The following is a 55,069-nucleotide window of genomic DNA, read 5'->3' on the forward strand; positions in this document are numbered from 1 at the left end:
GATCGCGTGGCTCCTGCTGGGCTGGGGCCTCGACAGCCCCCCCCTCGACTTCCAGCTCACCCCCGTCACCGCCGTCTCGGGGGAGGAATATGCCGCCCTCGTGCGGCGGACTTCGCCGCAGGCTGGCACGGAAGCCGCCGAAGCTCCCGAGCCCCCGGCCGAGGCCGAGACCGCCCCCAAGGCGCCCGAGCCCGAGGTGCGTCCCGAAGTCCGTCCGCCTGAGCCCGAGCCCGCACCGGAGCCGCCAGCCCAGGAAGCCGAGCCCGCGCCGTCGCCCGAACCTCCGCCGCCCCCGGCCGAGGTGCAGGACTCGGCACCCGCCCCCGAGCCCAGCCCGGCACCGGAAGCGCCGCCCGCGCCTCCGCCCTCGGCCGAGTTGTCAGCCGCCCTTCGGCCAATCCCACGTCCTGCGCCCCGCGTGGCCCCAGAGGCTGCCCCGCCACCTCCACCGGAGGCCGAGGTCGCGCCTGAGGTGCAGGCCGCTGCCGAACCGACCCCGGAGGCGGAGCCCGAGCCCGTGCCCGAGCAGGAGCCCGAGGAGGCCACGGCCCCGGAGGAGGCGGCGCCCGAGATCGTGACCGAAGCCGAGGAGCCCTCGGGCGCCGTCGAGCAGGTTTCGGTTCGTCCTCCCTCGCGGCCGAGCCGCCCGGCGCCCCAGGCCGAACCCGAGGAGACCGACGTGGCCGAGGCCGCGCCGGCCGAAGAGCCCGCCGAGGCGGACCAAGAGGCCGAGGAGCCGGTCGCCGATGCGGAAGAGCAAGCCCCGTCCGACGAAACGGACGTGACCGAGGAGGCGGCTGCCGAGGAGCCGTCGGACGAGCCGGCCACGGCGGAAGCAGCGTCGGACGAAGTGGCCGACGATATCGCCGCCGCCTTGGCCGAAGCCTCTGAAAGCACCGGAGCCGAGGCTGCCGCCGACCCTGGCCCGCCCATGACCGGGGCCGAGCAGGATGCGTTCCGCATGGCGGTGCAGCAATGCTGGGTGGTGGACCCGGGCAGCCAGGCCGGCCGTGCGGCCGTGACCGTGGCGTTCCAGCTGGGCCGTGACGGGCGGGTGGTCGGCGGGATCGACCTCCTCACCCACAACGCCGAGAGTGCCGAGGCGGCGAACAGCGCTTACGAGGCTGCGCGCCGTGCTATCCTGCGCTGCCAGGGCGAGGGCTTCCCTCTCCCGGCCGAGAAGTACGAACAGTGGCGGATGGTCGAGATGACATTCGATCCCACGCAGATGTCGATCCGCTGATGCGCCGCCGACCCCGATACGACCTTCGAGCCCGTGCGCGGCCTGCTTCGGCAGATCCGTGCCTCCCCGCCCCCGAGACGAGGATCGTCCCATGAACCGAATCATCCTGGCCCTTTGGGCGGCGCTCATCGCGGCCCTGGCCCTGGCCCATCCTGTTCACGCGCAGCAAGGGCCGCTTTCAATCACGATCACCGAGGGCGTGATCGAGCCCATCCCCTTCGCGGTTCCTGCCTTCACCGTCGAGACCGGCGGGGCCGAGGGCGTGTCGCGCGACATCGCCTCGGTCGTGTCGGCCGATCTGGTCGGGACGGGCCTGTTCCGGGAAATCCCGTCCAGCGCGTTCATCAACCCGAGCCTGCCGTTCGGGACCGCGCCGACCTACTCGGACTGGACGGCGATCAACGCGCAGGCGCTGATCACCGGAGCCGTGGCGGTGTCGGGGAACAACCTTACCGTCAAGTTCCGGCTTTACGACGTCTTCTCCGGCGCCGAACTGGGCGAGGGGCTGCAATTCGCGGGCACGGTGGCGGGCTGGCGTCGGATGGGCCACAAGGTGGCGGACGCCGTCTATTCGCGCATCACGGGCGAGGGCGGCTACTTCGACAGCCGCGTCGTGTTCGTGTCGGAGTCCGGACCCAAGGACGCCCGGGCCAAGCGCCTTGCCATCATGGACTACGATGGGGCCGGCGTTCAGTACCTGACCCAGTCGGGCCTCCTCTTTGCGCCGCGTTTCTCGCCGGACGGCAGCAGGGTCCTCTACACCTCCTACGAATCGGGTGTGCCGGCCATCTATCTGCTGGATGTCGCGTCCGTGCGCGAGCAGCGCATCCCGACCGAGGCGGGCGAGATGACCTTTTCGCCCCGCTTCTCGCCGGACGGGCGGCGGGTCATCTACTCGCTCACGAACGGCGGGAACACCGACATCTACATGACCGACCTGGGGTCGGGCTCCTCGAGCCGGCTGACCTCGGCTCCTTCGATCGAGACGGCGCCTTCGTTCAGCCCGGACGGCAGCAAGATCGTCTTCGAGTCCGACCGCTCGGGCACGCAGCAACTTTACGTCATGAGCGCGGGCGGCGGCGAGCCGGTCCGGATCTCCTTTGGCGACGGGCGTTACTCCACGCCGGTCTGGTCGCCGCGGGGCGACCTGATCGCCTTCACCAAGCAGGGCGGCGGCCGCTTCTACATCGGCGTGATGCGGACCGACGGCAGCGAGGAGCGTCTCCTGACGGCAAGCTTCCTCGACGAAGGTCCCACCTGGGCGCCGAACGGCCGGGTCTTGATGTTCACCCGTGAAACGCAAGGCGCCGAAGGTGCGCCGACAGTGTATTCGGTGGATGTCTCGGGCCGGAACCTCAAGCAGGTGCCGACCGGCGGGATGGCATCCGACCCCTCCTGGGGACCGCTGCAACCGTAAGCATGATGCCCAGGGAACCGGCACCCGGATCCCGGGCGCGACCTGTCGGGGCGGCGCGCTTTCCAACCGTGCCGTCCACCTGTAGATTAGGGGAAAAGGGGACGATCCGATGACGAGATGGTTTGTGGCGGCGCTGGTCGTCGCGTCGGTGGGGCTGTCGGCCTGCACGCGGCCCGACCGGTTCGGCGGTGGCGCGGCCGGGGCCGGTGGACTCGGCGGGGCTGGTGGACCTGGCGGGGCTGCGGGCCTGCCGGGGGCGGGGCTGCCCGGCGTGGGCACGGGGGCTCTTGGCAACGCAGGGGATCCGACCTCGCCCGCCTACTTCAGCCAGGCTATCGGTGATCGGGTGTTCTTCTCCGTGGACCAGTCCACGCTGTCCCCGCAAGCGATCCAGGTCCTGGACGGGCAGGCCCAATGGCTTCTGTCGAACGCGTCCTATCTGGCCGTCATCGAAGGCCACGCCGACGAACAGGGCACCCGCGAATACAATATCGCGCTCGGCGCCCGCCGTGCCAACGCGGTGCGGGAATACCTGATCTCCCGCGGGGTGCCGGGCACCCGCCTGCGCACCATCTCCTACGGCAAGGAACGCCCCGTGGCCGTCTGCTCGGACGAGAGCTGCTACACGCAGAACCGTCGTGCCGTGACCGTCATCTCGGCGGGCAGCCTCAGCTGATGCGGCGCGCGGCACTCCTCCTCGCCGCGGTCTGGCCCGGCCTTGCGTGGGGGCAGGCCGCCGACCCGCAGACGCTTGCGGACATCCGCACGCAGATCGCCTCGCTGTCCCAGCAGATCGAGGGACTGCGCGGCGAGCTCACCACCTCCGGCCAGCTGACGCAGGGGGTGGCGGGCAACACGCCGCTCGAACGGCTCAACGCCATCGAATCCGAGCTCCAGCGCCTGACCTCGCGCACCGAGGAACTGGAGTTCCGCATCAACCGCATCGCCACCGACGGCACGAACCGGCTTGGCGACCTCGAATTCCGCGTCTGCGAGATCGAGGAAGGCTGCGACGTGTCGCAACTCGGCACGACGCCGACGCTGGGCGGGACCGAGAGCACGACGGTCGTGCCCGCGACCCCCGAGGCACCGGCCCCAAGCACAAGCACTGGCAACGGCCCGGACCTGGCCGTCAACGAACAGGCCGACTTCGAGCGGGCGGAGGGGGCGCTCGCCTCCAGTGACTTTCGCGGCGCCGCTGACCTCTTTACGTCCTTTGTCGCGGCCTACCCGGGCAGCCCCCTGATGGCACGGGCGCAACTGGGGCGCGGGGCCGCGCTGGATGGCCTGGGCGATCCGTCCAACGCCGCACGGGCCTATCTCGACAGCTTCTCGACCGATCCGGACGGTGAGTTCGCCGCCGACGCATTGCTGGGCCTGGGCAAGAACCTCGGGCAGCTGGGCCAGGTGCCCGACGCCTGCGTGACCCTGGCCGAGATCGGAACACGCTTCCCAGGGTCTCCCCTGATTGCGGACGCCCAGCGGGAGATGCAGTCGCTTCGATGCCAATGACCCCCGAGGAGGCGCTGGCCTCCTCGATGGCGCGCCTGCCGGACCGGGCCCCTGGCGCACCGCTGGCGGTTGCGGTCTCGGGCGGGGGGGACAGCATGGCGCTCCTCCATGTCGCGGCCAAGTGGGCCCGAGGGCACGCCAGCCCCCTCTCGGCCGTGACGGTGGACCATGGCCTGCGGACGGCTGCCACCCAGGAGGCAGCGGAGGTCGCCCGTGTCTGCGCATCCCTTGCTGTCCCCCATGCGACCCTGAGGTGGAGCGGCTGGGATGGTCGCGGCAACCTCCAGGACCGCGCCCGCCGTGCCCGGCGGGAGCTGATCGCCGATTGGGCTGCCGGGCTCGGAATCCGTCACGTCCTTTTGGGCCACACCGCAGACGATCAGGCCGAAACGGTGTTGCTCCGTCTGGCCCGAGGCTCGGGCGTCGATGGCCTGGCCGGCATGCGCGAAATCGTGCAGGCACCTCCGGGCTGGTGGGCGAGACCCTTACTGCGGCTGTCGCGCGCGACATTGCGGGACTGGCTTCGCGTGCGAAACCTTGGATGGATCGAGGATCCGTCCAACGAGGACGCACGCTTCGACCGGGTGCGGGCCCGCCGGATGCTGGACAGCCTCGAGGCGCTTGGACTTACGCGCACCCGTCTGATCCGAACGGCGGACCACATGCGGAGGGCGCAGGCGTCCTTGCAGATCCGCGCCCAGGAGGTCGCGCGGGAGGCTGCGCAGGTCGAAGGGGCCGACCTCAAGCTTCCGGTGCGGCTCCTCGCGGAAGCGGAAGATCAGGACGTGGCCGGACGCCTCCTGGCGGCTGCCCTCGGTTGGGTGGGCAATAACAGCTACCGTCCCCGGCACGACGCGCTGCTCCGCCTCGCGCGGGCGGTCGTGGACGGCCGCGCTGCGACTCTGGCCGGATGCCGAATGCTGCGACAGGGCGACTGGGTCCGCATCACGCGGGAGGCCCGGGCCCTTTCACCGCACGTTTCGGCACAGGCAGGGGGCGCGGCGTCGCAGGCTGTCCGTTGGGACGGACGCTGGCTCCTCGGACGGGCCGGGCCGGGCCACGATCCCGACGACGATGGGCTGAACGGGCTGCAGGTCGGCGCCTTGGGCCTGGCGGGCCTGCGAGCCTGCCCATCCGGGGTCCCATCCGGCCTCCGGCCCGAGGCGCTCCAGGCCACGCCGGCCGTCTGGCAGGGCGAACGACTGGTCGCGGCGCCACTGGCAGGGTGGCCGCAGGGGTGGACAGCAGCGCTTGATCCGGCGTTCCCGGACCATGTTCGAGGTGCCTGACCCCGAAGCGGACACCCGGAGCGTGTCCCTGCGGCATTGTGCTCGCGCGATTCCGCTCTCGACTCCGTGCCCGGACGGGCTTTCGCATTGAACCCGCGCCCGTAGCCCTTATCTTTGCACAACGCAGCGCAGGCACGTCTTGGCCTGCGCATTGGAGGAGTCCGTTAGTGGGCAACGCGCGCAACATCGCCTTCTGGGTCGTCCTGTTCCTTCTGGTGCTGGCGCTCTTCAATCTATTCAGCGGCGGTCAGACGGCCATGTCGCAGAACGGCCGCTCCTATTCGGACTTCGTGGCCGCCGTGCAGTCCGGAACCGTGGCCCAGGCCACCATCGACGGTGAGGAGGTGCGGTACCGCGGCTCTGACGGCCGTGAGTACGTCACCGTGCTGCCCCCTGACGCCGAGGTGACCAACCTCCTTCTGGACGCGGGCGTTCCGGTGTCGGCCCGGTCGCAGCAGCAGTCGGGGTTCACGGCGTTCATCCTGTCGCTCCTGCCCTTCCTCCTGCTGATCGGTGTCTGGATCTACTTCATGAACCGGATGCAGGGCGGCGGGCGCGGCGGCGCGATGGGCTTTGGAAAGTCGCGCGCCAAGCTCCTGACCGAGAAGCATGGCCGCGTGACCTTCGACGACGTCGCGGGCATCGACGAGGCCAAGGAGGAGCTCGAGGAGATCGTCGAGTTCCTGCGCAACCCGCAGAAGTTCTCGCGCCTGGGCGGCAAGATCCCCAAGGGCGCGCTGCTCGTCGGTCCTCCGGGCACAGGCAAGACGCTGCTGGCGCGCGCCATTGCGGGCGAGGCGGGCGTGCCGTTCTTCACCATCTCTGGCTCCGACTTCGTGGAGATGTTCGTGGGCGTGGGTGCCTCCCGCGTGCGCGACATGTTCGAGCAGGCCAAGAAGAACGCGCCCTGCATCGTCTTCATCGACGAGATCGACGCCGTGGGCCGGTCGCGTGGCGTCGGCTACGGCGGCGGCAACGACGAGCGCGAGCAGACGCTGAACCAGCTCCTCGTGGAGATGGACGGCTTCGAGGCCAACGAGGGCATCATCATCGTCGCGGCGACCAACCGTCCCGACGTGCTCGACCCTGCGCTGCTGCGTCCGGGCCGCTTCGACCGTCAGGTCCAGGTGCCGAACCCCGATATCAAGGGCCGCGAGAAGATCCTGGGCGTTCACGCCCGCAAGGTCCCGCTCGGCCCCGATGTCGACCTGCGCATCATCTCGCGCGGGACGCCGGGCTTCTCGGGCGCCGACCTCGCCAACCTCGTGAACGAGGCCGCGCTGATGGCCGCCCGCGTGGGCCGTCGCTTCGTGACCATGGTCGACTTCGAATCCGCCAAGGACAAGGTGATGATGGGGGCCGAGCGCCGTTCCATGGTCATGTCCGAGGACGAGAAGAAGCTGACCGCCTACCACGAAGCCGGGCATGCCATCGTCGGCCTGAACGTCCCGCAGCACGACCCGATCCACAAGGCGACGATCATCCCGCGCGGCCGGGCCCTGGGCCTCGTGCTGTCGCTGCCCGAGCGGGACCAGCTTTCGGTCAGCTACACCAAGTACCGGTCCAAGATCGCCATGGCGATGGGCGGCCGGGTGGCCGAAGAACTGGTCTTCGGGCCGGAGCAGGTGACCTCGGGCGCGACCTCGGACATCCAGCAGGTGTCCAAGATCGCCCGGGCGATGGTGACGCAGTTCGGCATGTCGGAGCGTATCGGCTACATCGACTATGCCAACGAGCAGCAAAGCTATCTGGGCTCCTACAACGGTGGCACCAACCACTCGGCCGAAACGCAGAAGGCCATCGACGAGGAGGTTCGCCGCCTCATCGACGAGGGCTACACCGAGGCCAAGCGGATCCTGACCGAGAAGCGCGAGGATCTTGAGCGCCTGGCGCAGGGTCTCCTGGAGTACGAGACGCTGACCGGGTCCGAGATCACCCGCGTCATCTCGGGCGAGCCGCTGAACCGGGGCGAGGACACCTCTCCGCCGCCCTCCTCGTCGGGCGGGGCTTCGGTGACCGCGATCCCGAAGACGCCGCGCCCGCGTCCCCCGCGCGGGGAGCCCGAGCCCGAACCGACGGCCTGAGGGCGTGACGGATCGGCACATGGATTGGGACCCCGGGACCTATCGACGGTTCCGGGGTCTGCGCTTGCGCCCGGCGCTGGATCTGCTTCTGCAGGTCGGCGAGGTTCCGGACGGCTGCGTCGTCGACCTGGGCTGCGGCGACGGCGCCGTGGCGGGGCCGCTCCGGGCGCGTTTCCCGGGCCATCGCATCCTGGGCGTGGATTCGTCGCCCGAGATGCTGGGCCATGCCACCGGCTACGATGCGACCCGGCTTGTCGACATCGCCCATTGGACGCCTGAAGAGCCGCCCGCCGTCGTCTTTTCCAACGCCGCGCTGCACTGGCTGTCGCATCACGAGATGCTCTTCCCGCGTCTGGCCCAATGTCTTGCTCCGGGGGGCGTGCTCGCGGTGCAGATGCCCCGGCAGTTCGACGCGCCCTCCCACCGGTTGCTGCGCGATCTCGCCGAGGGCATGTTCCCCGACCGCTTCTCGTTCACGAATTACGTCGCCCCGGTCGCGCCCCCGGCCGCCTATCACCGCCTGCTCTCCCCCTTGGGCGCGGTGGATCTTTGGGAAACCGAGTACCTTCAGCCGTTGTCCCCTGTCCCGGAGGGGCATCCGGTTCGGGCCTTCACGCAGTCCACGGCCCTGCGCCCGTTCGCGGCCCGGATGGGGGAAGGCGAACTCCAGGAGTTTCTGGACGCCTACGACGACTCGCTTCGGATCGCCTATCCGGCCGAGGCGGACGGTTCGGTGCTGTTTCCATTTCGCCGGCTGTTCCTGGTGCTGACCCGGGGCGATTGAGGCCGCCTGTCCGTTCTGCCATCACGGCCCGAAAGGAGACCGTTCATGCCCGCTCTTGTCCCATCTGACCATTATGGCACCGTGGTGTGGCTTGGCCGCGTGGCGCGCCCCGTGGGACCCGACCTCATCATCCACGGCGAGCCCCTGACCGAGATGCTCCTGGGCTTTGCCGGCTTCGTCGGTGAAGTGCATGCGGGCCTGACCCGGCCATCCTGCTCGCGCGTCACCATGCAGTATCCGAAGGGAACCGAGATCCGGAACACCCGGCAAGTGAGCCTCGTGGGGGCGGAGGAGCTCGCCCATATTGCCGCGGAACTGGGACTCGAGGCGGTGGACCCGGCATGGCTCGGGGCGTCCGTGGTGATCGACGGGATCCCCGACTTCACCCATGTTCCGCCCTCCAGCCGCCTGCAGGGGGAAGGTGGGGCCACGCTGGTCGTCGACATGGAGAACCATCCCTGCGTCGAGCCGGCCAAGACCATCGAGTTGGCCCGGCCCGGGCATGGCAAGGCTTTCCGCGCGGCGGCCAAGGGACGGCGGGGAATCACCGCCTGGGTCGAGCGCGAAGGCATCCTGCGGCTTGGGGAGCGCGTGCGGCTCCACGTTCCGTCGCAGCGCGGGTGGGAGCCGCAAGGCCGCGTGCAGGAAACCCGGTGACAGGAGTTTCCGATGCGAAACCTCTTTTCCAAGGGTCCGACGATTTGGCGGGATAACCTGTCGCAATCGCCATTCTGACACCCCCACGTGCTCCGCTACGAGTGTCCCACAACCCAAGGGGACAGCCGTGAGCCACAAGACCGACATCGAGATCGCCCGCGAAGCCAAGAAACGTCCGATCCTCGAGATCGGCGCCAAGCTGGGCATCCCGTCCGAAAGCCTGCTGCCCTACGGGCACGACAAGGCCAAGGTGAGCCAGGACTTCATCAACTCGGTCCAGGGGCGGCCCGACGGCAAGCTGATCCTGGTGACCGCCATCAACCCGACGCCCGCCGGCGAAGGCAAGACCACGACCACCGTGGGCCTGGGCGACGGCCTGAACCGCATCGGCAAGAAGGCGGTCGTCTGCATCCGCGAGGCCTCGCTCGGCCCGAACTTCGGGATGAAGGGTGGCGCGGCGGGCGGCGGCTATGCGCAGGTCGTCCCGATGGAGGAGATGAACCTCCACTTCACCGGCGACTTCCACGCGATCACCTCGGCGCACAACCTGCTGTCGGCGATGATCGACAACCACATCTACTGGGGCAACGCGCTCGACATCGACCAGCGCCGGATCGTCTGGCGCCGCGTCATGGACATGAACGACCGCGCGCTGCGCGACATGGTCGTGAGCCTGGGCGGCGTCTCGAACGGCTTCCCGCGCCAGACCGGCTTTGACATCACCGTGGCTTCCGAGGTCATGGCGATCCTCTGCCTCGCCAAGGATCTCAAGGACCTCGAAAAGCGCCTGGGCGACATCGTGGTGGCCTACCGCCGCGACAAGACCCCGGTCTACTGCCGCGACATCAAGGCCGACGGCGCGATGGCCGTTCTCCTCAAGGACGCGATCCAGCCGAACCTCGTGCAGACGCTGGAGAACAACCCCGCCTTCGTCCACGGCGGCCCCTTCGCCAACATCGCCCACGGCTGCAATTCGGTGATCGCGACGACCACCGCGCTGAAGCTGGGTGAGTACGTCGTGACCGAAGCCGGCTTCGGCGCGGACCTCGGCGCCGAGAAGTTCTTCGACATCAAGTGCCGCAAGGCCGGGCTCAAGCCCTCGGCCGCCGTGATCGTGGCCACCGTGCGCGCCATGAAGATGAACGGCGGCGTCGCCAAGGCCGACCTCGGCACCGAGAACGTGGACGCCGTGCGCAAGGGCTGCCCGAACCTCGGCCGCCACATCGCCAACGTGAAGGGCTTCGGCGTGCCGGTCGTGGTCGCCATCAACCACTTCTACAGCGACACCGACGCCGAGATCGAAGCCGTGAAGGCCTATGTGGCCGAGCAGGGCGCCGAGGCGATCCTGTGCAAGCACTGGGCCCAGGGCTCGGCCGGGATCGAGGATCTGGCCCGCAAGGTCGTGCAACTCGCCGAAGGCGGCAGCGCCAACTTCGCGCCGCTCTACCCCGAGGAGATGCCGCTGTTCCAGAAGGTCGAGACGATCGCCAAGCGCATCTACCACGCCGACGAGGTGATCGCCGACAAGTCGATCCGCGACCAGCTCAAGGCCTGGGAGGCGGCGGGCTACGGCCACCTGCCGATCTGCATGGCCAAGACGCAGTACAGCTTCACCACCGATCCGAACGTCCGCGGCGCGCCGACGGGCCACACGGTGCCGGTGCGCGAAGTGCGGCTGTCGGCCGGGGCGGGTTTCATCGTGGTCATCTGCGGTGAGATCATGACCATGCCGGGCCTGCCCAAGGTGCCCAGCGCCGAAGTGATCCGCCTCAACGAGGCCGGTCAGATCGAGGGCCTGTTCTAAGGCCGTTGACCTTTCCGGCTCGGGACCTCCTATGAGGCCCGAGCCGGAGGGACCCAAGATGAAGCGACCGAACGACTGCACGACCATGGCCGACATCCGGGCCGAGATCGACCGGGTGGACCGGGAGCTCGTGGCGCTCTTCGCGGAGCGGACGGCCTATATCGACCGGGCCGCGCAGATCAAGGGACCGCTCAAGATGCCCGCGCGGATCACCCCGCGCGTGGAGGAGGTGGTGGCCAACGTGCGCCGCGAGGCCGACGTCCATGGCCTGCCGCCTGACCTGATCGAGAAGCTGTGGCGGCGCCTGATCGACTGGTCGATCGCCCGCGAGGAAGGGGTTCTTGGCCCCGAATGGGGACACGAGGAGACGAGATGACGGCTCAGGCGACCGCGACGAAGGATGGAGCGATGACGGCTCAGGTGATCGACGGCAAGGCCTTCGCGGCCAAGATCCGCGGCCGGGTGGCCGAGCATGTGGCCCGGCTCAAGGCCGACCACGGCATTACCCCCGGCCTGGCCGTGGTGCTGGTGGGCGAGGACCCGGCGTCCTCCGTCTATGTCCGCTCCAAGGGCAAGCAGACCCTTGAGGCTGGCATGAACAGCTACGAGCACAAGCTGTCCGCCGACACCTCCGAGGAGGAGCTGCTGGCGTTGGTCCGGCAGCTGAACGAGGACCCGGCCGTTCACGGCATCCTTGTGCAGCTGCCGCTGCCCAGGCACCTGAACAGCGACCTCGTGATCAACTCCATCGCGCCCGAGAAGGACGTGGACGGGTTCCACATCTCGAACGTGGGGCTGCTGGGAACGGGGCAAAAGGCGATGGTGCCCTGCACGCCGCTGGGCTGCCTTCTCCTGCTGCGCGACCTGCACGGGTCGCTGGCCGGGATGGACGCCGTGGTGATCGGGCGGTCGAACATCGTCGGCAAGCCGATGGCGCAGCTGCTGCTGGGCGACAGCGCGACGGTGACCATCGCGCACAGCAAGACCAAGGACCTGCCGGGCGTCGTCCGCCGCGCCGACATCGTGGTGGCCGCCGTGGGCCGGCCCGAGATGGTCAAGGGCGACTGGATCAAGCCGGGCGCGACGGTGATCGACGTCGGCATCAACCGCACGGCGGGCCCGAACGGCAAGGACGTGCTGGTGGGCGACGTGGACTACGCCTCGGCCGCCGCGGTCGCGGGCGCGATCACCCCGGTGCCGGGCGGCGTGGGTCCCATGACCATCGCCTGCCTTCTGGCGAACACCGTGACCGCCTGCTGCCGGGCGAACGGCCTGTCCGAGCCCGAGGGCCTGACGGTCTGACCGGACCCACCTCGACCCTTCGGACGGGCGGGCCGCTGGCTCGCCCGTCTGCGTTCCGGGCCCTCGCTCAGGCCGCTTCGGCCTCCAGCGCATCGAGCTGGGCGTAGCTCCATTCCATCCCGTCGGTCATGCCCGTGGCGATCATCGCCTCCATCGAGGCCGGGTCGTCCACCTGCATGGTCATGGTGAGGAGGGTGCCGCCCTCGGTGGCGTCGAAGCGCGTCTCGACGGTGTTGGGCGGCGTCGGGTCGGGCAGGTGCATCACCTCCACATGGACCGTGCGGGCACGGCCCTGCGCGGGCGGTTCCACGATCTCGAAATGGCCGGTGAGGTGGAAGCCTCCGCCCATGGCCGGATTGCTCCACTCATAGCGGATCGCGCCGCCGGGTCGGGCGTCGACCTCGCAGGTCGACAGCATCCAACCCTCGTAGCCGTTCATCCAGCGCCGCAGGAGATCGGGGCGGATATGGGCATCCCAGACGCGCTGGAGCGGCGCGGCAAAGGGCCGGGTCACGACAAGCGTGGTGGGAGAGGTTCGTTCGACGTTCAGGGGCATGGTCAGGTCTCCTCGGGGGGGTCGCCTTCGGCGAGAAGGTCGTCGAGGCGGGCGAAGCTGCGTTCAAGGTTGGCGCGCAGATCGGAGAGCCAGGCGTCGAGGGGGGCAAGTCCGACAGGCGTGAGGCGGCAGGGACGACGGGTGCCCTCGCGGCTCCGAGCGATCAGTCCGGCCTTTTCCAAGACCTTCAAGTGATGGGAGATGGCCGGCTGGGTCATCCGGAAGGGAGCGGCCAGTTCCATGACGGTCGCTTCGCCCTGCGCGAGCCGCGCCAGGATGGCCCGGCGGGTCGGGTCTGCAAGCGCCAGGAGAGTCTGGTCGATCAGAGCCATGGGAATCCCTCCATGCAGCCAATCTTATATAAGTTCTATTTTATGTAAAGGGCTTGGTCGTGGATCGCTGGATGCGTTGACGGGATCGGCTGATCCCGGCCGACCTGTCCTGTTGTCAAGGGGGTGGTTTGGCCGGTCAGGCGCGGCGGGAGTGTTCCCGCGCCGGCGGGAGAGGGACGGGCATCGCCCGGGCGCCGGTCAGGACGGCTAGGGCCTTGTCGGCGAACAGGTGGCGCAGCACAGGCTCGCGCGCGTCCAGCCCGCCGGTGTAGGTGCCATAGGCTGGAAGGATCAGACGACGGCCATCCACCACGAAGCAGCGGCGGCGTTCGGCAAAGCCGGGAAGGCCGTATTTCGGATGATAATGCCCCGACACTTCCCCCGGCTCGGAAGCCGCGTCAGCGATGTGCCGGAAGGTGAGCCCCCCGGCCGAGAGGCTGTGGCAGCCCTCGCCTCCATGGTCATTCGGCCCGGCGTCATGGTTGCCCTCGATCCACACCCAGCGCCGACCGTCCTGAAGCGCGATCAGCCGCGCGCGGTCCTCGGGGTCCAACGCCTCGCTTGCGGCGAGGTCGTCAAAGGAGTCCCCCAGCGCGACGACGCAGGTGGGCTTGGCGGCCTCGATGTCCTGCGCAAGCCGGTCGAGCGTGGCGCGAGTCTCGTAGGGTGGCAGCATGAGCCCGCGCCGCCGCGCGACCCGCTCGGACTTGGCCATGTGGAGATCGGAGACGCAGAGCAGGTTTTCGGACGGCACGAACAGCGCCCCAGAGGGGAGCGCCAGGCAATGCGTGCCGTTCAGCGCAAAGGAATAGGACATGCCGTTCATGACCTGTTCTCTGAACCAGCATGTCGGGTCCGGCAAGGGGTCCGACGTCACAGGGCCTCGATCCCGGCCTCCTCCAGCAGCCGGGCCGCCTGTTCGGCCATGAGCCGTTCGCGCGCCGCCCCCGCGACGGGAACGCGTCCACGCTCCAGGAGAAGGGGGGCGGCCAGAGGGGTCACGCGCTTCGCCCGCACATGGTCCACCCGGCCCTGGATGCGGGACAGCATCTCCTCGATCCGGCCGAAGTCCACGAGGCCGTGCTGCGCCTGTTCGCGCGTGACCCGCAGCAGCAGGTGGTCGGGGTCGTACTTGACCAGCGTGTCGTAGAGGATGTCGGTGGAGAATGTCGCCTGCCGCCCGGTCTTGCGCTGCCCGGGCAGGTTCTTCTCGATCAGGCCGGCGATGGTCGCCACGCCCCGGAAGGTGCGCTTCATCACGGCGTTGCCCTGGAGCCAAGTCTCGAACCCCTCGCGGATGTCGCGGGGATCGAGGAGGCTTGCCGGGTCCTCGACCTCGCGCAGGCCGGTGATGAGAAGGGCGTAGTCGGTGGCGACGAAGCCCAGCGGATCGAGCCCGCGCTGCTCCATCCGATGGGTCAGCAGCAGCCCGAGGGTCTGGTGCGCGTTCCAGCCCGCGAAGCCCCAGAAGGCAGCGTGCCAGCGCTCCTCGGCCTCGAAGGTCTCGACCAGCATGCGGTCGGCCTCGGGCAGCTTGGAGAATCGTCGCTGGAGGTTCAGCCATTCGGCCGTGTGGCGGGGCAGCTCGGGCCAATCCGACTGCTGGAGAAGATCCAGGATCCGGTGGGTCAGGGCGACCGAGGTCGGGAACTTGCCGCCGCCGAAGCTCGCCACGCGGGGGTTGGCGTCGCGGCGGCGCGTGACCTCGACCGTCATCTCGCGCAGGGATTCGAAACGGACGACCTGACCGCCGATCAGGAAGGTGTCCCCCGGAGTGAGCGTCGAGGCGAAGTATTCCTCGATCTCGCCCAGATGCGCGCCCGAGCGGAGGCGGACGTTCAGGCTGCCCGTGTCCTCGATGGTGCCGATGTTCATGCGGATCCGCTTGGCCGCGCGCGGGTCGCGCAACTGCCAGAACCCGTCGCGCAGCATGAGCCGCTTCCAGCGGTCATAGGCCCGCAGCGCGTAACCCCCCGTGGCGCAGAACTCCAGGCAGTCGTCAAAGGCCGCGCGGGAAAGGCTGGCATATCCCCCAACCGTGCGGACCTCGGCGTAAAGGTCGTCGGCCGCGAAGGGCCCGGCGCAGGCGCGGATCAGGATGTGCTGACACAGGACATCGAGCGGGCCCGGCCCACGGGGGGTGCCGTCAAGGTCGCCCAGGCGCGCGGCCGCGATGGCGCAGGTGCATTCCAGCACCTCGAAGCGGTTGGCGGGCACCAGGATTGCCTTGGACGGCACGCCCGCGCGGTGATTGGCGCGCCCGATCCGCTGCACGAGTCGCTTGACGTATTTCGGTCCGCCCATCTGGATCACGAGGTCCACGTCGCCCCAGTCGATGCCGAGGTCGAGCGTGCCGGTGCAGACGATGGCCTTGAGGTCGCCGCGCAACATGGCCGCCTCCACCGCCTGCCGCTGCTCGCGCGAGAGCGACCCGTGGTGGATGGCGATGGGCAGGCCGTCGTCGTTCTGGAGCCAGAGGTTGTGGAAGAACACCTCGGCCTGCGCGCGGGTGTTGTGGAAGATCAGCGTGGTCTTGTGCCGCTTGACCTCCTCCAGCACCGCCGGGATCGCGTGGAGGGCCGCGCCCCCGGCCCAGGGCGGCGCACGTCCGGCGTCGAGCATGGACAGGTCCGGCTCCTCGCCCGGGTCGGCGTGGAGGATGGCGCAGGGCTGGGGGTTGCGGGCCAGGAGTTGCGCGATCTCCTGCGGGTTGTCCACGGTGGCCGAAAGGCCGACGCGACGCAGGCCGGGAGCGATGGCTTCAAGCCGGGACAGGCTCAGGAACAACTGGTCTCCGCGCTTGGATTCGGCCAGGGCGTGAATCTCGTCCACGACGATGCGGGACAGGCCTTCGAAGATCTTGGGGGCGTCCTCATAGGACAGCAGCAACGCCAGGCTTTCGGGTGTTGTGAGCAGGATGTGGGGCGGGTCCACGCGTTGTCGCTTGCGGGCGGCCTGCGATGTGTCGCCGGTGCGGTCCTCGATCCGGATCGGCAGGCCCAGTTCCTCAACGGGCGTGAGGAGGTTGCGCTTGATGTCGGTCGCCAGCGCCTTGAGAGGGGAGACATAGAGGGTGTGGAGGCCGGACCGGGGAGCCTCGGCCAGCTCGGCGATGGTCGGAAGGAAGCCCGAGAGCGTCTTGCCCGCCCCGGTGGGCGCGATGAGAAGAAGCGCCGGTTCGTCCGACCGGTCCAGCATCTCGGCCTGATGACGGTGCAGCGCCCAGCCCCGGCGGGCAAAGAACGGAGCGAGGCGCGCAGGCAGGGTCATGCGACCGGAGATAGCGCGGCGGCCCGGCCTGGGGTAGGGCGCAGCGTCGAGCCCGGCCGGACACCCCTCAATCCCGCGTGAGTTGACGCATCGCCCCGGACCAATCCTCCACAAGCCAGCTTTCGGCGATTCTGCCGTCCTCAAGCCGGTGAATATGGATGGCCTGGATGCAGAAGCTCCGCCCCGTGGGTTCGATCCCAAGGAAGCGACCCATGGGCGTCCCTGTCAAGGACGACCGAACGATCCAGCGGTTGCCGTCCTGCAGCATTTCGGCCACCGCGATCCCGAGGTCCGGCACGGCTGCGCCCAGCCGACGCCAGGACGCGATCAGCCCCTGGGCCGTCACATGCTCCACCGGCGTGCTGCAATGCGCGATGTAATCCGAAGCAAGGAGCCGTTCCGCGAGGTCTGGCAGATCCGATGCATTGGGACGGCCCAGGAATGCGGCATGAAACAGGGCGACGATCCCCCGGTCGCCTCCGTGGGATCTCGTGGCGTCGATCAGGACGGAGATGAGGTTCGATGGGCTGACGATCCTGGCCATGGCGGACGGTTCGAACGGCTCGCGCAAGGCGGGTCGTGCTCCGGGGTGTGGGCTGTCCGTCATGGGTCATTGCGCCTGAATGGAAATTGCAACCCCAGCTGGCTCCTCGTCCGGGCAGGGGCTTGCGTGCAGAGCCGATAGGCGGCCCGGGCCGAACTGCGGTCCACGAGGCGTCCACCTGGACGGCCTGATCGACCGATGCCTTGACCGGACGATGCTGGATCCACCTCTCTGACCGGCACGGCCCAGGTCGGGACGATCAGCAGGCCCGTCGTGGTCTGGGGGCCGCGTTTCGGGAGGCACGTGGCGCCGGGCTGCGGGCCGGGCGAGGCCGTGACCGCGATGTTCATGGCAAGCGACCTTGGTGGACGATCGTGACCAAGAGATGGTGGTCCAGTATGGCGGAATTGGGGAGGGTGCGCGGCATCAGCCCGCCGCGGCCATCAGAAGATAGCTGATGAGGGCGCCACCCAGGGCGATTCCCATGGGAAAGCGTGGCCCCGACGACCAGCTGACCCAACCGGGGGCCAATCGCGGGCCAAGGCTCCAGCGGGCCGCGGTATGAAGGCCCCAAGCGAGCAGGAACACCACTGCGCAGAGGCGCAGGAACAGGACCAGATCCAGAGGCGCGACGAAGGGCATGATCACGGCGGCCAGCTTCGCGTCACCGGCCCCAAGCAGGCCTGCGCCATGGAGGGCCATGCCGACAAGCAGGACCACGATCAGCTGGGGCCAGCGGGTGCCCCAGTCTTCGATGGTCCAGGAGCGCAGGGGCAGGAGCATCAGTCCGCCGATCAGGAACAGGCCCGCCAGCATCAGGACGGCGCGGTTGGGGATCTTCAGCCGGCTCAGGTCCGAAAGAGCGGCCCAGGCCAGGACGGGTGTGGTGCCGAGCAGGAACCAGATCGCGACATCGGGAGGGGTTCCCATCCGTCAGCCCAGAGCCTCGAGGGCGCGGGATGCTTCCTCGAAATGAACAGGACTGGTTTCGACCGCATCCTGAAGGAGACCGCGCCCGATGGTGAGGTCGTTCTGTTTGATGGCGGCCAGAGCGAGCGTGTAGAGAAGCTGGGCGCGTTCCTGCTGGGTCATGGGAACCACCGGCAGCGTGTAGTTCCGCTGTGCGCCTCGGGCCATGACAAGGTTGTTCTTGGCCGTGAAGAGGTCCGGTTCGTGCCGGAGCGCGTCGGTAAAGAGCCGCTCGGCCGCCAGGTAGTCCCCTCGGGTGAGCTTGGAGTAGCCCCAGTTGTTCAGCACGCCCGCCGGGGTGGTCGTGAGCCCGGCCGCGGTCTCGTAGTAGCTGTCGGCCCGGGCCCAGTCCTCGGCCGCGTCGGCGACCATCGCTTCGTAGCGATAGCGTTCATAGCTTTCGAAGGTTGGAGGCACGGTTCCCAGCATGGCCCGCGCCCGATCCCATTCATTGGTACGGATATAGGCGCCAGCCAGATCCACCCTGTCCGCGTCCGTGGCGTCGGCGCGGCGGGCCACGGCTTCCCATGCGGCAACCCCCTCGGTCGTCTGGCCGGCCCGAAGGAGCGACTTGGCCAGCCCGCGCTGCAGGTCGATCCGATCGGGGGCCTCCCGGGTGACCCGGGTGAAATAGGCGACGGCCTCTTCGGGCGAGGCAACCGACATCATGACGTCGTTCAGGCCCGACTGGTCGATGACGTCGACATCGCGAAGCGCGCGCTGCACCTCCTGTTCGCCGGTCGGGGCGCAGGCGGCCAGGGCAAGGAGGACCAGACCGGGGACAGCCGGCCGGAATGAAGTTCTAAGGATGTCAGTGATCCGGGCCATCAGATGCCTCAAGGATGTGAAATGGGGTTGTGGGCAGGGGGGTGTCCGTCGCGTGGCGTTGAGCGGTGGCGACGCTCGTGTCCTCGCCCAGGGGGGCCACGCCCGAGTAGGCCGGGTCCTTCATCCGCGCGAGCGCCAGGCGCAGGTTGTCCCGGATCGTATCGCTGTTCCCGTTGTCGGCGGCGTAGGCCCGGCGGAACACCTCGGCCGCCTCGCCGTAGTCCTGCCGTTCCATCAGGAGGACGCCCAGGTTGTTCCAGGCTGAAACGTATCCGGGGTCCTCTTCGACGGCCTGCCGCAGGTAGCCTTCGGCCTGGCCCAGGCGCCCCAGGCGCAGGTCGGCGGTTCCGATGGCCGCCAGGACATCGGGCGTGAGCCCCTCGCGTGCGGCCGCGCGAAGATAGGCCTTGAGCGCGAGTTGGTATTCGCCCGCTGTCATCAGGCGGTGCCCGGCGACGAGCGGATCGGCCTCCCGCCCCGGGCCAGGGGCAAAGACCCCAGGCGACGCCAAGTCCGTGCAGGCCGGCAGCGCGGTGAGAAGGAGCAGGGCGAGAATGGTGCGGCGCACGATGTCAGGGTGCCGCAACGGTCGCGTCCCGGCTGCTGCCCAGCACATCCGAGATCTCGAAAAGGGCGGGCCCGATCAGGATGATGAGCAGCGGCGGCACCGTCAGCAGCATCGTGGCCAAGGTCATCTTGGTGGGCAGGGTATTGGCCTTCTCCTCGGCCCGCATGACGCGCTTGTCCCGCATCTCGGACGCATGGACGCGCAAGGCGTCCGCGATCGTCGTGCCGAACTGCTGGGACTGGATGAGGACGGTGACAAAGCTCGAGATGTCGAGGACCCCGCAGCGTTCGGCCATGTCGCGGAGCACGTCGGACTTGTCCTTGCCGGCCTTCAGCTCATGGGAGACCAGCTCGAACTCCCGGGCTAGGTCGGGCGCGCCCGCCCCAAGCTCTTGGGCGACGCGGAGAATCGCCTGGTCGAGCGACTGGCCCGCCTCCACGCAGACGAGCATCATGTCGAGACTGTCCGGGAAGGCGTTGGTGACAGCCTCCTTGCGCTCGGCCTGACGGCGGGTGACCCAGTACTTGGGCAGCAGGTAGCCGATGATGCCGGGCAAAAGGAGGCGCAGGACCAGCTGGCTGCTCGTGGCGGGGGGGCCGTCTCCTGCGGAGAGGTAGATCGTGTACGTAGTCCCGAGCCCGACGGAGCCCAGCCCAAGCACCACCTGCAGGAAATAATAAAGCCTGACGGCGTCCTTGGAGCCGTAGCCGGCTTGCAGGAGCTTGAGGCGGATGGCCGAATATTCGCTGGCGCTCCGTGGCTCGAGGAACGTCGAGAACCGTTCCAGCTTGTCCGCACTGTCCGGGCGGCGCAGGGTGTCGCCGCCGGCTTCGGTCGTGTCCTGGGATTTCGGGGTGGTCAGCCGGTCGAAGGCGTCCCGTGGCCGGACCAGCAGCACGGGCAGGGCGACCAGGATCATGAGCAGGCCCAGGGCCCCGAGCAGGAGCATGGGACCGGACGGGCCAAGAGAGGCCTGCAGCCACGTCGTGATCAGGGCAAGAGCATGCATTCCTCGGCCTCAGACCTTGATGTTCACGAGCGCGCGCATGACGATGACGTTCAGGATCAGCAAACCCGCAACGATCAGGCAGGCCGGAAGGAAGTAGGCACTGGTCCGGACCTTGTCGTAGTAGTGGGGGTCGGCCAGCTGGATGCCGACCAGCGCAACGACGGGAAAGGCCGAAAGAAAGGTGCCGGACCACTTGGCTTCGGCGGTGATGGCGCGCACCCGGCGGAACAGCCGGAAGCGGGCGCGGATCACCTTGGCGAGGTTGTCGAGGATCTCGACCAGGTTGCCGCCGGCTTCGGCCTGGATCGACACGGCCATGGCCAGGAACCGAAGATCCTGCAGGCCGATCCGCTCCGCCATGGCGCGGAGGCTTTCGCCAAGGTCGCGTCCATAGGCCGCTTCGTCCGAGATCACGCCCATCTCGGTTCCGAGGGGGGCGGGAATCTCGCGGGAGACGATCGCGAGCGAAGCGGAGAAGGGGTGCCCGACCCGGAGCGACCGGACCATGAGCTCGACCGCGTCCGGAAGTTGCTCCTCGATCATGGCAGCGCGCGTGCCGGCGCGGTTGCCGAGCCACAGCAGCACGAGGGCTGGACCCGTCGCCGCCGCGATCGCCGCCCGCAGGAGGAGCGACATGTCCGTCGCAAGGGTCAGGACGCTCAGTGCCGCGACCGAAATCAGGGCCATCAGGCCGAGCAGCCGTCGTGGGGGGATCGCGATGTCCGCCCGGCGTGCCTGATCCGCCAGCAGGTCGTAGACGGGAACCCGCCGGACGGCCAGTTGCTGCGTCATCTCCTTGCGGAGCTGGTCCAAGGCCCCTTTGCGGTCCGTTCGTTCGCTGAGGAGGCCGAACCGGCGGTTGACCCGGCGATGTCCACGGATCTCGCGGCCGAACGCCGCAAGATAGGCGCCTTGCGTCAGGATCAGCACCGCCACCGCGATCAGCCCGTAGATCAGCGCCTCTGGCCAGCGGATCATGACCGGTCTCCGCGTGTTTCGAAGATCGCGGCGGGGAGATCGTAGCCCCAGAGCCGGAATCTCTCGGCATAGTGGGAGCGCACGCCGGTTGCCGTGAAATGCCCGACGATAAGGCTATCGGCGGAGATCCCGGTCCGCTGGTAGCGGAACACCTCCTGCATCGACACGACGTCCCCGGCCAAGCCGGTGATCTCGGTGATGGAGGTCATCCGTCGGGAGCCATCCTGGAGGCGCGTCGTCTGCACGATCACGTTCACCGCCGAGGCGATCTGCGACCGGAGCGCCTTGATCGGCATCGTAATGCCCGCCATGGCGATCAAGTTCTCCAGGCGGCTCGTGGCGTCGCGTGGACTGTTGGCGTGGATGGTGGTCATCGAGCCGTCGTGCCCCGTGTTCATCGCCTGGAGCATGTCGATGACCTCCTCGCCCCGGGCTTCGCCCACGATGATGCGATCCGGCCTCATGCGGAGGGCGTTCCGGAGGCAGTCGCGCGGGGTTACGGCCCCGCGGCCTTCGACGTTCGGCGGACGCGACTCCATCCGGGCGACATGGGTCTGCTGGAGCTGAAGCTCGGCCGTGTCCTCGATCGTGAGGATGCGCTCGTTGTCGTTGATGAAGGACGACAATGCGTTGAGCGCCGTCGTCTTGCCCGAACCCGTCCCGCCCGAGACGATGATGTTCAACCGGGTGGACACGGCGGCCTGCAGATAGGCGGCCATCTCCTCCGTGAAGGCGCCGACGCGGACCAGTTCCTCGACCGAGAGCTTGTCCTTCTTGAACTTTCGGATCGACACCAGGGGACCATCCACCGCGACCGGCGGCACCATGGCGTTGAAGCGCGAGCCGTCGATCAGACGGGCATCCACATAGGGGTTCGACTTGTCGACCCGGCGGCCCACGGCACTCACGATCCGGTCGATGATGCGGAGAAGATGCTTCTCGTCCTTGAACGTGACATCGGTGAGCACGAGCCGGCCGCGCCGCTCCACGAAGATCTGATGGGGGCCGTTCACCAGGATGTCCGTGATGCTCTCGTCCTTGAGCAGAGCCTCAAGGGGGCCGAGGCCTTTCACCTCGTCGTAAAGGTCCTGGTTGAGCTGTGCCCGCTCCTCACGGGTGACGGCGATGCCCATCTGGTCGAGCGTTTCGCCCGCGATGTTCTGGATTTCGGCCCGCAGGTCGTGTTCCGTCGCCTTCTCGAGGGCCGCCAGGTTGAGGTTGTCGAGCAAGGCCCTGTGAAGCTCGATCTTCAGGTCCTGGAGCCGCTCCTTGCGCTTCTTGTCCTTGCTGTCCGCCGGCGACTCAGTCAGCCGGGATGCAGGCGGGCGGATGAGGGATTGTGGCGACCCTCCGGGCGTGGGGGCATTCATCTCGTCGTCTGGGGCCGGACGGTCGGGCGGCTGGCCCTCGGTCTTGCGGAACTTGGCGAACATCTATGGCCTCGAACGGCGCGCGCGATCAGGCGCGGATCTTCTGGGGGGCTAGGGTGGCGAGGTTGACCGTGTGAATGGATCGCGCCAGCTTGACGATCTCGCGACGCAGGGCACTCCGAGGGGCGGCCTCGGAAAGGGGAATGCCCTGATCGGCCGCCTCGGCGATCGCCCGGCCGCCATCCGGCAGTTGCAGCTCGATGGAGATGCCAAGCGACTCGGCCATCCGTTTCACGCGCGAGCGGCCGTTGAGATCGGCAAAGCCGGGGGCACGGTTGAGAACGAAGCGGAGCTTGTCGAAGGGAAGTCCTTCGGAGGTCAGGGCCCGCTTGAGCCGAAGCGTGTTCTGGGCCGATCTCATGTCGATCTGGATCACGGCGAAGCACAGATGAGCCGCGTTCAGGACCGCTTCTCCCCAGTCGGACATGGCGGAGGGCATGTCGATGACGATGTAGTCGAAGTTGACGCGGGCGGTCTCGATCAGGCGGGCGATCTCGGCCGACCCGACCAGATCCAGCGGAACGAGATCGAGTGGCGCCGTCAGGACATGCAGCCGTCCGTCGTAGGCCTGCAGCGCGGATCGCAGAGCCTCGCCGTCCATCCGGGCGGCATCCCCGAGGAGGTCCTGCACGGCCTCGCGACGGGGCAGGTCGAGGTAGGTGGCCACCGACCCGAACTGCAGACCAAGGTCGAGCAGGGCCACCCGAGGTGGCGGGGAGCCTCCGAGGCAGGCCAGCTCCCAAGCCAGATTGACGGCCAGCGTCGTACCCCCGGCCCCCCCGGCGAGAGAATAGACCGGGATAACGACCCCTGAATGTTCGCCCTGCGTGGGAGCGGCGGGGAGCTGGCCTTCGGCTACGGCCTTGGCGGCCCCATTCTTGCGCTTCGGCCGCGTCACCGCGCGGGCGAGCTCTCCTTCGGGGAGAGGATAGGGTATGAAGTCGTCCGCCCCTTCGCGCAGCAATTGGTGCAGGACCCTCGGCGTCACTTCCTCGGCGACGAGGATGACGCGGATTCCGCGCTGGCGTGCCGCCGCGATGACGGCCAGCACCGGGTCCAGGTCGGCCATGTCGAGGCCGTCGATGGCCAGAACCACGAAATCCAGCAACTCCGCGTCAGGCTGATCAAGAAAGGTGGTCGCTTCGGCAAAGCCGAGATCGCCCCAGCGGTCCCCGACGGTCGCCTGCATGTCCTCGATCAGAAGATCGAACCGCTGTACGTCGCGACTGACCGTGCAGGCCACGATGGCAGGGGAATCGCTCAGCATCCCGATCCTCCTTGGAGTTTCGTCGGCCTGAGAGGTCCTCTCGACGGAAGGCCGGCTCTGGCGGCGGCGCATTTGTGAACCAGCGCAGGGTCGACCCTGGAGCAAGGACCAGCATCGGCTCCAGGGACACGGACGGCGCGCGCCCAGCACGGCGATTGCGCCCGGATGGGCCTGGTTCCATTCATGGAGAGGTCTCGGATAGGGGAGCGGGCGGGGCCCCCTCCGTCCCGGCCGAGGCGACATAGTCCCGAAAGACGATGGCCGCGTACTTGCCGTTAAGGACATCCGGGTGCGTTTCGACAAAGCCTGATACATCCGTGACGGTGCGCCGGTTGGCCATCTCGGGCGCTTGGGTCGCGATCAGCGGTTGTGTTTCACCCCTGGAGACCAGGGCCATGAGGCGGCTCGGCTCCACGCCTTGCGAAATAAGGAACGCGACGGCGGCCTGGGCGCGCTTCAGGCCGAGTTGCTGGTTGTAGGCCGCCGATCCGACCAGATCCGTGTGCCCGTACACCGCGAACCTGACTTCCGGAAACTGGCGGATGAACGACGCTTGCTGGGTCAGGACTGAACGGGCCTGCGCATCCAGGTCTGCCGAGTTGAACGCGAAGTTGATCGTGGTCGGAACGGTCGCGGCAAACCGGTTCGACAGCGAGACAGCGTAGGAAAGCTGCCCCGATTGCGCCAAGACGTTCTGGGCCGTGGCGCCCCCCAGCCAGGCCGGTCCTGAACCGGCTTCCTCCGGGGCCATCCGGGTGCAGGCTGCGATGACGAACAGCAGGGTCGGGATCAGGCCGGTGATCGACGGTCTCATGGCACCCCTCAATCCATCACGTAGCCGTATGAGCCGGAAAAGTCCTGGCGCGCGACTTCCCCGGCCCCCCCGGTCGAAGGGGCTCGGGAGGCGTCCACCCGACCGAACAGGAACATGTCGCGCTCGGATGGTGGCCGAACGCGGTCGGTCGGAAGGGCCAGTGCCTCCCCCCGGGTCGGCGTGACAAGATGTGGCGTCACGATGATCACCAGTTCTGTCTGGTCGCGCTGATATTCGGCGGAGCGGAACAATGCCCCCAGGACGGGAATGTCGCCCAGCCAAGGCACCTGGCCCTTGAGGTCGCGGAAGTCGTCGGACAGCAGGCCCGCAATGGCAAAGCTCTCGCCGTCGCGCATTTCCACCGTGGTGGAGGTTTCGCGCCGTCGGAACGCATCGATGGTGATGCCGTTCTGCGTCAGCCCGTTGGTCGGATCTATGGAGGAAACGGCCGCCTTCAGGTCGATGTTGATGAGATCACCGTCCACGACGCGTGGAACGAAGCTCAGTTCGACCCCGAACGGCTTGTAGTCGACGGTCACGCTGCCGCTGTCGTCCTGGGCGACCGGGACCGGATACTCGCCGCCGGCAAGGAAGCTGGCCTCCTGACCCGACAGGGCGGACAGGTTGGGCTCGGCCAGGGTGCGGACGACGCCCCGCTGCTCGAGCGCCTCAAGCAGCAGGCCGACTTCAAGGCCACCGGCGTTGAAACCAAAGAGCATCGCGCCGTTGTTGCTGTTCGCCGTGGGAAGTCGGCCGCCCAGGGCGTTGCCTAGGCCCGTCGACGTGACCCCCCTGCCGGCTCCCGCGGTGATGTCGAGCCCGCCCCCCAGCGTAGTCCCTTGCAATCCAAGGGATGAGGAAAGCGTCTTTGAGACCGATCGCTGCATTTCGGCGAAGCGAACCTGCAGCATCACCTGTTGCGTGCCACCGACGCTCAGGAGGTTCGAAACCCGGTCTGGCGCATAACGGTTGGCAAGCTCCAGGGCGCGGTCGAGATCGGCGGCGCTGTCCACCGTGCCGGAAAGCACGATGCCATCGTTGGCGGTCCGCACCTCGATGTGCTGGCCCGGAAGGATCTGCTGCAGCCTTTCCTTGAACTCGGCCACGTCCGGCGTCACCCGAACCTCGACGTTCGCTATCAGTGCGCCGTTCAGGCCGAGCAGTGTCAGCGTCGTACGGCCGGGCGCCTTGCCCAGCACATAGATGGTGCGGTCCGACAGGGACGAGATGTCCGCGATTCCGGGATTCGCGATGGACAGTTCCGTGAAGCGCACGTCCGATTCCACCACAATGGCCCGGTTCAACGGCACGTCCAACGGAGCCAGGATGGTCCCGGACACCACGGTCAAGGTCTGCGCCCAGGCGAGCGGAACGGGGCCCAGGAATGCGACGGCGCTGATCATGGCCAAGACGCGGACGAGGGCGCGCATGGTCGCGGCACCCTTCACCCACGACGGAGCGCCTTGGACCAAGTCGGCCTTGACCCGAGCAAGCCCCGACCTGCGCCGCGACCCTGCACCCGCCATCGGCCTTGGCGGCTGCCTGATGACGGTCATGGGCCCGGGGCCGCTGGCCAGAAAACACGGTGTGAGCAGTTCTTCCATCGCGGGCACAGTCATCACGGTCCGGGACATGCCACTGGGGTGTCGATCACCTCGCCGGCCCGCCTTGTGCGCACCGTACAGACCTGCGGAGGGCTGGCCTCCTGGGGCACCCCGGGCGCGATCGGATCCTGCAGGTCGAGAAGGGCCTTCTGGTCGATTTCGATAGGTGCTGGGGCCGTGCTGTCAGCCCGTCCCACCAGTGCGAGAGAGAGGGAGCCCGAGGCTTGGGCCTGGGCCAGCTTGGCGACCTGGCGAGGCGTCACCGCGACGGTCACGTTGCTGGCTATCCCGACCTCCCGCGCCGTGTCGTCGGTGGACTGGTCGATGGCGACCAGCACAAGGCCGGATTCGATGAGTTGGGTGACCTGACGGGCGCCCCGGCCTTCGTCGTCGATCGATCCGGTCCAATAGACATCGACCCGGTCGCCGGGCCGAAGGAAGCCCGATACTCCCGTCGTTGCATTCACGCTGATGGCGAAGGCCCGCATGCCCTTGTCGAGTCGGCCGGTGATCCCGGTGTCCTGGCCAGGCTCGGTCACCTTGCTCGTGAGGACGGGCTCGTTGGCCTCCATGGGGCGCAGCACGTGGCGAGGCATGTCCGGACCTTGCGGGAAAAGGTCCTTGTCGGTGCGGAAGACGCCATCGGGCAGGAAGGGCTCAACATAGCGGATCGGCCGGACATCGGCCGGGGTCAGCGCCTCGCCATAGGCGAGGGGACGACTGGCGGCGTAGATCTCAACCGTCGGAACGGCCGTGGCCGCGGCCAGGCGCATCTCGGCAAGCTGGTTGGCCTGAGCCTCGAACTGGCTGCGGACCATGTAGATGGCGATCCCCGCAAGGCACATGCCGGCCAGCAGGACCAAGGCGAAAAGGCTTCTCATGGGTTCTCCTGGGGGACCCGCCCGGCAACGCGCCCGGCACTGACCTCAGCGGATTTCATAGGAGGAGAGCTGATGGCCGACGCTTTCGGCCGGTTCGGTTGCCGCGTCCCTCAATCCGACCACAAGGGCCACGCCAAGACCCAGGAGAGCCGCCGTCAAGACGACCCAGTCCACCGTGACGGCGCCGTCCTCGTTCCGGCACAGGCCGCGAATGAGAGCAGTCGAGCGTGTGGTCATCATGTCCCTCCTGGTCCGGACAGTGGCTGATCGGACCATAGGGGAGCTTCGATAATAACCCGTTAAGCGACCGCCCCGCCGTGGCGGTCCAGGCAAGAACAAGGGCCGCGCTATCGGCGCGGCCCCCGAATGTTTCACGCGGTCGGAGGCTCAGCCGACGCTGGTGTTGACCAGGTTGGTCTTGATGTCGGTCGCGAGGTCGTTCGCGCCCGTCCGCACCGAGCCGAGCACCAGGACGCCCAGGCCCACGATCGCGGCCGTCAGCACGACCCAGTCTACGGTCACGGCGCCGCTTTCATCGGAAAGGAAAGTCTTCATGAAGTCAGTCATGCGGGTCTCCTGGGGACAGTGCTGAGCTCGTCGTCATGCGGGGTCGCGTCGGAGCGGTCGTTTGGTTGCCCGCGCCCCACCGGTTAAGCTCCTAGAGGCGAGCAGATTCTGGCGAGAAGGTGTCGATCTTGCGGCGCATTGTCGGCCTTCCATTCGGTTTGCGATCATCTCGGTCGGGCTTGGCCAGCGATCAGGGCCAAGTTCTGCGACGGACCGGGCCACCTTAGGCGCGTAGTAAGGATGTTCGATCAAGACTCCGGTCGAAGGAAACGGAGGGAACTGCTCCATGTCGAACGGTGTCAGGCTGCGTTGGCGGCGATGAGGACGGATCGGCCGTTGCGCCGATATGGCAGGGCCGGCGCCCTGACCGGCGCGTGGCTGGCGTGGCTTGCGGTCCCGGCCTCGGCGGAGGACTTCACATTTCGACGCGTGGGGGTCCCCGTCGCGGGCAGCGACCATCGAATCACCGTGCAGATCGATCCCGAGGTGCCGATGTTCGTATCCAATCGAGCCTCGGGGCCATTTCGCCCGATGACCCCGGTCGGAGGCGAGTCCGGGACAGCAGCCGGACCCGCCGGCACGGACTGGTTCTGGGCCGACGTTTCTCCCCTGCTGGCCGATTCGGGGCCGGGCCGCCTGGGCGAGGCTCTGGAGGCCGTCGCCCAGGCGCCGTCGGGCTGGTCCGGTCCGCCGCGGCTTCAGGCGTTGCAGGACATCGCCCGCGCCTATGGGCCCGAGATCCTGCGCCACACCGTCGGGACACGGGTCTCTCCGGCGCTGGTCCTGTCGGTCATCGCGGTGGAAAGCGGCGGCCGTTCCAGGGCCGTATCCGCAGCAGGGGCAGCGGGATTGATGCAACTCATGCCCGGGACGGCGGCGCGGTTCGGCGTTCAGGACAGGCTGAGCCCGGAGGACAGCATCCGGGGCGGAATCGCCTATCTCGACTGGCTTTTGGGCCGATACAGGGGTGACCCAATCCTGGCGCTGGCCGCCTATAACGCGGGCGAGGGAGCCGTCGACGACAACGCAGGTGTCCCGCCCTTTGCGGAAACCCGGGCCTACGTTCCCAAGGTGCTTGCGGCGTGGACGGTGGCGCGTGGCCTTTGCCTCACGCCGCCCGAGCTCGTGTCCGATGGTTGCGTGTTTGCGACGGGCGATCTCTGAGGTTGGGTCAATCGTCTCCCAGCCGGGCGGTCAGGCGATCGATCTTGGCGTGAAGCTCCATAATCTCGAGCTCGGCCCGCAGGTTCACCTCGTAGTCGCTCCCGGCCTCATGCCGGTCGATCTCGGCCTGCCGGTTCTGGCTCATCATGATGATGGGGGCCTGCACGGCCGCGAGCATCGACAGGATCAAGTTCAGGAAGACGAAGGGGTAGGGGTCGAAGACATCCGATGTCAGGACGTTCCAGCCGCACCACAGGACCAGGAAGGTCGCAAAGCCGCCAACGAAGACCCAGGAGCCGCCCCAGCGCGCGATCTGGTCGGCCGCCTTCTGCCCCATGCTCATGCTGGCCTCGAACTCGGCCCGGGGATCCCGCGCCGCATGCCGGCGGCTGGCAATGCGCGCCAGCACGCGCCGTTCACGCGACGACAGGCATTCCACGCCATGTTCGATGAGTTCGCGCGCCAGCGCCCTGATGCTTTCGTCCATGCCGGGTCCCCGGTCCGATTCGCTTGGTGGAGCGAGCATAGGCGGGACGAGCCCGCGGCGCAGCGTCCCTCATCGAAGGGGGTGTCGGTCAGCGCGTGAACAGGTCGGCCCACTCCGGGTGCCGGCCCGCCTGACCCGCGACAAAGCGGCAGAGCGGCACGATGCGGAACCCCTGCGCCCGGGCGTCGGCCAGAAGCGCCTCGAGCAGCGCCTCGGCCAGGCCTTGGCCGCGAAGGGCCTCGGGGACGTAGGTGTGGTCCGCGATGACCTTGTCCGCCGACAGGACGGACAGGGTGAGCTCCGCGTCCCCCTCGGGCCGGTGGATCACGTACCGGCGGCGGCTGCCCAGATCCTCGTGCTCGACCTCAGACAATGGTGGCCTCCGTAGCCTTGCGGATGTCGTCCGTGGTGACGCCGTCGGCGGCTTCCACGATCCGGAGGCCGCCCTCCACGACATCAAGGACGCCCAGGTTGGTGATGATGCGGTCCACCACGCCCTTGCCGGTCAGGGGCAGGGTGCAGTGGTGGAGCACCTTCGATTCCCCCGCCTTGTTGGTGTGGTCCATGACGACCACGACGCGCTGGACGCCCGCCACGAGGTCCATAGCGCCGCCCATCCCTTTCACGAGCTTGCCGGGGATCATCCAGTTGGCGAGGTCGCCCTCCTCGGAGACCTCCATCGCGCCCAAGATCGCCATGGCGATCTTGCCGCCCCGGATCATCGCGAAGGAGGTGGCGCTGTCGAAATAGGCCGAGTGCGGCAGCTCGGTGATGGTCTGCTTGCCGGCGTTGATGAGGTCGGGGTCCTCCTCGCCCTCATAAGGGAACGGCCCCATGCCGAGCATGCCGTTCTCGCTTTGCAGCGTGACGTTCACACCCGGCGGAATGTGGTTGGCCACCAGCGTCGGGATGCCAATGCCGAGGTTGACGTACATGCCGTCCTTGAGTTCCTGCGCCGCGCGCGCGGCCATCTGGTGGCGGTCCCAGGGCATGATGTCTCCTCAGGCGGGGGTGGCGGAGGTGGGGCCGGTCTCGGAGCCCGCGGCGGCGGTGGAATCCAGGCTTTCGCGCTTGCGGGTCGTGCGCTGCTCGATCCGCTTCTCGTGCTCGCCCTGGATCAGGCGGTGGACGTAGATCCCGGGCAGGTGAATCGCGTCGGGCTCGAGGCTGCCCACGGGCACGATCTCCTCCACCTCGGCCACGCAGACGCGCCCGCAGGTCGCGGCGGGGACGTTGAAGTTGCGCGCGGTCTTGCGGAACACGAGGTTGCCGGTCTCGTCGGCCTTCCAGGCCTTCACGATGGCGAGGTCGGCGAAGATGCCGCGTTCCAGGATGTAGGTCTGGCCGTCGAAGTCCTTGTGCTCCTTGCCCTCGGCCACGACGGTGCCGACGCCCGTCTTGGTGTAGAAGCCCGGGATGCCGGCGCCGCCCGCCCGCATGCGTTCCGCCAGCGTGCCTTGCGGGTTGAATTCCAGTTCCAGCTCGCCCGACAGGTACTGGCGCATGAACTCGGCGTTCTCGCCCACGTAGGACGACATCATCTTCTTGACCTGCCGGGTTTCCAGCAGCACGCCCAGCCCGAAGCCGTCCACGCCGGCGTTGTTCGAGGCGACCGTCAGGTCCCGCGTCCCGGCCTCGCGGATGGCTGCGATCAGGAGCTCGGGGATGCCGCAAAGGCCGAAGCCCCCCGCCGCAATCAGCATGCCGTCGAAGAGCACCCCATCGAGCGCGGCCCGCGCGTCCGGATAGACCTTGTTCATGCCGCCGCTCTCCCTCCGCTGCCGTCGCCATCGAGCGTAGCGCCGCGATGCAGCGGAGGGAAGAGGCGGGTCAGTCCTCGATGACGTCGCCCACTGCGGCCGTCCGGCTCGGGGAAGTCCTGGTGGCCGGCTTGGTGGCAGCCTTTGCCGTCTTGGCCTTCGCCGCGGCCTTGGGCTTGGCGGCGGCCTTCGGCTTGGCCGCCGCCTTGGGTTTGGATTCGGACTTGGCCTCGGCCTTGGGCTTGGCGGGCGTTTTCCGCTTGGTGGTCTTGGTGCCGGCCTTGGCATCCACGAGCGCCACGGCATCATCGAGCGTGATCGTCTCCGGCTCGGAGCCCTTGGGCAGGGTCGCGTTGACCTTGCCCCATTTCACATAAGGGCCAAAGCGCCCCGGCATGACCGCGATCTCGCCGCCCGCCGGGTGATCGCCCAAGGCGCGCAGGGGCTGGGCCGCGGCGCGGCCCCGGCTGGCCCCGCGCCCGGCCGCCTTCTGGGCCAGGACCTCCATGGCCCGGTTCATGCCGATCTCGAAGACTTCGGCGACGTCGGGCAGGTTGGCGTAGGTGCTGTTGTGCTTCACATAGGGACCAAAGCGCCCGATCCCGGCCTCGATGGGGGCGCCATCCTCGGGGTGGGCGCCCACGACACGGGGCAGCGCCAGGAGGCGCAGGGCCTTTTCCAGGTCCATGTCGGCGGGCGACCACCCCTTGGGCAGTGACGCCCGGGGCGGCTTGGGGGTCTCGGCCGTTACCTCGCCGCGTTGGACATAGGGACCGAAGCGCCCGTCCTTGAGGTGGATCGGATCGCCTTGGTCATGTCCCAGGAGCCGCTCGCCGGACTGGGCCTCGCCATCTTCGGACGGGGGGCCGAAAGGACGGGTGAAACGGCAGTCCGGGTAGTTCGAGCAGCCGATGAAGGCGCCGCCGGTCCGCGCGGTCCGCATCGAGAGCCGTCCCTTGCCGCAGTTCGGGCAAAGGCGCGGGTCGCCGCCGTCCGCGCGGGGCGGGTAGAGGTGTGGGGCCAGCAGCTCGTCGATCTTGTCGAGCACCTCGCCGATGCGAAGCTCGGACGTCTCGGCGATGGCGGCCGAGAAGTCGCGCCAGAACTGGGCCAGGACCTGCTTGTAATTGGCCTCTCCGGCGCTGATCTCGTCGAGCTGGTCCTCGAGGCCTGCCGTGAAGTCGTACTCGACGTAACGGCGGAAGTAGTTGGTCAGGAAGGCCGTCACGAGCCGGCCCTTGTCCTCGGGGATCAGGCGGCCGTTCTCCTTGCGGACATATTCGCGGTCCTGGATCGTGGTGACGATCGAGGCGTAGGTGGAGGGGCGGCCGATGCCCAACTCTTCCATGCGCTTGACCAGCGTCGCCTCGGTGTAGCGGGGCGGGGGCTGGGTGAAGTGCTGCTCGGGCGTGACGGACTGCTTGGGAGTCGCGTCGCCCTGGGCCATCTGCGGCAGCCGGGCGTCATCCTCGTCCGCCGCGTCGGCGGAGGCCGGGGCCACGTCATCGCGGCCCTCGGTATAGACCCGCATGAACCCGTCGAAGAGCACGACCTGGCCCGAGGCGCGCAGGCCCACCTGGCCGTCCGCGCTGCCGATCTCAACGGTGGTGCGCTCCAGCCGCGCTTCGGACATCTGGGACGCCAGGGTCCGCTTCCAGATCAGGTCATACAGCTTGCGCTGGTCGGCGTCGGTGATCCGCAGCGAGGCGGCGTCGCGGCTCATGTCGGTGGGCCGGATGCATTCGTGCGCTTCCTGGGCGTTCTTGGCCTTGTTCTTGTACATGCGCGGCGACTTGGGCACGTACTCGTCGCCGAAGCGGGCCTTGATGGCGTCGCGGGCGGCCATGACCGCCTCGGGCGCCATGTCGATGCCGTCCGTCCGCATGTAGGTGATGTGCCCGGCCTCATAAAGCCGCTGCGCCGCGCTCATGGTCGCCTTGGCGCCCATGCCGAACTTGCGCGACGCCTCCTGCTGGAGGGTCGAGGTCATGAAGGGCGCGGAGGGGTGGCGCGAGGCGGGCTTGGCCTCGACGCTGGTCACCGCGAGGTCGCGGTGGTTCACGGCGGCCACGGCGAGGTCGGCGTCGGCCTGGGTCTTGAGGTCGAACTTGTCGAGCTTCTTGCCGCCGAGCGACACGAGCCGCGCCGCGAACTCCCGCCCGCGCGGGGTCTTCAGCATGGCCTCGACGGTCCAGTATTCCTGGGCGCGGAAGGCCTCGATCTCCATCTCGCGCTCGACGATCAGGCGGAGGCAGACGGACTGCACACGGCCCGCCGACTTGGCGCCGGGCAGCTTGCGCCAGAGCACGGGGCTCAGGTTGAAGCCCACGAGGTAGTCGAGAGCGCGGCGGGCGAGATAGGCGTCCACCAGCGGCGCATCGACCTGCCGGGGGTGCTTCATCGCCTCGGCCACCGCCGACTTGGTGATCGCGTTGAAGGTGACGCGGCTGACCTGCGTGTCCTTCTTGATCGCCTTGCGATCCCGCAGCGCCTCGGTCAGATGCCACGAGATCGCCTCCCCCTCGCGGTCGGGGTCGGTGGCGAGGATGAGCCTGGGGTCGTCCTTCAGCGCGTCGGCGATGGCCTTGAGGTGCTTCTTCGAATCGGCGGCGACCTCCCATTCCATGGCGAAGTCCTGATCGGGGTCTACCGAGCCGTCCTTGGCGGGAAGGTCGCGGACGTGGCCGAAGCTCGCCAGCACCGTGTAGTCGCTGCCCAGGTAGGAGTTGATCGTCTTGGCCTTGGCCGGGGATTCGACAACGACGACTGGCATCAGGGGGACTCCGGGCCGGGGGCGAATGGCGGAGGGCGGTATGTGGGCGCAAGGTGGCCATTGTCAATGCAAGCTGGGGGCGCAAGCGGCCGGGCTTCGGCAACCTGCCGGCGCGGCCCGAGGTCCGGGACGGGACGGGTGGAGCGACGGCGCCAGGCTTCGGGGGGGCTTCGGGCGGCGGCTTGATCGATCCGACCTGTCGGGCAGCAAGGCCGCGGTTCCGATGCCGGCGGTCTGGCCGGAGCACGGCGCCGGCATGGCCGGGCCCGAAGGGACGACGCCCTCCGGACCTGGCCCGAACTCAGGCGCTCAGGGCCAGCAGGCCCCCGGGGTGGCGCACGATCAACCCGTCGAGTTCGAGATCCGTCAAAGCGGGCGCAAGGACCGAGGCCTGACCGCCGAGGTCGCGGATGACCTGATCCTCCGCGACGGGGGAGGGGCCAAGACGGCCAAGGATCAGCGTGCGGAGGTCGGCCGGGGCCATGGCCGCCGGGGCGGCACCATCTGGTCCGGCTGGCCGGCGTGCCTCTTCGACGTGGCCGCCCCGGCTCTGCGTCGGCCGATCCGTTCCGCGCCCCGAGGCAGCGGGGCCGGCGCTGGCCGGCGACATGTCGCGAACTGGCGCGGTGTCGGCCTCCAGCGCCAGACGGAGTTGCCCGGCCTGGGTGACCCGCGACTGCTCCAGCGCCGGACCGAGCGCTTCGAGGATGTCCTCGACCGACCGCACCAGGGTCGCGCCGTCCCGGATGAGATGGTTGCACCCGGCGGCGCGGGGATCCATCGGATGGCCGGGGACGGCCAGGACCTCGCGCCCCTGGTCCGCGGCCATCCGCGCGGTGATCAGGCTGCCCGAGCGTTCCGCCGCCTCGACCACCACGACGCCGTGCGACAGGCCGGACACGATCCGGTTGCGCGCCGGGAAATGCCGCACCTGCGGTTCGAGCCCGAACGGATGCTCGGACAGGCGCAGGCCGCGACGGGCGATCTCCTCGGCGAGGTCGCGGTTCTCCGGGGGGTAGATGTGATCGACGCCGCCCGGCATCACGGCGACGGTCCCGGTCGGAAGCGCCGCGCGATGGGCCTCGGTGTCGATGCCGCGCGCGAGGCCCGAGACGACGGCCAGCCCGGCCTCCCCAAGGCCCTCGGCCAGCCTGCGGGCCATTCGGAGGCCCAGCGAGGACCCGTTCCGGGTGCCGATCACAGCCACCATCGGACGGACGAGGAGCGATGTGTCGCCCAGCGCCCAGAGCAATGGCGGAGCATCGGGCAGAAGGGCCAGCAGAGGTGGATAGGCGGCCTCGCCCCGCAGGAGGAGACGCGCCCCCTGGGCGAGGCCGGCGCGATATTCGGCAAGGGCCACCCCTTCCGGGCAGGGCCTGTAGTCATCGACACCGGCTGCGCGGGCCATGGCGGGGAGCGCCTTGATGGCGGCCCGCGCCGAGCCGTGTTCGCGCAGGAGCCGCGTGAAGGTCGCGATCCCGACGCGTCGGGAGCGCAGCAGGCGAAGCCAGTCCAGCCGTTCGTCTTCCTGGGTGGGTGGGAGTGGGGGGTGAGCGGAAGTGTGCCCGACCATCCTGAACCTCGCCTGCTACGAGAATCAGTCTTAGGGCATTAAGGTTAATGGGACGTGAACGTGGGCTGAACGGTCGGACCGGCGCGCCTGTTGCGTCGAGGAAGGCTGCGGCGCGTCGGCCAGGGGCCTCAGCCCTCGTCGGTCTGGCGGGTCGGAGCATCCTGCCGCAGGAAGGCGGCCGAGTCGTAGATGGTCTCGAACCGCTGGACCTTGTCGCCCGAGAACTCGATCACGCTCACGCCGCGATAGGAGATCGGGTGCCCACCCTTGAGCGCCCCCTTCGAGGTCCAGACCAGGGCGGCCTGCCCGTCCGTCTCGATCATGTGGCTGAACTCGGACCGGATGTCGTCGAACTGGTCCAGGTAGGTCTGCCAGAACTGACGCGCCCCTTCGGTGCCCTGTTGCATGATGGCGAGGTTATGGAGCTCGCTGTCCTCGGCGAAGAGCGCCACGAGTTGCTCCGGGTCGCGGGTCTCCTCCGTCTGCTGGAGGGCCTGCGCGAAGGTGTCCGCCATGCGGGCCATAGGTCGTCTCCTGCTGCTGTCGTGGGCAGAAGGCGCATCGGGCCGCTCGGGTTCCCCCTGGCCCGTTCAGCCGTCGCCGCGTTCCGGCTCGATGCGGCCGCGCCGGCCCAGCCACCGGGCCGCGATCAGGCAAAGGAGCGCCCAGGCCGCCCCCAGGATCCATCCGGCCAGCACGTCCGAAGGCCAGTGGACGCCCAGGTAGACGCGGCTCACCCCGACCATCATCGTCACGATCGCCGCCAGCGTGACCCAGTAGACCTTCATGCGCCGTTGCCGTTCCGCCCGCGCGAGCATCACCGCCAGCGTGAGCCACGTCACCGCGGCCATGAGAGAATGGCCGGACGGAAAGGACGTGGACACGAACTCGGTCCCGTAGGGCACGAGGTCCGGCCGGGGCCGGTCGAACAGCGCCTTGGCGAAATGCGCCAGGATCTGCCCGCTCCCCACGGCGAAGCCCAGGAACAATGCGGACCGGCCATGCCTCCGGAGCGCGAGCGCCCCCATGACCGACAGCGTCACGAAGGTCAGGACGGTGATGCCGCCCAGCGCGGTGATGTCGCGCATGGCCGTTTCCACCGCCTTGGGCCCGATCGGGTCCGACAGGTCCGTGGGGGAGCGGAGCGCCAGCAGCAGCGTTTCGTCCACGGCATGCGTGCCGCCCTCCATGACCTCGTCCGCGAGCGCCTCGAAGACCCAAAGGCCCGCCGCGATCACAAGGAGCGTCACGAGGGTCCGGGCGTCGACGCGGTCAAGGAAAGGGCGCATTGGCGGATCCAGCGGGCTTTGGCCACGAGTCTGGCGCGCCGCCGGCCGGGGACAAGGGCCGCCTCCGCTGGCCGCGGGGCAGGGGGCGCCTTAGTTCGGTCGGGAGCGACCAGCCAGGGGAGATCGCGATGAACGGAACCGCAGCGGTGGCCATGGGGGTGCTCGTGACGGCGGGCGCGGCGATGGCGGTGCAGGCGCCAGTCAATGCCAGCCTAGGCCGGTCGATCGGGGCGAGCGTGCCGGCCGCGGCGGTGTCCTTCGGGACGGGCTGCCTCATCCTCACGGTCATCGCGCTGGTGCTGGGGCAGGGGGGCGGGTTCCTGGCCCTGGGACGGGCGGCGCCGTGGCAGTTCCTCGGGGGGGCGCTGGGCGCGCTTTATGTCTGGGGGGCGATCTGGAGCGTGGGAAGCCTGGGCGTGGTCACGATGATCGCGGCCGTGATCCTGGGACAGATGCTCGGCGCCATGACGCTGGACGCGACGGGCGCGCTGGGGCTGGACGTGCGGGAGCTGAGCCCGACCCGCCTGCTGGCCGTGGCGATGGTCGCAGGCGGGCTGGTGCTGTCCCGGTTCTGACAGGGCGGGAGGGTCAGGCGGCCGCGCCGCCGACCGTCAGGCCGCCGATCATCAGGGACGGCTGGCCCACGCCGACCGGAACCCACTGGCCGGCCTTGCCGCAGTTGCCGATCCCGGGGTCGAGCTGCATGTCGTTGCCGATGGCCCGGATCTGCTTGAGCGCCGTCGCGCCGTCGCCGATCAGGGTCGCGCCCTTCACCGGCTCCTGCACCTGGCCGTTCCGGACGCGGTAGGCCTCGGTGCAGGAGAACACGAACTTGCCCGAGGTGATGTCCACCTGCCCGCCGCCGAAGCCCACGGCGTAGATGCCGTCCTTGAGCGAGGCCACCATGGAGGCGGGATCGGCGTCGCCCGCCAGCATGTAGGTGTTGGTCATCCGCGGCATGGGGATGTGGGCAAAGCTTTCGCGCCGGCCGTTGCCGGTGGGCTTCACGCCCATGAGCCGGGCGTTCTGCCGGTCCTGCATGTAGCCCACGAGGATGCCGTCCTCGATCAGCACCGTGCGGTTCGAGGGCGTGCCCTCGTCGTCCACGGTGATCGATCCGCGCCGGTCGGGGATCGTGCCGTCGTCGAGGACGGTCACACCCCTGGCCGCGACCTGCTGACCCATGAGGCCCGCAAAGGCCGAGGTGCCCTTGCGGTTGAAGTCGCCCTCGAGCCCGTGGCCCACGGCCTCGTGCAGGAGGATGCCGGGCCAGCCCGGGCCCAGAACCACGTCCATCACGCCGGCGGGCGCCGCCTTGGCCTTGAGGTTGACCAGGGCGATCCGCAGCGCCTCGCGGGCCGTGGCCTCCCAGGTCCCGCGGTCGATCAGGCCCAAGAGGCCATGCCGCCCGCCGGACCCATGGCCCCCGGCCTCGCGCCGGCCGTTCTCCTCGACGATGACCGAGATGTTGAGCCGCGACATCGGACGGATGTCGGTCACGAGATCGCCCTCGGGCCGCAGGATCGCCACCTCCTGGTGCGAGGCGGACAGGCTCGCGGACACCTGCACCACACGGGGATCGAGCGCGCGGGCGAAGGCATCGATCTCGCGCAGGGTGTCCACCTTGAGCGCGAAGGCTGCATCGTCGATCGGGTCGATGTCGCCGTAGAGCTTGCGGTTGGTCCTGGGCGGGGGTGCGGCGAGGGTGCCGCCCCCCGCACCGACGGCAAGCCGGGCCGTCGCCACGGCGCGGGCCAGGGCAGGCTCGTCGATGGTGGTGGAGTGGGCGTAGCCCGCCGTCTCGCCCTTCACGGCGCGCAGGCCGAAGCCCTCGGAGGCGTCGAAGCTCGCCGTCTTGAGACGGCCATCGTCGAAGCCCAGCATCTCGGCACGGCGCCGTTCAAGGAAAAGCTCCCCGTCGTCGGCGCCGGCCACCGCCTCGTTCAGGCGGGACAGGGCGGCGTCGCGGTCGAGGAGGTCCTCGAAGGGGCGGAATGGGGCGGAGGCCATCGGAAACTCCTCGTGAAATCGGGCCACGGTGACCGATCGTTGAACGCTCTGCGACAACGCGTGGCTTGTGATGCCATGCAGGATATGGGATGAGGCGCCCGACCGACAGGGGGGCTTCACGTCCCCGTCAATCCATTCGCGCCCGTTGAGGACCCGCCCATGCGCCTGTTCCAGACCTTCCGAACGCTCGCAGCCGCCTCGGGGGCGGCATTCCTCGGTGCCGCCGCCTGGGCGCAGGAGGCGGTGAGCAATGGGGTCGAGGCCACGGTGGACGGGCTGCCGATCATCGGCCAGCCCCGCCCGAACGGCGTCAACTTCCAGCCCGCCGCCACCGGCATCGCCGAGAACACCCACTGGCTGGGCCAGATGGTCGACTGGATCATCCTGTTCATCGTGCTGTTCGTGTCGGGGCTGCTGCTCTGGATCATCTACCGCTTCAACGAGCGGCGGAACCCCAAGCCCGCGCAGTTCACCCACAACTCCCCGCTCGAGATCGCCTGGACGGTGGTCCCGATCGTCATCCTCGTCTTCATCGGCGCGTTCTCGCTTCCCGTGCTGTTCAACCAGCAGGAGATCCCCGAGGGCGACATCCACATCAAGGTGACCGGCTACCAGTGGTACTGGCACTACGACTACCCCGATGAGGCCGTCTCGTTCGACAGCTACATGATCGGCTACGGCGAGGGGAACCTCAATGATACCATCCGCGACGAGCTGCACGCCAAGGGCTTCTCGGACGCGCACTTCAAGCTCGCCACCGACAACGCCGTCGTGGTCCCCGTCGGCTCGACCGTGGTGATGACGGTCACCGGGGGCGACGTGATCCACTCCTGGACCGTGCCGGCCTTCGGCGTGAAGCAGGACGCCGTGCCGGGCCGCCTCGCCCATCTGTGGTTCAAGGCGGACCAGGAAGGCATCTTCTTCGGCCAGTGCTCGGAGCTCTGCGGCAAGGACCACGCCTTCATGCCGATCCAGGTGCGCGTGGTCTCGGCCGAGGCCTACCAGGCCTGGCTGCAGCAGGCGAAGGTTGAATTCCCCACGCCGGAAAGCTGATCCCGGCCGGGGAGCGGCACCACGTCGCGGCGCCCGGGGCTGTCCCCCGGGCGCCGCTTCTTCTATCTGATGCGCGGCAATCCCAGGACATCCCGATGAGCGACGCCAGCCTCTCCCAACCCCTGAGCGTCCCCGGCGAGGCCGGGATGGGCGATTACTGGGAGCTGCTGAAGCCCCGGGTCATGTCGCTCGTCGTCTTCACCGCGCTGGTCGGGCTGGTGGCCGCGCCTGTCGACGTCCACCCCTTCGTCGCGTTCGTCTCCATCCTGTGCATCGCCGTCGGCGGTGGCGCCTCGGGCGCGCTGAACATGTGGTGGGACGCCGACATCGACGCGGTCATGCGCCGGACCAAGGGACGGCCCGTCCCCTCCGGGCGCGTCGGGCCGGAGGAGGCCCGGGCCATCGGGCTCGCGCTGTCCGGCTTCTCGGTCATGCTGCTCGGGCTCGCCGCGAACTGGCTGGCCGCCGCGCTCCTGGCTTTCACCATCTTCTTCTACGTCGTGGTGTACACGATGTGGCTCAAGCGGCGGACACCGCAGAACATCGTCATCGGCGGCCTTGCCGGCGCGCTGCCGCCGCTGGTCGGATGGGTCGCCGCGACCGGGTCCCTGGCCTGGGCTCCGGTGCTGATGGTGCTGCTGGTGTTCATGTGGACGCCGCCGCATTTCTGGGCCCTGGCGCTGTTCGTGCGCGGGGACTACGGCCTCGCCCGGGTGCCGATGCTGACCGAGACGCACGGCGACCGGGTCACCCGCCGCCACATCCTGGCCTATGCGCTGGCGCTCGTGCCGGTGTCGCTCGCGCTCGGCTTCACGCCCGTGGCCGGACAGATCTACCTGGCCGCCAGCGTGGTCCTGAACGTCCTGTTCGTGGGGGCCTGCTGGTCGGTCTGGCGGCGCGACCGCAGCGCGGCCGAGGCTGACCGCTTCGCCGCCGAGAAGCGGGTCTTCAAGCTGTCGCTTCTTTATCTCTTCCTGCACTTCGGGGCCCTTCTCGCGGAGGCGAGCCTCGGCACCTACCTGGGGGCCTGACATGGCGATCAAGGTTGAACACGAACTGCACATGCGGCGCTGGGGCCGCAACCTGGGCCTTGGCCTGATTCTCGCGGCTCTGGTCGCGATCGTCTTCGGCCTGACGATCGTGAAGATCCTGGCCCTGGGCGACCCGGACAAGTTCCAGGGCTATGACCACGTGGTCCAGCCCATGATGGACGATCAGGCCGGGGAGGGCGGACAGTGACGCCGCAGTCCCGCACAGCGCTCTATGCCGTCGGACTCGTGGCGACGATGGCATCGCTCAGCTTCGCGGCCGTGCCGTTCTACAGCTGGTTCTGCCAGGTCACGGGCTTCGCCGGGACGACCTCGACCGGCACGGGCGACGGGATCGCCCCCGTCGACAAGACCGTCATCGTCCGGTTCGACGCCTCGGTTGACAAGGGAATGCCCTGGAGTTTCCGTCCCGTGGCAAACCAGATGACCGTCCGCCTGGGCGAGACGAACCTCGCCTTCTTCGAGGCGCACAACCCGACCGATCACCCGATCGGCGGCCAGGCGACCTTCAACGTCGTCCCGGACGCGGCGGGGGGCTATTTCACCAAGATCCAGTGCTTCTGCTTCAACGAGCAGGTGCTTGCCCCCGGCGAGACCGTGCAGATGCCCGTCAGCTTCTATGTCGATCCGGCGATCATGGACGATCCGGAAGGCAAGTATGTCCACGAGATCACGCTCGGGTACACATTCTACCAGATGGACCTCCCCAAGGAGGAGGAAGCGCAGGCTTCGCTCCAATCCAGGTCCGGGGGGCCTTTGACAGCCGCGCCGCAAGCGTCCATAGACTGACGCCGCGACCGAAGGGGATACGCCAAGATGGCCCATGTGAAAGACCACGACTACCACGTCCTGCCACCCTCCATCTGGCCCTTCGTCGGCTCGATCGGGGCGTTCGTCATGCTGTTCGGGGCGGTGCTCTGGATGCACGGCTCCGGGCCCTGGATGTTCCTGATCGGTCTTCTGGCGGTCCTTTACACGATGTACGGCTGGTGGGCGGACGTCATCGCCGAAAGCCGGGTGGGCGACCATACGCCGGTCGTGCGGATCGGCCTGCGCTACGGCTTCATCCTGTTCATCATGTCCGAAGTCATGTTCTTCGCGGCCTGGTTCTGGAGCTTCTTCAAGCACGCGCTCTATCCGATGGGACCCGAATCCCCGGCCGTGGACGGCGTCTGGCCGCCCCCGGGGATCGAGACGTTCGACCCCTGGCACCTGCCGCTCATCAACACGCTGATCCTGCTCTGCTCGGGCTGCGCGGCCACCTGGGCCCACCACGCCCTCGTCCACGAGGACAACAAGCAGGACATGAAGTGGGGCCTGTGGCTCGCCATCGCGCTGGGCGCCCTGTTCACGGTCTTCCAGGCTTATGAATACAGCCACGCGGCCTTTGGCTTCGCCGGCAACATCTATGGCGCGAACTTCTTCATGGCGACGGGCTTCCACGGCGCGCACGTCATCATCGGGACGATCTTCCTGGCCGTCTGCCTGTTCCGCGTCTACCGCGGCGACTTCACCCCCGAAAAGCACGTGGGCTTCGAGGCGGCTGCCTGGTACTGGCACTTCGTCGACGTGGTCTGGCTGTTCCTTTTCGCCTCGATCTACATCTGGGGCTCTGCCTGACCCGCAGCCCCGAGCGGGTGCATCGCCTGCGCGCGGGGACATCCCCGCGCGTTTCGCATTGAAAGGACCACCGTGAGACGGCTCTGGTTTCCCATCCTGCTGGGTCTGGTCGGGGTTGCGATCCTGTGCGGCCTGGGCATCTGGCAGCTGGAGCGCCTGGGCCAGAAGACGGCCCTGCTTGCCGCGATCGAGGGCAGGATCACCGCAGAGCCTGTCCCGCTCCCCGCCAGTCCGTCGCCGGACGCGGATCAGTACCTGCCCGTGACGGTCGAAGGAGCCATCGGCGGGCAGGAGGCGCCGGTGCTGACCTCGGTGCAAGGGCAGGGCGCGGGGTATCGGGTCGTGACCGCGATGACCTCGGCCGACCGCCGCGTCCTCGTGGACCTGGGCTTCGTCCCGGAGGCCGACAAGGATCTGCCCAGGATGGCGGAGCGCGCCCGGGTCACCGGAAACCTGCTCTGGCCGCAGGAGAGTGACGCCTGGACGCCGGCTCCGGACCAGGGGCGCAACATATGGTTCGCCCGCGACATCGCCGCCATGGCTGACGCCCTGGGCACGGAGCCCATCCTCGTCGTGGCGCGGACCATCGACGGGGCTGACCTCGGGACCACGCCGCTGCCGGTCGACACGGCCGGGATCCCGAATGACCACCTCCAGTATGCGATCACCTGGTTCAGCCTCGCGGCAGTCTGGGCCGTCATGAGCCTCCTGCTGATCCGACGCGCTCGAAAGGCAACGTCATGATGCGCCCCATCTTCCTTGTCGATGCCTTCGCGGACCGGCCCTTCGCCGGGAACCCGGCCGGCGTGATGATCCTCGACTCGGCCCTGCCGGCCCGGGTCATGCAATCCATCGCGGCCGAGATGAACCAGGCCGAGACCGCGTTCGCGACCCGCCGCGGCCGCGCATGGGACCTGCGCTGGTTCACTCCGACGCAGGAAGTGGCCTTCTGCGGCCATGCCACGCTGGCCACCGCCCATGTGCTCGCCGCCGAGCACGGCGCGAGTGGCGAGATCGAATTCCTCACCCGCGAGGTCGGCCCCCTGGGCGTGCGGATCGAAGGCTCGGGCCGGTACCGGCTCGACCTCCCCCGGGGCGAACCTTCGTTCGTCAAGCTGTGGGAGCTGCCGTTCGGCGTGTCAGGTTACCGCTCCGCCTTCCAGGCCGGCGAGGTTCTCTGCATCGAGGTCGAGACGGAGGCGGATGTCCGGAAGTTCGAGCCCGACTTCGGTCTGATCGCCGAATTCCTGCCGGGCGGGCTCTGCCTGACCGCGCCCGGCGACAGCACCGACATGGCGTCGCGATTCTTCTGGCCGTCGGGCGGCATCCCCGAGGATCACGTCACCGGATCGCTCCATGCGACGCTGGTGCCATTCTGGGCCAAGCGACTGGGACGCGATCGCCTGACCGCCACGCAGGTGTCGCCGCGCGGGGGCCGGCTCGAGTGTGAGCTGTCCGGCAAGCGCGTCCACCTGAGCGGCTCGGCCGTCACCGTGCTGCGCGGCCACATCGACCTGCCCGACTGAGGATATTCCCATGCGCTACATCTCCACTCGCGGGCAGGCCCCCGCCCTCAACTTCGAGCAGGCCATGATGACGGGTCTGGCCTCCGACGGCGGCCTTTACGTCCCCGAGGTCGTCCCCGTCCTGAACCCGGAGGAGATCGCGGCGCTGGCCGGGCTTCCCTTCGAAGAGGCCGCCTTCCGCATCATGCGGCCTTTTGTGGCCGACAGCTTCGACCCCGAGGAGTTCCGCCGCCTGATCGACGACGCTTACAAGGGGTTCGGCCATGCGGCCCGGGTGCCCTTGGTGCAGCTCGGCCCCAATCACTTCCTGCTGGAGCTGTTCCACGGGCCGACGCTCGCCTTCAAGGACGTGGCGATGCAGCTCATCGGGCAGCTGTTCCAGGCGGCGCTGGGTCGGTCGGGCGGCCGGATCACCATCGTGGGCGCGACTTCGGGGGATACCGGCTCCGCCGCCATCGAGGCCTTCCGGGGGCTGAAGGGCGTGGACGTGTTCATTCTTTATCCGCACGGGCGCGTGTCCGAGGTGCAGCGGCGGCAGATGACGACCCCGGCCGAGGAGAATGTCCACGCGCTGGCGATCGACGGCGACTTCGACGACTGCCAGGCGGCGCTCAAGGCCATGTTCGCGGACCGGGATTTTGCGGACGGCGTGGCCCTGTCCGGGGTGAACTCGATCAACTGGGCGCGGGTGCTCGCGCAGGTCGTCTACTATTTCACCGCCGCCGTGAGCCTGGGCGCCCCCGGCCGCGCCGTCAGCTTCACGGTGCCGACCGGCAACTTCGGGGACATCTACGCCGGGCTGATCGCCAGGCGGATGGGCCTGCCCATCCAACGTCTGGTGATCGCGACCAACCAGAACGACATCCTGCACCGCACCATCCTGTCGGGCGAGCACCGGAAGGAGGGGGTCGTGCCCTCGATCAGCCCATCCATGGACATCCAGGTGTCCTCGAACTTCGAGCGGGCCCTCTTCGACGCCTATGGGCGGGACGCCCACGCGGTGACGGCCGACATGGCCTCCCTGCGCCACGACGGCGGGTTCACGGTCGGGCAGGGCGCCATCGAGCAGCTGCGCGAGTGGTTCGACTCGGGCCGGGCCTCCGAGGGCGAGACCTCGGCCACCATCGCCCGCACCCTCGAGACCACGGGCGAGCTGATCTGCCCTCACACCGCTGTCGGGGTGCATGTCGCCGAAGCCCATCTGGGCGAGGTTCCGATGGTGACCCTGGCCACGGCGCATCCGGCCAAGTTCCCGGATGCGGTCGAGATCGCCACGGGAATCCGCCCCCCTCTTCCCCCGCGCATGGCCGACCTGTATGACCGTCCGGAGCGGGTGACGCGGGTGCCCAACGACCTCGACGCCCTGAAAACCCTCATTCGGGAGCGCATCCGCACGTGAGCGTTCGACTCCATACCCTGCCCAACGGCTTCCGCATCGCCACCGAGTCCATGCCGGGCCTCAAGTCCGCCGCCATCGGCGTCTGGGTCCTGGCCGGCGGGCGGCATGAACGGGCGGACCAGAACGGCATCGCCCATTTCCTCGAGCACATGGCCTTCAAGGGCACGACCCGGCGCACGGCGCTGGAGATCGCCGAAGCCATCGAGGACGTGGGCGGCTACATCAACGCCTACACCTCGCGCGAGATGACGGCCTACTACGCCCGCGTGCTCGAGGATGACGTCGACCTCGCGCTCGACGTGATCGCGGACATCCTGCTCAATCCCGTCTTCTCGGACGAGGAGATCGAGGTGGAGCGGGGCGTGATCCTTCAGGAGATCGGGCAGACGCTCGACACGCCGGACGACATCGTCTTCGACTGGCTGCAGGAAGCCGCCTACCCGGACCAGCCGCTGGGCCGGACCATCCTGGGCGAAAGCGAGCGGGTCAGCAGCTTTGGCAAGTCGGACCTGAGGACCTTCGTCACCGAGCATTACGGGCCTGGGCAGATGATCCTCTGCGCCGCCGGGGCGGTCGATCACGATGCGATCTGCCGCGCGGCCGAGCAGCTCTTCGGGCATCTGTCCCCCCTTCACCGGCCCTCGCTGATCGAGCCCGCCCGCTGGCAGGGCGGCGAGCGACGCGAGATCAAGTCGCTGGAGCAGGTGCATTTCGCCCTGGCCCTCGAAGGGCCGGACTATCGCGACCCGGCCATCCACACGGCGCAGATCTGGGCCACGGCCATGGGCGGCGGCATGTCGTCGCGCCTGTTCCAGGAGATCCGCGAAAACCGCGGTCTCTGCTACACCATCTTCGCCCAGGCCGGAGCCTACGAGGACACGGGCCTCAGCACGATCTATGCGGGGACCAGCGCCGAGGACATCGTGGAGCTGGTCGGCCTGACCATCGACGAGCTGAAGCGCGCCGCCGACGACATGACCGAGGCCGAGGTGGCCCGGGCGCGGGCGCAGATGAAGGCCGGGATGCTCATGGGCCTCGAGAGCCCGTCCAACCGGGCCGAGCGGCTGGCGCGGATGCTGTCGATCTGGGGCCGCATCCCCCCGGTCGAGGAGCAGATCGCCAAGGTCGAGGCCGTGACCACGCAGGACGTGCGGGACTTTGCCGCGCGCATGGCGGGCGGCACCGGCACGGCCCTGGCGGTCTACGGCCCGGCCCAGGCCGCGCCGACGCTGGACGCCCTGCGGGAGAGGCTCGCGGCCTGAGCATGGGGACTTCGTGATCTTCCGCCGTCGGGAGCTTCGCATCGAGACCGAGCGCATGGTGCTCCGGCCGCCGCAAATGGTGGACTGGCGGGCCTGGGCGGCCTTGCGGAGCGATTCGGCGGAGTTCCTGCAACCCTGGGAGCCGACCTGGGCCCTCGATCACCTGAGCCGCCGCGCTTTCACGAGCCGCGTCGGCTGGGCGCGGCATTCCATCACGCAGGGAACGGCCGTGCCGTTGTTCCTGATCCGGCGGGAGGACGGGATGCTGCTGGGGGCGATCACGCTGGACAACATCCGGCGGGGTCCGGCCCAGTCGGCCACGACGGGCTACTGGATCGGCCAGCCCTTCGCCCGGCAGGGCTACATGCGCGAGGCCGTCCTGGCCGTGGTGCAGTACGCGTTCGGCGCCCTCGATCTGAGCCGGATCGAGGCCGGCTGCCTGCCCGAGAACACCCCGTCGCGCCGGCTTCTCGAAGGCTGCGGCTACAAGTACGAGGGGGTGGCGCAGAGCTACCTCCAGATCAACGGCCGCTGGCGCAACCACGTCCTTTACGCCAACCTCCGGCACGACCGGCGCGGGCGCACCGACGCGGGCTGATCCGCCGAAACCGGGGACCTCGCGAATTCGTGGGGTGACCCCGCGGCACGGCCCGCTAGCCTTTCCGCCATGCGTGCCGCTCTTCTGATCCCAGTCCTCCTGGCTGCGATGCCGGCCTTTGCGCAGGAGCGCATCCCGAGCCATTGCATCGCCTTGGCCCAAGGTCCCGAACGGGTGGTCCAGGCGGGCTTCCGCGACCCGGTGCCCGGCGGCGCCGTCCGGATCACCTATGTCGATCACGCGATGTTCCTGATCCAGACGCCCTCGGTGGCGGCGGCCACCGACTTCACGGGATTCATGGGCAATGTGGATTTTCTGCCGGACGTGGTGACCATGAACCATGCCCATGGCACGCACTGGACCTCGGCGCCCGATCCCGCGATCCCCCACGTCCTGCAGGGGTGGAGCGACGACGGCGCGGTCGCGAATCATCGGCTCGACCTGGGCGAGATGCTGGTCCGCAACGTGCCGACGGACATCCGCGGCCGGTTCGGCGGCACGGTCGAGCCGAACGGCAACTCGATCTTCGTCTTCGAGGCGGCGGGCCTCTGCATCGGGCACCTGGGTCATCTCCACCATGAACCAAACGGTGAGGATTACGCGCTGCTGGGGCGGCTCGATGTGGTCATGGTCCCGGTGGACGGCGGGCTGACGCTGGATCACCCGACCCTGGTCCGCACGCTGGAACGGCTGAGGTCCCGCATCGTCATCCCCATGCACTGGTTCGGGCGAGGCACCCTGGACGCCTTTCTGTCCGACATGGAGCAGGAGGCCGGCTACGCCGTCGATCGCCGGAGCGGAAGCGAGATCGCCCTTACCCTGGGCGACTTGCCCGACCAGCCGACCGTCGTCGTGCTCGAGCCCGCCCTCCTGACCGAGGACTGACTTGCCCGTGCGGCGACACGGTGCAAGTAGGGCGGCATGACTCTTTCGCCCGTGACGCCCGCGTTCGTCGACACCCTTCGACGCCGTCTTCCCGATGCGGTCTTCCGCGAGGCCGAGGAGCGCCACCTGAGCGAGCCGCGCGGCCGGTTCCGGGGGACGGGCACCCTCCTGGCCCCCGGCTCGACCGAAGAGGTCGCGACCATCCTGCGGGCCTGTAGCGAGGCGCGCGTTGCGGTCGTGCCGCATTCGGGCGGGACGGGCCTCGTGGGTGGGCAACTCGTGTCCGAGGGGCCTGCGCCGGTCATCCTGAGCCTCGCGCGCATGGACCGGGTCCGGGCGATCTACCCGTCCGAGAACGTGCTGGTGGCCGAAGCCGGGGTCATCCTGGCCGACGCGCAGGAGGCGGCGCGCACGGCAGGGCGGCTTTTCCCCCTGTCCCTCGCCTCCGAAGGTTCGGCCAGGCTTGGGGGCCTGCTGGCCACGAACGCCGGCGGGACGCAGGTCCTTCGCTACGGCAACGCCCGCGCGCTCTGCCTCGGGGTCGAGGCGGTGACGGCCCGCGGCGAGGTCTGGCACGGGCTGACACGCCTCCGGAAGGACAACATGGGCTATGACCTTCGGGACCTGCTGATCGGCTCCGAAGGCACGCTCGGCATCGTGACGGCGGCGGCGCTCCGGCTGGTGCAGCCGCCGGCGCAGGTCGGGGTGGCGATGCTTGCGGTGGCGTCACCCGCTGCGGCGCTGGATCTCCTGGCCCTCGCGCAGGGGTATTATGGCGACGCCGTGCAGGGCTTCGAGCTCATCGGCCGGATGGGTTTCGAGTTCCTGGAGGAAACCGGCTTGGGCGCCTCGCCTCTCCAGCCGGTGCCCGAATGGACGGTTCTGATGGAGCTGGGTCTGCCCGAGGGCCTGGCCCCGCAGGATGCGCTGGAACGGATCTTTGTCGGGGGCAGCGAGCGGGGACTCGTCACCGATGGCGTCCTATCCTCGTCCGAGGCGCAGGGCACCGCGCTCTGGGAGCTGCGGGAGCGAATCCCCGAGGCCAACCGCCGCATCGGGTCGATCTCTTCGCATGACATCTCGCTGCCCTTGTCCGAGATCCCGACCTTCATTCCCGAGACGGAGGCAGCCCTGGCGGCGTTCGGGCCGGTCCGGGTCAACTGCTTCGGGCACCTGGGGGACGGCAACCTTCACTTCAACGTCTTCGCCCCCAAAGGCGTGGCCCGGGCCGATTTCGATCCGGTCCGGGGCCGGGTCAAGGAGATGGTGCATGACCTTGTGCATGCCCGGGGCGGCTCGATCGCAGCCGAGCATGGGGTCGGGCGGCTCAAGGTCGCGGACCTCGAACGCTACGCCGATCCGGTCAAGCTGGCGATGATGCGGGCGGTCAAGGCCGCGCTGGATCCGGACGGCATCCTCAATCCCGGGGCCGTGCTGCGCGCGGGGGCCTGAACCATCCCTTTCTTGGCCGGGTCAGTGCCCCGCGAACGCACAAAGCGCATGGACCCGGTGGCCGGCCGTTTCCAGCAGGGCCCGGCCGCCCAGGTCGGGAAGGTCGATGACGAAGGCGCAGCCCACCGCGCCGCCACCCAGCCGCTCGATGAGCGCGAGGCCAGCCTCGGCTGTGCCGCCCGTCGCTAGCAGATCGTCCACCAGAAGGACCTTCTCGCCCGGACGGATGGCGTCGTCGTGAACCTCAAGCACGGCGGTCCCGTATTCGAGCTTGTAGGCCTGCTCGAGGGTGCGGCCGGGCAGCTTGCCCTTCTTGCGCATCGGCACGAAGCCCGCGGACAACTGGTGGGCCACCGCGCCCCCCAGGATGAAGCCGCGCGCCTCGAGACCCACGACCTTGTCGATCCGCACGCCCGCCCAGGGCAGGAGCAGCTGGTCCACCGCCATGCGGAAGCCACGGGGGTCGCCGAACAGCGTCGTCACGTCGCGGAACATGATCCCCGGCGCGGGGAAGTCGGGGATGGTGCGGATGTAGTCCTTGACGGACATGGAGCCTCCGGCGGGTTGGATGGGGGTGGCCAGGGTCATGGGCTTTCGATGGGATAATGGCGCCGCAGGGCCTCGCGGTCCTGGGGGCCGAGGCGTGTCACGGAGTTCGAATCCTCGGCAAAGACCGAGATGTCATCGTAATAGGGATCGCGGATGTCGGTCATGAGGCCCATGGCCTGCGTCAACTCCTCGAGCACCACGGGGCCGACATCGGCAGGCGGCAGATCCTCGGCCATGACGATGAGGGCCTGATCGAGATCCTGTCCGTCATCCCACCAGACCGTCACCATCGCCGCGCCGAGCTGTTGCCCGTCCACGCCCGACAGGCCCGTCCCGTCGATCGCGTCGCCCTCCTGGACCGTGGAAAGCTGGAAAAGGACGTCAGGAGTCTCGCCCTTGCCGGCGCGGCGAAGATGCAGCGCCGCGCCGGCGCCGTTGATCTCGGCCATCGCGCGGTCCACGGCGGCGATCATGCGCCGGATCATCTCGGGCGGGTAGGCCGAGGAGACCGGGGCAAAGCCCACCGACAGATCCTGGGCCCGTCCAGGCGGCCAGCGGACCGGCTCCTGGGTGCAGGGACCCCCGGGCAGCGCACGGCACGCGACGAGCCGATAGAAATCCTCGGTCGAGAGCTTTCCGCTTGCGACCAGGAAATCCTCCTCCTGTGCGTCCGCCACGCCGCCGATGGCCAGGAGGCCGGCCAGCAGGACGGTGGAGCCCTTCAAAGGACCCGTTCCGCAATGCTGCGAAGCCGTTCGAGCAGCGCCGGGTCGCGCCGGTCCGGTGACGTCATGATGGCATGGTCAAGCGCGCGGTCGCAGCCGTGCGGGCAGGGGTGGCCACCCTGGGCCAGCCGCTCGGGCAGGCGTGCGGCGAGGTCGCGGCCGCGGGCGACATTGGCGGCGAGCACAGCGAGAACGGCGGCGACATCCACCGCGCCATGCCCTTCGTGCCAGGAGTCGTAATCGGTCACCATCGCCACGGTGGCATAGCAAAGCTCGGCCTCCCGCGCGAGGCGGGCCTCGGGCATGGCGGTCATGCCGATCACGTCGCAGCCCCAGACCTCGCGCCAGATGCGTGATTCGGCGCGCGACGAGAACTGCGGCCCTTCCATGGCGAGATAGGTCCCACCCCGATGAACCGTCGCGCCCGCCGCCTGGGCGGCCTCCGCCGCCAGGGCGGACAGGCGCGGGCAGGTGGGCTGGGCCAGGCTCACATGCGCCACGCACCCGGTCCCGAAGAACGAGGACGGGCGCGCCACGGTGCGGTCCACGAACTGGTCGACGATGACGATATCGCCCGGGGCCATCTCGTCCCGGAAGGACCCCACGGCGGAGATGGAGACCACGTCGGTCACGCCCAGCGTCTTGAGAGCCGCGATGTTGGCGCGCGATGGCAGGTCCCCAGGGGCATGGACATGCCCCCGCCCGTGGCGCGGCAGGAAGCTCACGGCGATGCCGTTCAACCGTCCGGTCAGGATGGCGTCGGACGGAGGACCCCAAGGGGTATCGACCTCGCGCCAGTCCGCCTCATCCAGCGTCAGGCCGTACAGGCCCGAGCCACCGATCAGTCCGAGATGCGATGCCATGTCCGCGTCCTTGTCCGCTCGGGGCGACCCTGCCGCCTGGACGCGGCGCGCGCAACCGTCCAGGACCCTGGGGGCCGTCGAACGGTGACGGGAGCGGCCCGGGCAGCCCGGGCGAAGAAGGCGTTCCCTTAGCGCGCGGGCTTCTGGCCAGGCCGGATCATCTCGAACACTTCCCGCACCACGGCGTAATCGCGGTACCCCAGGCGGGCCAGCGGCTGGTAGCGGGTGACGTCGAACCGGCCGTCCACGATGCAGTCGTCCCGCAGGTGCATCCCCGTGACGACTCCGAAGACGGCGTAATTGGCCTCGCCCGCGAGCCGGACGATCCGGGTCAGGCGGCACTCGATCGAGGCCGGCGCCTGGGCCACGCGGCAACAGGGGATGGTCTCGCAGGCGGCCTTTTCCACGCCGGCCTGCGCGAATTCGTCCACGTCGCGGGGGAGGGCAGCGGAACTGGCGTTCATCGCATCGCGGGCCGCGAACTCGACGACGTTGATGCAGAAGACGCCGGTTTCCCGGATGTTGCCCAGCGAATCCTTGGTCCCGTCGCGGTCCTCCTTGCTGTCGGACGATCCGAAGACGACCTGCGGAGGCTCGGAGGCCACGGCGTTGAAGAAGGAGTACGGGGCGAGGTTGTCCATCCCCGACAGGTCCCGGGTCGAGATCCAGGCGATCGGACGCGGCGAAACCACGGCGTAGAAAGGATTGTGAGGCAGGCCGTGGCCATCGGCGGGGCGATAGAACATCCGTTGCGTTCCCTGGATTGACTGGGGCTCCCGCCATGGTAGGGGCAGCGCGCCCAGAGGCCAGGGGCAATGGAGGCGCTATGATCCGGCTCGCCGAGGAGACGGCGGACGACTGGTGGGAGGTGGAGGCGCTCTTGGACCTGTGCTTTGCGCCGGGGCGGGAGGCTTTGTCGTCCTACCGCCTGCGCGAGGGGGTGGCGCCGGTGGCGGCGCTGTGCCTGGTGGCGCGCGACGGCGAGGGGGCGCTGGCGGGGGCCATCCGCAACTGGCCGGTGCGCGTCGCGGCGGCGGGCGGGCGCAGGTGGGCCTTGCTCCTGGGCCCGGTGGCCGTGCACCCCACGCGCCAGGGCGAGGGGCTGGGGGCCATGCTGATCCTGCGGGCGCTGGAGCTGGCGCGCGAGGGCGGCTGGAGCCGGGTGCTGCTGGTGGGCGATCTGCCCTACTACCGCCGCTTCGGCTTTCAGCGGCTCGCCGGCGTCGCCATGCCGCCGCCCACCAACCCCGAACGCATCCTGGGCCTGGACCTGCGCGAGGGCGCCTGGACCGACGTCACAGGCCCCGTCCTGCGGGCTGTGGACTAAAAGGGGCCATCCGACGAACTTCGGCGCCACAGGGCGCCGAGCCCGGTTGCGCTGCCCCCTCCAGCGCGGCCAATCGCGGTTCATGCATTGAAACGAGCCGCAGCTCGGACCATTCTTAGTGGCATGACCCAGCCGAAGCTCAAGGAAGTGAACCCTGAACACCCCCTGCGGCCGCTTGGCGATGCCGAGCGGGATGAGATCGCAGCCCTGGCGCGCCGGCAGGCGCGTGCGGGCGGTCTTCTCATGCGGGCGGTCAACCTTGTGGGTGGGTCGGTCGAAGGGGGGCTCAAGGCTTTGCCCAAGCCGGTCCGTGCCCAGATCGACAAGGCGGCGCAGGCGGCGCTCCTGCGCAGCTACGACGCGGCGGCGCGGTCCCGGCAGGCCGACGGGCGGCTGGCCGCCTTCTCCGCCTGGATCACCGGGGATCTGGCCCACAAGACGCTTGCTGCCTTCTCAGGAGCCGTCGGAGGAGCCGGAGGGCTGGCCACGGCCTTGGCCGAGCTTCCTCTCGCGACCACCATCATCTTCCGCGCCGTGCAGGGCGTGGCCGAATTGCACGGCGAGGATCCCTTGTCCGAGGAAACCCGGCTGGAATGCCTGCGGGTCTTTGGCGCGGGCGGGGCGGCCAATAAGGGCGATGATGGGGTCGACACTTCGTTCCTGGGGGCGCGACTGTCGCTGTCGGGCACGGCCATCAACCGGCTGGTGGCCCGCGTGGCGCCCCGGTTCGGAGCGGTCGTCGGCCAGAAGCTGGCCTCCCAAGCGGTCCCGATTCTAGGGGCGGCGGCCGGGGCCGGCACGAACTGGGCGTTCATCGACTACTATGTCGAGATGGCCCATGTTCATTTCGGCCTGCGCCGCCTGTCCCGTGTCCATGGCGAAGGGCCTGTGCTCGATCATTTCCACAAGGTGCTGGCGGAAAGCCGGGTGCCCGTGAAGCAGGCCTGAGCCGAAGCCGTTTCCCGTTCCGCCCGCCACACGATGCGGAAGATCACCGGCAGGGCCAGTGTCAGGGCATAGCCGCCGACAGCTGGGGGGCTGTATCCTGGCGCGACGTGCTTTTGCAGCAGGGCCAAAGTGCAGGGAGCCCAACTCAGGCACAGCAGCAGGATCGTTTCGGCCCGGCTCGCGTGGCGGGCCACATCCTGACGCAGCAGCGCCACGGCGAGCCCGCAGACCGGCAGATCGTAGTTGTAGAAATAGGGGCTCGTCAGTCCCGAAGCGAGCGCCGCGAGGCCGAGTTGCCGCCGGTTCTCCCAATCGAGGCCTCGCGCCATGCCGACAGCCCCGAGCGCCATCAGGCCCACCACTCCTTGGGCCGCCAGGGCGACGGGAAATGGCACGCCCAGGGAGAGAAGTGATCCATAGGGCGAGGTCATCCAGGATAACTTGAGGCCCGCGCCGTGGAGAGCCTCACCGGATGCGGCGAGCCCGTTCCGGAACGCCGCCCAGATGTCCCAGCCGAAGGTCCACGTGGCCAGAGCGGCCAGGAGCAGGGCGACCAGGGCGGCCATGGCCAGCGCCCGCCAGCGTCCCGTCATGATGGTCAGGGCCACGAGCCCCATGGCCAGATGCGGCTTGAGAGACATGAGACCCAAGGCCACGCCTGTCGCGTTCCTGCGTCCGCGGGACACCGACAGCGCAACCCAACCTGCCACTGCACCCATGAGCAACCCGTTCTGCCCAACCTCGATGACGTGGATCAGGGTCGGGAACAGCACCCCCAGGACAACAGGGAAGTCGTTCGGAGCCAGCGCCTTCAGAACGAGCAGGTAGGCCGTGAGCGATCCCCCCAGAACGAGCATGAAGGCGAGCCACTGCGGAAGCATCGACAACGGAACCGTCAGGAGCGTGAACGGCGGCGGGTAGCCCCAGAGGAACTTGCCCGGAACGTCCCATAAGCCGGCCTGCACCTTGGCGAATCGGACCGGGTCATAGGCCGTCGCAGCCTGGCCATATCGGGCCAGGCGCCCGACCAGGTGAAATGCGCTGAAGT

General features: G+C 68.8%; 58 protein-coding genes (1 of these 58 cut by a window edge). 27 read left to right on the forward strand and 31 right to left on the reverse strand.

Annotation, left to right across the window (positions count from 1 at the left end; genetic code table 11):
* Window position 1: 1 nt before the first annotated feature.
* The 11 genes from tolA to folD all read left to right on the forward strand — a co-directional run bounded on the left by tolA (window position 2) and on the right by folD (window position 12,092).
* Complete coding sequence (tolA, locus tag J3P31_RS19395) at window positions 2–1,243, forward strand: cell envelope integrity protein TolA (RefSeq protein WP_210530177.1); 1,242 nt, start codon at window positions 2–4, stop codon at window positions 1,241–1,243.
* A 91-nt stretch (window positions 1,244–1,334) separates the two neighbouring features.
* Entirely contained in the window at window positions 1,335–2,660 is a 1,326-nt protein-coding gene (tolB, locus tag J3P31_RS19400; protein WP_210530178.1) for a Tol-Pal system beta propeller repeat protein TolB, read from the forward strand.
* Between the two features lie 109 nt (window positions 2,661–2,769).
* Window positions 2,770–3,336 carry a peptidoglycan-associated lipoprotein Pal gene (gene pal / locus J3P31_RS19405; protein ID WP_210530179.1) on the forward strand — a complete coding sequence of 189 codons (567 nt, stop codon included), beginning with the start codon at window positions 2,770–2,772 and terminating at the stop codon, window positions 3,334–3,336.
* Window positions 3,336–4,172: a tetratricopeptide repeat protein gene (locus J3P31_RS19410; protein WP_210530180.1), complete on the forward strand. Its 837-nt coding sequence runs from the start codon at window positions 3,336–3,338 to the stop codon at window positions 4,170–4,172. The genes pal and J3P31_RS19410 overlap by 1 nt, the downstream gene beginning before the upstream one ends.
* Window positions 4,163–5,461, forward strand: coding sequence for a tRNA lysidine(34) synthetase TilS (tilS, locus tag J3P31_RS19415; protein ID WP_246849691.1), 1,299 nt, complete (start codon window positions 4,163–4,165; stop codon window positions 5,459–5,461). Before J3P31_RS19410 ends, tilS begins: the two co-directional genes overlap by 10 nt.
* 167 nt (window positions 5,462–5,628) lie before the next feature.
* Window positions 5,629–7,545: an ATP-dependent zinc metalloprotease FtsH gene (gene ftsH / locus J3P31_RS19420; RefSeq protein WP_210530181.1), complete on the forward strand. Its 1,917-nt coding sequence runs from the start codon at window positions 5,629–5,631 to the stop codon at window positions 7,543–7,545.
* A gap of 19 nt (window positions 7,546–7,564) precedes the next feature.
* Window positions 7,565–8,329 (forward strand): methyltransferase domain-containing protein, encoded by a 765-nt coding sequence (locus J3P31_RS19425; protein WP_210530182.1) that lies wholly within the window; start codon window positions 7,565–7,567, stop codon window positions 8,327–8,329.
* A gap of 45 nt (window positions 8,330–8,374) precedes the next feature.
* Window positions 8,375–8,986 (forward strand): MOSC domain-containing protein, encoded by a 612-nt coding sequence (locus tag J3P31_RS19430; protein ID WP_210530183.1) that lies wholly within the window; start codon window positions 8,375–8,377, stop codon window positions 8,984–8,986.
* Window positions 8,987–9,113: 127 nt separating this feature from the next.
* On the forward strand, window positions 9,114–10,790 hold the full coding sequence (locus tag J3P31_RS19435) for a formate--tetrahydrofolate ligase (RefSeq protein ID WP_210530184.1): 1,677 nt from the start codon (window positions 9,114–9,116) through the stop codon (window positions 10,788–10,790).
* Window positions 10,791–10,848: 58 nt separating this feature from the next.
* Window positions 10,849–11,166: a chorismate mutase gene (locus J3P31_RS19440; RefSeq protein ID WP_210530185.1), complete on the forward strand. Its 318-nt coding sequence runs from the start codon at window positions 10,849–10,851 to the stop codon at window positions 11,164–11,166.
* A 32-nt stretch (window positions 11,167–11,198) separates the two neighbouring features.
* A complete protein-coding gene (folD, locus tag J3P31_RS19445) occupies window positions 11,199–12,092 on the forward strand; it encodes a bifunctional methylenetetrahydrofolate dehydrogenase/methenyltetrahydrofolate cyclohydrolase FolD (RefSeq protein WP_210530250.1) in 894 nt (297 codons plus the stop codon).
* A gap of 67 nt (window positions 12,093–12,159) precedes the next feature.
* Here folD and J3P31_RS19450 read toward each other — a convergent pair whose 3' ends face one another.
* From J3P31_RS19450 to J3P31_RS19530, 17 genes are all read right to left on the reverse strand, one after another.
* On the reverse strand, window positions 12,160–12,648 hold the full coding sequence (locus J3P31_RS19450) for an SRPBCC domain-containing protein (RefSeq protein ID WP_210530186.1): 489 nt from the start codon (window positions 12,646–12,648) through the stop codon (window positions 12,160–12,162).
* 2 nt (window positions 12,649–12,650) lie between these two features.
* Window positions 12,651–12,980 (reverse strand): ArsR/SmtB family transcription factor, encoded by a 330-nt coding sequence (locus J3P31_RS19455; protein WP_210530187.1) that lies wholly within the window; start codon window positions 12,978–12,980, stop codon window positions 12,651–12,653.
* Between the two features lie 136 nt (window positions 12,981–13,116).
* Window positions 13,117–13,806: a ligase-associated DNA damage response endonuclease PdeM gene (gene pdeM / locus J3P31_RS19460; protein ID WP_210530188.1), complete on the reverse strand. Its 690-nt coding sequence runs from the start codon at window positions 13,804–13,806 to the stop codon at window positions 13,117–13,119.
* 47 nt (window positions 13,807–13,853) lie between these two features.
* On the reverse strand, window positions 13,854–16,250 hold the full coding sequence (locus J3P31_RS19465; RefSeq protein WP_210530189.1) for a ligase-associated DNA damage response DEXH box helicase: 2,397 nt from the start codon (window positions 16,248–16,250) through the stop codon (window positions 13,854–13,856).
* A gap of 67 nt (window positions 16,251–16,317) precedes the next feature.
* Window positions 16,318–16,857, reverse strand: coding sequence for an ester cyclase (locus J3P31_RS19470; protein WP_210530190.1), 540 nt, complete (start codon window positions 16,855–16,857; stop codon window positions 16,318–16,320).
* Between the two features lie 363 nt (window positions 16,858–17,220).
* Complete coding sequence (locus tag J3P31_RS19475; protein ID WP_210530191.1) at window positions 17,221–17,724, reverse strand: prepilin peptidase; 504 nt, start codon at window positions 17,722–17,724, stop codon at window positions 17,221–17,223.
* 3 nt (window positions 17,725–17,727) lie between these two features.
* A complete protein-coding gene (locus J3P31_RS19480; protein ID WP_210530192.1) occupies window positions 17,728–18,591 on the reverse strand; it encodes a tetratricopeptide repeat protein in 864 nt (287 codons plus the stop codon).
* Window positions 18,575–19,177 carry a tetratricopeptide repeat protein gene (locus tag J3P31_RS19485; RefSeq protein ID WP_438270310.1) on the reverse strand — a complete coding sequence of 201 codons (603 nt, stop codon included), beginning with the start codon at window positions 19,175–19,177 and terminating at the stop codon, window positions 18,575–18,577. Before J3P31_RS19485 ends, J3P31_RS19480 begins: the two co-directional genes overlap by 17 nt.
* Entirely contained in the window at window positions 19,164–20,168 is a 1,005-nt protein-coding gene (locus J3P31_RS19490) for a type II secretion system F family protein (RefSeq protein WP_210530194.1), read from the reverse strand. Before J3P31_RS19490 ends, J3P31_RS19485 begins: the two co-directional genes overlap by 14 nt.
* A 9-nt stretch (window positions 20,169–20,177) precedes the next feature.
* On the reverse strand, window positions 20,178–21,146 hold the full coding sequence (locus tag J3P31_RS19495; protein ID WP_210530195.1) for a type II secretion system F family protein: 969 nt from the start codon (window positions 21,144–21,146) through the stop codon (window positions 20,178–20,180).
* Window positions 21,143–22,579 carry a TadA family conjugal transfer-associated ATPase gene (locus tag J3P31_RS19500; protein WP_210530196.1) on the reverse strand — a complete coding sequence of 479 codons (1,437 nt, stop codon included), beginning with the start codon at window positions 22,577–22,579 and terminating at the stop codon, window positions 21,143–21,145. Before J3P31_RS19500 ends, J3P31_RS19495 begins: the two co-directional genes overlap by 4 nt.
* 25 nt (window positions 22,580–22,604) lie before the next feature.
* Window positions 22,605–23,843, reverse strand: coding sequence for a CpaE/TadZ family protein (locus J3P31_RS19505; protein WP_210530197.1), 1,239 nt, complete (start codon window positions 23,841–23,843; stop codon window positions 22,605–22,607).
* Between the two features lie 181 nt (window positions 23,844–24,024).
* The gene (locus J3P31_RS19510) at window positions 24,025–24,657 is read right to left on the reverse strand and encodes an OmpA family protein (protein WP_210530198.1); all 633 of its coding nucleotides are present in this window, start codon (window positions 24,655–24,657) and stop codon (window positions 24,025–24,027) included.
* Between the two features lie 8 nt (window positions 24,658–24,665).
* The gene (locus J3P31_RS19515) at window positions 24,666–26,087 is read right to left on the reverse strand and encodes a type II and III secretion system protein family protein (protein ID WP_210530199.1); all 1,422 of its coding nucleotides are present in this window, start codon (window positions 26,085–26,087) and stop codon (window positions 24,666–24,668) included.
* A gap of 188 nt (window positions 26,088–26,275) precedes the next feature.
* A complete protein-coding gene (gene cpaB, locus J3P31_RS19520) occupies window positions 26,276–27,142 on the reverse strand; it encodes a Flp pilus assembly protein CpaB (RefSeq protein WP_210530200.1) in 867 nt (288 codons plus the stop codon).
* 45 nt (window positions 27,143–27,187) lie between these two features.
* Window positions 27,188–27,379 (reverse strand): hypothetical protein, encoded by a 192-nt coding sequence (locus tag J3P31_RS19525; protein ID WP_210530201.1) that lies wholly within the window; start codon window positions 27,377–27,379, stop codon window positions 27,188–27,190.
* 150 nt (window positions 27,380–27,529) lie between these two features.
* On the reverse strand, window positions 27,530–27,709 hold the full coding sequence (locus J3P31_RS19530; RefSeq protein ID WP_210530202.1) for a hypothetical protein: 180 nt from the start codon (window positions 27,707–27,709) through the stop codon (window positions 27,530–27,532).
* 531 nt (window positions 27,710–28,240) lie between these two features.
* On the opposite strand from J3P31_RS19530, the gene J3P31_RS19535 reads away from it, so the two are divergent.
* The gene (locus tag J3P31_RS19535) at window positions 28,241–28,873 is read left to right on the forward strand and encodes a lytic transglycosylase domain-containing protein (RefSeq protein ID WP_246849690.1); all 633 of its coding nucleotides are present in this window, start codon (window positions 28,241–28,243) and stop codon (window positions 28,871–28,873) included.
* A 7-nt stretch (window positions 28,874–28,880) separates the two neighbouring features.
* On the opposite strand, the gene J3P31_RS19540 is transcribed toward J3P31_RS19535, so the two are convergent.
* From J3P31_RS19540 to J3P31_RS19575, 8 genes are all read right to left on the reverse strand, one after another.
* Entirely contained in the window at window positions 28,881–29,360 is a 480-nt protein-coding gene (locus tag J3P31_RS19540) for a DUF1003 domain-containing protein (RefSeq protein WP_246849689.1), read from the reverse strand.
* 88 nt (window positions 29,361–29,448) lie between these two features.
* Entirely contained in the window at window positions 29,449–29,733 is a 285-nt protein-coding gene (locus J3P31_RS19545) for a GNAT family N-acetyltransferase (protein WP_210530205.1), read from the reverse strand.
* Window positions 29,726–30,352 (reverse strand): 3-oxoacid CoA-transferase subunit B, encoded by a 627-nt coding sequence (locus J3P31_RS19550; RefSeq protein ID WP_210530206.1) that lies wholly within the window; start codon window positions 30,350–30,352, stop codon window positions 29,726–29,728. The genes J3P31_RS19545 and J3P31_RS19550 overlap by 8 nt, the downstream gene beginning before the upstream one ends.
* 9 nt (window positions 30,353–30,361) lie before the next feature.
* Window positions 30,362–31,120 (reverse strand): CoA transferase subunit A, encoded by a 759-nt coding sequence (locus J3P31_RS19555; RefSeq protein WP_210530207.1) that lies wholly within the window; start codon window positions 31,118–31,120, stop codon window positions 30,362–30,364.
* A 70-nt stretch (window positions 31,121–31,190) separates the two neighbouring features.
* Window positions 31,191–33,893 carry a type I DNA topoisomerase gene (gene topA, locus J3P31_RS19560; protein WP_210530208.1) on the reverse strand — a complete coding sequence of 901 codons (2,703 nt, stop codon included), beginning with the start codon at window positions 33,891–33,893 and terminating at the stop codon, window positions 31,191–31,193.
* 301 nt (window positions 33,894–34,194) lie between these two features.
* Entirely contained in the window at window positions 34,195–35,466 is a 1,272-nt protein-coding gene (gene dprA / locus J3P31_RS19565; RefSeq protein WP_210530209.1) for a DNA-processing protein DprA, read from the reverse strand.
* Window positions 35,467–35,594: 128 nt separating this feature from the next.
* Window positions 35,595–35,990, reverse strand: a complete 396-nt coding sequence (locus tag J3P31_RS19570) for a nuclear transport factor 2 family protein (protein WP_210530210.1) — start codon at window positions 35,988–35,990, stop codon at window positions 35,595–35,597.
* 66 nt (window positions 35,991–36,056) lie between these two features.
* Entirely contained in the window at window positions 36,057–36,755 is a 699-nt protein-coding gene (locus J3P31_RS19575) for a phosphatase PAP2 family protein (RefSeq protein WP_210530211.1), read from the reverse strand.
* A 128-nt stretch (window positions 36,756–36,883) separates the two neighbouring features.
* Between J3P31_RS19575 and J3P31_RS19580 the strand changes: the two genes are divergently transcribed.
* Window positions 36,884–37,330, forward strand: a complete 447-nt coding sequence (locus J3P31_RS19580) for a DMT family transporter (protein WP_210530212.1) — start codon at window positions 36,884–36,886, stop codon at window positions 37,328–37,330.
* Between the two features lie 13 nt (window positions 37,331–37,343).
* Here J3P31_RS19580 and tldD read toward each other — a convergent pair whose 3' ends face one another.
* Window positions 37,344–38,765, reverse strand: a complete 1,422-nt coding sequence (tldD, locus tag J3P31_RS19585) for a metalloprotease TldD (protein ID WP_210530213.1) — start codon at window positions 38,763–38,765, stop codon at window positions 37,344–37,346.
* A 159-nt stretch (window positions 38,766–38,924) separates the two neighbouring features.
* Between tldD and coxB the strand changes: the two genes are divergently transcribed.
* From coxB to J3P31_RS19645, 12 genes are all read left to right on the forward strand, one after another.
* A complete protein-coding gene (gene coxB / locus J3P31_RS19590; protein ID WP_210530214.1) occupies window positions 38,925–39,818 on the forward strand; it encodes a cytochrome c oxidase subunit II in 894 nt (297 codons plus the stop codon).
* Window positions 39,819–39,913: 95 nt separating this feature from the next.
* Complete coding sequence (gene cyoE, locus J3P31_RS19595; protein ID WP_210530215.1) at window positions 39,914–40,849, forward strand: heme o synthase; 936 nt, start codon at window positions 39,914–39,916, stop codon at window positions 40,847–40,849.
* 1 nt (window position 40,850) lies between these two features.
* A complete protein-coding gene (locus J3P31_RS19600; RefSeq protein WP_210530216.1) occupies window positions 40,851–41,057 on the forward strand; it encodes a cytochrome c oxidase system small membrane protein in 207 nt (68 codons plus the stop codon).
* Window positions 41,054–41,656, forward strand: coding sequence for a cytochrome c oxidase assembly protein (locus J3P31_RS19605; protein ID WP_368373119.1), 603 nt, complete (start codon window positions 41,054–41,056; stop codon window positions 41,654–41,656). Before J3P31_RS19600 ends, J3P31_RS19605 begins: the two co-directional genes overlap by 4 nt.
* A 27-nt stretch (window positions 41,657–41,683) precedes the next feature.
* A complete protein-coding gene (locus tag J3P31_RS19610) occupies window positions 41,684–42,487 on the forward strand; it encodes a cytochrome c oxidase subunit 3 (RefSeq protein ID WP_210530217.1) in 804 nt (267 codons plus the stop codon).
* A gap of 72 nt (window positions 42,488–42,559) precedes the next feature.
* Window positions 42,560–43,231: an SURF1 family protein gene (locus J3P31_RS19615; protein WP_210530218.1), complete on the forward strand. Its 672-nt coding sequence runs from the start codon at window positions 42,560–42,562 to the stop codon at window positions 43,229–43,231.
* Window positions 43,228–44,013, forward strand: a complete 786-nt coding sequence (locus tag J3P31_RS19620) for a PhzF family phenazine biosynthesis protein (protein WP_210530219.1) — start codon at window positions 43,228–43,230, stop codon at window positions 44,011–44,013. Before J3P31_RS19615 ends, J3P31_RS19620 begins: the two co-directional genes overlap by 4 nt.
* Window positions 44,014–44,023: 10 nt before the next feature.
* Window positions 44,024–45,412, forward strand: a complete 1,389-nt coding sequence (gene thrC / locus J3P31_RS19625; RefSeq protein WP_210530220.1) for a threonine synthase — start codon at window positions 44,024–44,026, stop codon at window positions 45,410–45,412.
* The gene (locus tag J3P31_RS19630) at window positions 45,409–46,674 is read left to right on the forward strand and encodes a M16 family metallopeptidase (RefSeq protein ID WP_210530221.1); all 1,266 of its coding nucleotides are present in this window, start codon (window positions 45,409–45,411) and stop codon (window positions 46,672–46,674) included. The genes thrC and J3P31_RS19630 overlap by 4 nt, the downstream gene beginning before the upstream one ends.
* A gap of 55 nt (window positions 46,675–46,729) precedes the next feature.
* The gene (locus J3P31_RS19635) at window positions 46,730–47,272 is read left to right on the forward strand and encodes a GNAT family N-acetyltransferase (protein WP_246849697.1); all 543 of its coding nucleotides are present in this window, start codon (window positions 46,730–46,732) and stop codon (window positions 47,270–47,272) included.
* Between the two features lie 69 nt (window positions 47,273–47,341).
* Window positions 47,342–48,157 (forward strand): MBL fold metallo-hydrolase, encoded by an 816-nt coding sequence (locus J3P31_RS19640; RefSeq protein ID WP_210530223.1) that lies wholly within the window; start codon window positions 47,342–47,344, stop codon window positions 48,155–48,157.
* A 36-nt stretch (window positions 48,158–48,193) separates the two neighbouring features.
* A complete protein-coding gene (locus J3P31_RS19645; RefSeq protein WP_210530224.1) occupies window positions 48,194–49,609 on the forward strand; it encodes an FAD-binding oxidoreductase in 1,416 nt (471 codons plus the stop codon).
* Window positions 49,610–49,630: 21 nt separating this feature from the next.
* Here the strand turns inward: J3P31_RS19645 and J3P31_RS19650 are convergent, their stop codons facing one another.
* The 4 genes from J3P31_RS19650 to J3P31_RS19665 all read right to left on the reverse strand — a co-directional run bounded on the left by J3P31_RS19650 (window position 49,631) and on the right by J3P31_RS19665 (window position 52,492).
* Window positions 49,631–50,158 carry an adenine phosphoribosyltransferase gene (locus J3P31_RS19650; RefSeq protein WP_210530225.1) on the reverse strand — a complete coding sequence of 176 codons (528 nt, stop codon included), beginning with the start codon at window positions 50,156–50,158 and terminating at the stop codon, window positions 49,631–49,633.
* A 35-nt stretch (window positions 50,159–50,193) separates the two neighbouring features.
* Window positions 50,194–50,883 (reverse strand): hypothetical protein, encoded by a 690-nt coding sequence (locus J3P31_RS19655; RefSeq protein ID WP_210530226.1) that lies wholly within the window; start codon window positions 50,881–50,883, stop codon window positions 50,194–50,196.
* Entirely contained in the window at window positions 50,880–51,746 is an 867-nt protein-coding gene (locus J3P31_RS19660; protein ID WP_210530227.1) for an S-methyl-5'-thioadenosine phosphorylase, read from the reverse strand. Before J3P31_RS19660 ends, J3P31_RS19655 begins: the two co-directional genes overlap by 4 nt.
* A 128-nt stretch (window positions 51,747–51,874) precedes the next feature.
* The gene (locus J3P31_RS19665) at window positions 51,875–52,492 is read right to left on the reverse strand and encodes a flavin reductase family protein (protein WP_210530228.1); all 618 of its coding nucleotides are present in this window, start codon (window positions 52,490–52,492) and stop codon (window positions 51,875–51,877) included.
* A gap of 80 nt (window positions 52,493–52,572) precedes the next feature.
* Here J3P31_RS19665 and J3P31_RS19670 point away from each other — a divergent pair, with 80 nt between their 5' ends.
* Together J3P31_RS19670 and J3P31_RS19675 are read left to right on the forward strand one after the other, a co-directional pair.
* Window positions 52,573–53,073 carry a GNAT family N-acetyltransferase gene (locus J3P31_RS19670; protein WP_210530229.1) on the forward strand — a complete coding sequence of 167 codons (501 nt, stop codon included), beginning with the start codon at window positions 52,573–52,575 and terminating at the stop codon, window positions 53,071–53,073.
* Between the two features lie 123 nt (window positions 53,074–53,196).
* Window positions 53,197–54,021 (forward strand): EcsC family protein, encoded by an 825-nt coding sequence (locus J3P31_RS19675; protein ID WP_210530230.1) that lies wholly within the window; start codon window positions 53,197–53,199, stop codon window positions 54,019–54,021.
* Here the strand turns inward: J3P31_RS19675 and J3P31_RS19680 are convergent.
* Window positions 53,970–55,069: the 3' portion of a glycosyltransferase family 87 protein gene (locus J3P31_RS19680; protein WP_210530231.1), read on the reverse strand. Its footprint extends 103 nt past the window's final position; only the last 1,100 of its 1,203 coding nucleotides appear in the window; the start codon falls outside the window, past its right edge; its stop codon occupies window positions 53,970–53,972. The genes J3P31_RS19675 and J3P31_RS19680 overlap by 52 nt on opposite strands.

The sequence above is a fragment of the Rubellimicrobium arenae genome (assembly GCF_017916275.1).
In the GTDB taxonomy this organism is placed as follows: domain Bacteria; phylum Pseudomonadota; class Alphaproteobacteria; order Rhodobacterales; family Rhodobacteraceae; genus Rubellimicrobium; species Rubellimicrobium arenae.

Bases quoted from the DNA above. Each gene is read 5' to 3' on its own strand.
- J3P31_RS19660 (WP_210530227.1), bottom strand. From the start codon at position 51,746: ATGGCATCGCATCTCGGACTGATCGGTGGCTCGGGCCTGTACGGCCTG.
- J3P31_RS19425 (WP_210530182.1), top strand. From the start codon at position 7,565: ATGGATTGGGACCCCGGGACCTATCGACGGTTCCGGGGTCTGCGCTTG.
- J3P31_RS19570 (WP_210530210.1), bottom strand. From the start codon at position 35,990: ATGGCCCGCATGGCGGACACCTTCGCGCAGGCCCTCCAGCAGACGGAG.
- J3P31_RS19410 (WP_210530180.1), top strand. From the start codon at position 3,336: ATGCGGCGCGCGGCACTCCTCCTCGCCGCGGTCTGGCCCGGCCTTGCG.
- J3P31_RS19670 (WP_210530229.1), top strand. From the start codon at position 52,573: ATGATCCGGCTCGCCGAGGAGACGGCGGACGACTGGTGGGAGGTGGAG.
- folD (WP_210530250.1), top strand. From the start codon at position 11,199: ATGACGGCTCAGGTGATCGACGGCAAGGCCTTCGCGGCCAAGATCCGC.
- J3P31_RS19555 (WP_210530207.1), bottom strand. From the start codon at position 31,120: ATGAACAAGGTCTATCCGGACGCGCGGGCCGCGCTCGATGGGGTGCTC.
- J3P31_RS19610 (WP_210530217.1), top strand. From the start codon at position 41,684: ATGGCCCATGTGAAAGACCACGACTACCACGTCCTGCCACCCTCCATC.
- J3P31_RS19500 (WP_210530196.1), bottom strand. From the start codon at position 22,579: ATGTTCGCCAAGTTCCGCAAGACCGAGGGCCAGCCGCCCGACCGTCCG.
- coxB (WP_210530214.1), top strand. From the start codon at position 38,925: ATGCGCCTGTTCCAGACCTTCCGAACGCTCGCAGCCGCCTCGGGGGCG.
- J3P31_RS19575 (WP_210530211.1), bottom strand. From the start codon at position 36,755: ATGCGCCCTTTCCTTGACCGCGTCGACGCCCGGACCCTCGTGACGCTC.
- J3P31_RS19600 (WP_210530216.1), top strand. From the start codon at position 40,851: ATGGCGATCAAGGTTGAACACGAACTGCACATGCGGCGCTGGGGCCGC.
- J3P31_RS19525 (WP_210530201.1), bottom strand. From the start codon at position 27,379: ATGACCACACGCTCGACTGCTCTCATTCGCGGCCTGTGCCGGAACGAG.
- J3P31_RS19640 (WP_210530223.1), top strand. From the start codon at position 47,342: ATGCGTGCCGCTCTTCTGATCCCAGTCCTCCTGGCTGCGATGCCGGCC.
- J3P31_RS19540 (WP_246849689.1), bottom strand. From the start codon at position 29,360: ATGGACGAAAGCATCAGGGCGCTGGCGCGCGAACTCATCGAACATGGC.
- J3P31_RS19455 (WP_210530187.1), bottom strand. From the start codon at position 12,980: ATGGCTCTGATCGACCAGACTCTCCTGGCGCTTGCAGACCCGACCCGC.
- topA (WP_210530208.1), bottom strand. From the start codon at position 33,893: ATGCCAGTCGTCGTTGTCGAATCCCCGGCCAAGGCCAAGACGATCAAC.
- J3P31_RS19470 (WP_210530190.1), bottom strand. From the start codon at position 16,857: ATGACGGACAGCCCACACCCCGGAGCACGACCCGCCTTGCGCGAGCCG.
- J3P31_RS19550 (WP_210530206.1), bottom strand. From the start codon at position 30,352: ATGCCCTGGGACCGCCACCAGATGGCCGCGCGCGCGGCGCAGGAACTC.
- cpaB (WP_210530200.1), bottom strand. From the start codon at position 27,142: ATGAGAAGCCTTTTCGCCTTGGTCCTGCTGGCCGGCATGTGCCTTGCG.
- J3P31_RS19635 (WP_246849697.1), top strand. From the start codon at position 46,730: ATGGTGCTCCGGCCGCCGCAAATGGTGGACTGGCGGGCCTGGGCGGCC.
- J3P31_RS19430 (WP_210530183.1), top strand. From the start codon at position 8,375: ATGCCCGCTCTTGTCCCATCTGACCATTATGGCACCGTGGTGTGGCTT.
- J3P31_RS19580 (WP_210530212.1), top strand. From the start codon at position 36,884: ATGAACGGAACCGCAGCGGTGGCCATGGGGGTGCTCGTGACGGCGGGC.
- J3P31_RS19495 (WP_210530195.1), bottom strand. From the start codon at position 21,146: ATGATCCGCTGGCCAGAGGCGCTGATCTACGGGCTGATCGCGGTGGCG.
- J3P31_RS19650 (WP_210530225.1), bottom strand. From the start codon at position 50,158: ATGTCCGTCAAGGACTACATCCGCACCATCCCCGACTTCCCCGCGCCG.
- J3P31_RS19675 (WP_210530230.1), top strand. From the start codon at position 53,197: ATGACCCAGCCGAAGCTCAAGGAAGTGAACCCTGAACACCCCCTGCGG.
- J3P31_RS19450 (WP_210530186.1), bottom strand. From the start codon at position 12,648: ATGCCCCTGAACGTCGAACGAACCTCTCCCACCACGCTTGTCGTGACC.
- J3P31_RS19490 (WP_210530194.1), bottom strand. From the start codon at position 20,168: ATGCATGCTCTTGCCCTGATCACGACGTGGCTGCAGGCCTCTCTTGGC.
- dprA (WP_210530209.1), bottom strand. From the start codon at position 35,466: ATGGTCGGGCACACTTCCGCTCACCCCCCACTCCCACCCACCCAGGAA.
- pal (WP_210530179.1), top strand. From the start codon at position 2,770: ATGACGAGATGGTTTGTGGCGGCGCTGGTCGTCGCGTCGGTGGGGCTG.
- J3P31_RS19480 (WP_210530192.1), bottom strand. From the start codon at position 18,591: ATGGCCCGGATCACTGACATCCTTAGAACTTCATTCCGGCCGGCTGTC.
- tolB (WP_210530178.1), top strand. From the start codon at position 1,335: ATGAACCGAATCATCCTGGCCCTTTGGGCGGCGCTCATCGCGGCCCTG.
- J3P31_RS19530 (WP_210530202.1), bottom strand. From the start codon at position 27,709: ATGACTGACTTCATGAAGACTTTCCTTTCCGATGAAAGCGGCGCCGTG.
- J3P31_RS19505 (WP_210530197.1), bottom strand. From the start codon at position 23,843: ATGCTGAGCGATTCCCCTGCCATCGTGGCCTGCACGGTCAGTCGCGAC.
- cyoE (WP_210530215.1), top strand. From the start codon at position 39,914: ATGAGCGACGCCAGCCTCTCCCAACCCCTGAGCGTCCCCGGCGAGGCC.
- J3P31_RS19620 (WP_210530219.1), top strand. From the start codon at position 43,228: ATGATGCGCCCCATCTTCCTTGTCGATGCCTTCGCGGACCGGCCCTTC.
- J3P31_RS19440 (WP_210530185.1), top strand. From the start codon at position 10,849: ATGAAGCGACCGAACGACTGCACGACCATGGCCGACATCCGGGCCGAG.
- J3P31_RS19535 (WP_246849690.1), top strand. From the start codon at position 28,241: ATGACCCCGGTCGGAGGCGAGTCCGGGACAGCAGCCGGACCCGCCGGC.
- thrC (WP_210530220.1), top strand. From the start codon at position 44,024: ATGCGCTACATCTCCACTCGCGGGCAGGCCCCCGCCCTCAACTTCGAG.
- tilS (WP_246849691.1), top strand. From the start codon at position 4,163: ATGCCAATGACCCCCGAGGAGGCGCTGGCCTCCTCGATGGCGCGCCTG.
- pdeM (WP_210530188.1), bottom strand. From the start codon at position 13,806: ATGAACGGCATGTCCTATTCCTTTGCGCTGAACGGCACGCATTGCCTG.
- J3P31_RS19465 (WP_210530189.1), bottom strand. From the start codon at position 16,250: ATGACCCTGCCTGCGCGCCTCGCTCCGTTCTTTGCCCGCCGGGGCTGG.
- tldD (WP_210530213.1), bottom strand. From the start codon at position 38,765: ATGGCCTCCGCCCCATTCCGCCCCTTCGAGGACCTCCTCGACCGCGAC.
- J3P31_RS19665 (WP_210530228.1), bottom strand. From the start codon at position 52,492: ATGTTCTATCGCCCCGCCGATGGCCACGGCCTGCCTCACAATCCTTTC.
- J3P31_RS19510 (WP_210530198.1), bottom strand. From the start codon at position 24,657: ATGAGACCGTCGATCACCGGCCTGATCCCGACCCTGCTGTTCGTCATC.
- J3P31_RS19515 (WP_210530199.1), bottom strand. From the start codon at position 26,087: ATGCGCGCCCTCGTCCGCGTCTTGGCCATGATCAGCGCCGTCGCATTC.
- J3P31_RS19645 (WP_210530224.1), top strand. From the start codon at position 48,194: ATGACTCTTTCGCCCGTGACGCCCGCGTTCGTCGACACCCTTCGACGC.
- J3P31_RS19475 (WP_210530191.1), bottom strand. From the start codon at position 17,724: ATGGGAACCCCTCCCGATGTCGCGATCTGGTTCCTGCTCGGCACCACA.